This window comes from Lacinutrix sp. WUR7 (genome assembly GCF_016864015.1).
In the GTDB taxonomy this organism is placed as follows: domain Bacteria; phylum Bacteroidota; class Bacteroidia; order Flavobacteriales; family Flavobacteriaceae; genus Oceanihabitans.
This window is the reverse complement of record NZ_CP045067.1, coordinates 2,641,372-2,699,042: the sequence shown is the minus strand read 5'-3', so window position 1 is coordinate 2,699,042 and position 57,671 is coordinate 2,641,372. Positions and strand designations below refer to the sequence as shown.

Here is a 57,671-nt window from a genome sequence, read left to right as displayed (position 1 = left end):
CTTTTGCCATTTGCTCTAACATAGAATGACAAAATTCTGGATTCTTACTTAAATCATCAACAATTTCCTTTTTAGGAATAAAACAAACCTCCATATCATTAAGTGCTACAGCGCTTAAATTTGCGGATTCATTACCAATTAAAGAACGTTGGCCTAATAAATCGCCTTTAACCACAAGTTTTACTATTTGATCTCTTCCGTTGGGACTCAATTTAGATAGTTTACAAATACCATCTTTAATACAGTAAACACCATTTATTATCTCTCCCTCTTCAAAAATAGTTTCTCCTTTTTTAATCGTTCTAGAAGTTTTACAATTAGAAACTCGTACCAATTCGTCTTTGGATAGCGTTTTTAAAGCATTAAACTGTCTTACAATACACTGTTCACAATTACTCATACCTACTTTTAATATTTGGCGAAATTAATTAAAACATGACAAATATCATAGTATATTAGCACATGTTTAGTGACTTTTGTTACAGGTATAAATGAGCAAAAAAAATATGGACAAGTCTACTTGCTTTCATTGTGGCGATGATTGTGATACAACCGTTATTCAATTTAACGAAAAAACGTTTTGTTGTAATGGTTGCAAAACCGTTTATGAGATTTTCTCAGAAAACGATTTAACCTGTTACTATGATTTACAGTCTTCTCCTGGAGCAATTCCTAAAGAAATTCAAGGTAAATACGATTTCCTTTCCCAAGAAAATATTATTGAAAAACTAACCGAATTTAACGATGGCAACACCCAAATTGTTACCCTCTATATTCCGCATATTCATTGTAGTTCTTGTATTTGGATTCTAGAAAATGGAAATAAATTAAATCCAGGGATATCCACCTCACAAGTTAATTTTGGTAAGAAAACCGTTCGTGTTACTTACGATACTGAAAAAACATCGCTTAAAGAAATTGTGATACTTTTAAGTAGTATTGGCTATGAACCCTATATTTCTTTAGACGATTTTAAAACAGGAAAAGAACATATTAACAGAACACTAATTTACAAATTAGGTATTGCTGGTTTTGCATTTGGTAATGTGATGTTTCTTTCCTTTCCGGAGTATTTTGAAGTTGGTGAATTCTGGTTAGAACAATACAAGCACTTGTTTCGTTGGCTCATGTTTGCCTTTTCACTTCCTGTCGTTTTTTATGCAGCACAAGATTATTTTGTTTCGGCGTTCAAAGGTTTACGTGCTAAACTTTTAAATATAGATGTACCAATAGTTTTAGGGATTTCGGTTTTATTTATTCGAAGTACTATAGAAATCATTTTCGATTTAGGATCCGGTTTTTTTGATAGTTTAACGGGTTTGGTTTTCTTTTTATTACTCGGAAAGTTCTTTCAGCAAAAAACATATTCCTTCCTTTCGTTTGAGCGGGATTATAAATCGTATTTCCCAATTGCAATAACTAAAATTTCTTCGGAAGAAGGCGAAACTCCAATTCAAGTTTACGAAATTAAAAAAGGAGACCGATTACTGATTAGAAACGAAGAGTTAATACCTGTAGATGGTATTCTCATTAACGGAAAAGCACGAATTGATTACAGTTTTGTAACTGGAGAATCGGAAAACGTTAGTAAAAATTCTGGTGATAAGCTATTTGCAGGAGGAAAACAAACCGCTGGAGTGATAGAAATGGAAGCCTTGAAATCGGTAGAACAAAGTTACCTCACGCAACTATGGAGTAATGATGTATTCAGTAAAAATAAGGAAGACGGCTTTACAACCTTAACGAATAAAATAAGTAAAAAGTTCACCTTTGCCGTTTTAAGCATTGCTTTTATAGCAACCACTTTTTGGTTATTTGTAGATGCATCGAAAGCCATGAATGTTTTTACTGCTGTACTTATTATTGCGTGTCCGTGTGCCATTGCGCTCTCTGCTCCTTTTACCTTCGGAAATTTACTTCGCATCTTTGGAAAGCAAAAATTCTATGTTAAAAATGCTTCGGTTATAGAACAGTTAGCTGCTATAAACACGATTATTTTTGACAAAACAGGAACGATTACTTCCAACAAACAAAGTACAGCAACCTATGAAGGGGAAACGCTTTCTACTTCCGAAGGCATCTTACTAAAAAATACGCTCCGTGGTTCTAATCATCCACTAAGTAGAACGCTCTATGATATTTTAGATGAAAACAATATCATTACCTTAAATCATTTTGAAGAGCATTTAGGTAAAGGTATTGAAGCTTCCCATAATAACGAAAACATAAAAATTGGCTCTGCTAGTTTTGTGGGTTCTTCAGAAGCTTCCGTTTTAAATACAGCGGTTCATATTAGTACTAACAATATTTATAAAGGAAAATATACTTTTTATAATAGCTATAGAAAAGGGTTGTCGAAACTCTTCAATAAGTTAAAAAAACAATATGATTTGGTAATCCTTTCTGGGGATAATGAAGGAGAATTGGAAAATTTAAAAAAAATACTTCCAAGTAAAACGAAGTTAATTTTCAATCAGAAACCAGATGACAAATTAGAATACATCAAATACCATCAAACCGAAGGTGCAAAAGTACTCATGATTGGAGATGGTTTAAATGATGCTGGAGCATTAGCACAAAGTAATGTTGGTATTGCATTGTCGGAAAACGTAAACGTCTTCTCTCCTGCTTGTGATGCTATTTTAGATGCTTCCAAATTCAATCAACTGTACAAATATATCAAAGTATCAAAAAGTGCAATACAAATTATTAAATGGAGTTTTGTACTTTCATTTGTATATAACGTAATAGGTTTGTACTTTGCAGTAACTGGACAATTAGCCCCAGTAGTTGCCGCCATTTTAATGCCTTTAAGTTCCATTAGTATCGTAGTGTTTACAACCATTGCTACAAATATTTTAGGTAGAAAATTGGCAAGAAATTAGAATGAATACAAATAACTAAACATGATAAAAATCATGTTTTAAAAAACGGTTTACATGTAATTTTGAACCATAACTTCAAATAGGTATGAGTGTTATTTATATTTTATTGACTATCAGCATTATAGTTGCAATCGGTTTTTTTGCAGCTTTTATTTATGCGGTAAAAAGTGGTCAATTTGATGATAGCTATACCCCTTCTGTTAGAATGCTTTTTGAAGATGAACTTGTTAAAGAGAAACCAAAACCAACTATAAAAACTAAAAAGACTAATTAATTATTTATTATGGAAAAAGAACAATTCTATTACGATAACAAGATCGTTAAAAATTTCCTTTACGCTACCATTCTTTGGGGAGTTGTAGGTATGACAGTCGGCTTAATGCTAGCTTTCCTTTTCATTTTCCCCAATTATACCGAAGGTATTTCGTGGTTAAGCTTTGGTCGTTTAAGACCATTACATACCAACGCAGTAATCTTTGCCTTTGTTGGTAATGCGATTTTTGCCGGTGTATATTATTCTACACAACGTCTTCTTAAAGCGAGAATGTTTAGTGATTTACTAAGTAAAATTAATTTTTGGGGTTGGCAATTAATGATTGTTGGCGCTGCAATAACACTTCCTTTAGGATACACCACATCTAAAGAATATGCAGAATTAGAGTGGCCTTTTGATATTCTAATTGCTGTAATTTGGGTGGTATTTGGAATCAATTTAATTGGTACCATGATTAAAAGAAGACAACGTCATTTATACGTTGCTATTTGGTTTTACATTGCCACTTTTGTAACGGTTGCTGTATTGCACATTTTTAATAGTTTAGAACTTCCAGTTAGTGCTATGAAAAGTTACTCGGTATATGCAGGAGTTCAAGATGCATTGGTGCAATGGTGGTACGGACATAATGCCGTAGCATTCTTTTTAACAACACCTTTCTTAGGATTGATGTATTATTTTGTACCTAAAGCTGCAAATAGACCTGTTTACTCCTATAGACTTTCTATCATTCACTTTTGGTCTTTAATCTTTATTTATATTTGGGCTGGACCACACCATTTACTATATACCGCTTTACCAGAATGGGCACAAAATCTTGGTGTAGCATTTTCTGTAATGTTATTAATGCCTTCTTGGGGAGGAATGATAAACGGACTACTAACACTTCGTGGTGCTTGGGATAAAGTACGTACAGATCCTGTTTTAAAATTTATGGTGGTTGCTCTTACTGGTTATGGTATGGCAACTTTTGAAGGGCCTTTACTTTCCCTTAAAAATGTAAATGCCATTGGTCACTTTACCGATTGGATTATTGCGCACGTACACGTTGGTGCTTTAGCTTGGAATGGTTTCTTAGCCTTTGGTATGATCTATTATTTAGTGCCTAGATTATTTAAAACGAAGTTATATTCTATCGGACTTGCTAACTTGCATTTCTGGATTGGTACTTTAGGAATTATATTTTACGCATTACCACTTTACGTTGCTGGATTTACACAAGCAAGTATGTGGAAACAGTTTAATCCAGACGGGACTTTAATGTATGGTAACTTCTTAGAAACCGTTACCGAAATTATGCCAATGTACTACATGCGTGCTGTTGGTGGAACGCTATATATTGCAGGAATGTTAATTCTTGTGTATAACGTTTATGTTACAATAAGACAAGGAAGTAAAGTAGAAGACGAATTAGCGGAAGCTCCTGCATTACAACATGTTTCTAAAAAACGTACTGCTGGCGAAGGATGGCATACTTGGTTAGAACGTAAGCCTATTAAATTAACTATTGGTGCAACTATTGCTATCTTAATTGGTGGTATTGTACAAATAGTACCAACTATCATGGTAAAATCGAATATACCTACTATTGCAAGTGTAAAACCTTACACGCCTTTAGAATTAGAAGGTCGTGATATTTACATTCGTGAAGGTTGTGTTGGATGTCACTCTCAAATGATTCGTCCGTTTAGATCTGAAGTAGAACGTTACGGAGAATACTCGAAAGCAGGAGAATATGTTTATGATCATCCATTCTTATGGGGATCTAAAAGAACTGGTCCAGATTTACATCGTATTGGAGGGAAATATTCAGACAACTGGCACTTAAACCACATGTATGATCCACAAAGTACGTCTTCAGGTTCTATTATGCCATCGTATAAATGGATTGTTAGAGATGAACTAGACAAATCACTTACAGAGAAGAAAATGAAAGCAATGGTTTCTTTGGGCGTTCCTTATTCAGAAGAAGAAATTAATAATGCACAGCAAGCCATGTTAGAGCAAGGTACACAAATTGAAAAAAACCTATATGCAGATCCTGATTTTGCCGAAACCTACGAAGCAGATAAAGCAGCTGGAGGTGCAGAATTTATAGAAATGCGTAATCGTGAAATTGTAGCTGTTATCGCTTATTTACAACGTTTGGGTACAGATATAAAAGTGAAAGATTTAGAAACCACTCAAAACTAGAATTATGTTAAAATTTGTAAAAAACTATATGGATAGTATGGATGGAATTGAAGTATATCCAATTATATCCTTACTTATATTCTTCGGTTTTTTTGTAGTCCTATTTTTATGGGTATTTACAGCAAAAAAAGAATATATAGAAAGTGTAAGTAATTTACCATTAGAATTAGATAACCAAAACCAATCCGAATTATGAGAAATTTATTTCCGTCTTGGCTTAAGATACCAGTCCTATTTTTTATCATTTTAGGCATTGTAGAATTTTTTGTCGATTCTGGTTCCAAGCCAGCATTTATAGAGAAACCAATCATTATGGTATTCTTACTACTCGTTTTACTAATATTAATTGCTACAGAAGCTATAGTAGGTTCTATGGCTAATATTCTATATCAAAGTTTAGACGAAGAAGGAAAAGCTAGATATGATGCAGAAAAAGTAAAAACATCGAAACTTGTTACTTGGGTAAATAAAACCTACACCAAATTATTAGGTGCTAAACCAATACAAGAAGAACACGAAATTATTCTAGATCATAATTACGATGGTATTAAAGAGCTAGATAATGATCTTCCGCCTTGGTGGATTTACAGTTTTTATATTTCTATAATATTTGCTGTGGTGTATTTAGTAAGATTCCATGTTTTTAATGGTGAAAACCAGTATATGGAATTAGATGCGGAATATGCGCAAGCAAAAATTGATATTGAAGAATACAAAAAAACAGCTAAAGATTTAGTCGATTTTAATACCGTTGAATTATTAACGGATGCTTCCGACTTAAATAATGGTAAAAAAATATTCACCGAAAACTGTGTTGCTTGTCATAAAGCTGATGGTGGTGGTGGAATTGGACCTAACCTAACCGACAAGAACTGGATATTAGGTGGAGGCATTAAAAATGTCTTTAGAACGGTTACCGAAGGTGGACGTGATGGTAAAGGAATGATTGCTTGGAAACAAAGTTTAAAACCTGCAGAAATTGCGCAAGTAGCAAGTTATGTACTACAATTTCAAGGTACCACTCCTGCCGAACCTAAATCTGCTGAAGGAGATATCTGGGAAGAAACTACAAAAGAATAAAACATTTTGAACATGATCTATCCGGTTTTAAAATCGAATAGATCTAAATAAAATAGATTTTGGAAACACCGCAAAACGAATCTTTTAGAGACACCATTGGTACCATCAATGAAGAAGGTGGCCGTGCTTGGGTATACCCCAAAAAACCTAGTGGTAAATATTATAACAAGCGAAAAATAGTGAGCTATGGTTTACTTATTTTTCTTATTGCTGCTCCTTTTATAAAAATAAATGGAAACCAGTTTTTATTATTTAATATTTTAGAACGTCGTTTCAATATTTTTGGTTTACCGTTTTGGCCACAAGATTTTTACTTATTTGTAATGTCTATGCTCATTGGTATTGTGTTTATCGCTTTATTTACCGTGAGTTTCGGACGTGTTTTTTGTGGTTGGATTTGCCCGCAAACCATTTTTATGGAAATGGTTTTTAGACGCATTGAATATTGGATTGATGGGGATAGAAACAAACAACGTAAACTAGATAAGCAAGAATGGAATGCCGAAAAAATTAAAAAACGTGCATTAAAATGGTTTATCTTCCTAATGATATCATTTGTTATTGCAAATGTGTTTTTAGCCTATTTAATAGGAAGTGATAAACTTATAAAATATATAACTGGTAATCCGTTAGATCATTTAGGTACTCTTTTTCCACTTATTATTTTTACTGCTGTCTTCTATTTTGTTTTCGCTTGGTTTAGAGAACAAGTATGTATTATTGCTTGTCCGTATGGTAGATTACAAAGTGTATTACTAGATAATAAATCGATAGTAGTTGCTTATGATCATAAACGTGGTGAAGGAGAAAATGGTCGTAAAAAATTCAGAAAAAACGAAGATAGAGAAGCTTTAGGACATGGAGATTGTATTGATTGTATGCAGTGTGTTAATGTTTGTCCGACAGGAATCGATATTAGAAATGGTACGCAATTAGAATGTGTAAACTGTACCGCTTGTATTGATGAATGTGATCATATTATGGAAAGTATCGACCTTCCAAAAGGATTAATACGATTTGCTTCTGAAGATGAAATAGAAAAGAAAGAAAAATTCAAGATTACTGCAAGAATGAAAGGATACATTGCTGTTCTTACTATTCTTACTGGTTTATTATGTGGTATGCTACTTTTAAGAAACGATGTAGAAGCTACTGTTTTAAGACTTCCAGGGCAATTATTTGAGCATAAAGGAGAAAATATAATAAGTAACGTTTTCACCTTTAAACTTGTAAATAAAACAACGAAGGATATTGAAAACATTAACTTCAAACTTAGAAAGCAAGAAGGGGAAATAAAAATGGTTTCTACAGCAGCAAATTTTGAAGTTCCTGCACAAGGTTTAGCAGAAGGAACCTTATTTATTGAAATTGACAAAAGTAAGTTGAAAGGAGACAAAAGTAAACTTATGATTGAGGTGTATAGTGGTGATGAAATGATTGAAACCACTACTGTAAACTTTTTAGGACCAAGAAGTTATAAGTAAAAAAAGTTTTTTTGGTTCCTGAAGCGCATTAAGGATTGAACAATCTGTTTGAGCTCCTTGAAAAGAGCGAGTTGTGAAAGCCTGACCTGAAGTAAAACGGAAGGTAATGCCCAGAAATAAAAGAAAGTTTAATTAATAAAAGGAGATTCCTGCCTTCGTGGGAAGTTGAGATATGAAAATAAATTGGGGAACAGGAATCGTAATCGCATTTGTAGCATTTATCAGCTTCATCATGTACTTCATTATCACCATGATGACAGATAGTACTTATGACCATGATTTAGTAGTCGAAGATTATTACAAACAAGAATTACAATTTCAAAACGAGATTAATAAAGAAACGAATGCTAAAAGCTTAGTAGAAAATATCTCTTGGAAAAAAACAGCAGAAGGTCTTGTTATTATATTTCCAGAAAACCTTCAAAAAGAAAATATTACAGGAAAAGTGTTCCTATACAGACCATCTAATAAACAATTTGATTTTGAAATGCCTATTTCTCTATCAAACCACAATTTGCTCATACCTGACAAACGTTTGTTAGATGGTCGTTGGAACATTAAAGTAGACTGGCAATATAACGGGAAAAATTATCTCTACAAAAAAGAGGTCCTTTACTAAAACAAAAAAACATGCTTTGGTCTGCCATAATATTTGGATTACTAGGAAGCTTTCACTGCGTTGGTATGTGCGGTCCTATTGCATTTATGCTACCGGTAGATAGAAGTAATTCGACTAAGAAAGTAATACAAATATTTACGTATCATTTTGGTCGATTATTAGCATATTCCTTAATTGGTTTATTTTTCGGTTTGGTTGGAAAAAGTCTTTACATCTTTGGACTACAACAACAACTATCCATCTTCATTGGCGTATTAATGATAGTTGTGGTTCTCATTCCTGTACAAACTTTCAATAAATACAATTTCTCAAAACCTATTTATAAAATTATCTCGAAAGTAAAATCTTCTTTAGGTAAAGCTTTAAAAAAGAAAACTGCAGATACCTTTTTAACCATTGGTTTTCTAAACGGCTTCTTACCTTGTGGCTTAGTATATATGGCCATTTTTGCTTCTTTAGCAATGCCAAATGTATGGCAAGGAAGTTTATATATGGCACTGTTTGGTTTAGGTACCATCCCATTAATGACTTCTGCTATTTACTTAGGTAAATTTTTAAATACCAAAATGAAGCAACGTATTCAAAAAGGGATTCCTATTTTTGTGGTCATTATAGGATTATTATTTATTCTTCGTGGTCTAGGCTTAGGTATTCCTTACCTCTCGCCTGCTCCAATAGTTGATGTTGCATCTAGTGCAATAGATTGTCACTAAAGTAGTGGCTTTTCGTAAAGCGTACTTTCTATTCATATAAAAACACAAAAATGCCCTTCATGGACAATTCGCATAAATTGCAATTAAGTAAAGAAGAAATGAAACAATATGGTTATCAAGTAATTGATACTATTGTAGAACATTTTGATACAGAAAACTCTAAAAAACCAGTTTCTTTAGCTTCTAGAGAAGAAATGGATTTACTTTTTAAAACCGAAGCGCCAGAAGACCCTACCAACTACAAAGAAGTATTAGACTTTGTTACGGAAAAAGTATTACCAAATAGTAGTATTGTTACCCATCCAAAATCCTATTCTTTTGTTCCGGGACCAAGCAATTTTGTTAGTGTTATGGCAGATACTTTAGCCACAGGATTCAATATATTTTCTGGAGGTTGGGCTGCTTCTCCTGCTGCTGCAGAATTAGAAATTGTAACCATGCACTGGTTATTAAAACTTTTTAAATTTCCGACAAAAAAAGGTGGTGGAATTTTCACCAGTGGTGGCTCTATGGCAAACTTAACAGCCTTAGTAACTGCAAGAAGACAACGTTGTGGCGACGATTTTTCGAAAGCTATTATTTACCTTTCCGATCAAGCACACTCTTCTAATATAAAAGCTATTCGTGTTTTAGGCTTTAAAAAAGAACAAATACGAATCATTCCTACCGATATTGAATTTAAAATGGCCATTAATAAACTTAAAAATGCCATTGCCAAAGATCGATTAGAAGGTTTACAACCGTTTTGTATTATCGCTTCCGCTGGAACAACAAATACAGGAACTGTAGATCCTTTAAATGAAATTGCTAAAATATGTAAGACCGAAAAACTTTGGTTTCATATTGATGGTGCTTATGGTGGCGCAGCTATCTTATCCAAAAAAGGAAGCCAATTATTAAAAGGTATTGAAAAAGCAGATTCATTGGCCATAGATCCTCATAAATGGCTATACCAACCTTATGAAATGGGGTGTTTATTAGTTAGAAATCACAAATGGTTAAGTGAAACTTTTACCGAAAAACCAGAGTATTTAAGAGATATTGAAGGGAATCCATCAGAAATTAATTTTTACGATCATGGTATTCAACTTACAAGACGTTTTAGAGCTTTAAAGTTTTATATGTCTATGAAAACCTTCGGACTTTCCGCATTTAAAAAAGCGGTTTCCTATTCTATTGATTTAGCCGAAGAAGTAGAAGCCGATTTACGAAAAAGCGCGAATTGGGAAGTGGTATCTCCAGCTACATTAGCGGTAATTAATTTTAGATACAATCCCATAGGAAAAAATTATTCAGAAAAACAGTTAGATGCTATTAATCAAGAAATTTCTAAAAGAGTGGTAGACTCTAGAGAAGCATTATTAGTAACTACCATTTTACAAAAACAAGTAGTTTTACGTATGTGTTTAATAAACCCAAGAACGACATTTGAAGATGTAAAAGACACCTTAAAAACTTGTGAAGCTTTTGCTTTGGAAATTATTTAGTTTTCATTTAAAACAATAACCTTAACTGACTTTTATCATATTTATTTTTAGCGTTTTAAACTATCTTTAATATAGAATTTAAAACAAAAGAATATGAAGAAAAGAACACCAGTTTCAGAAATAATGACAAGAGATGTTATCACTCTTAATCACAAAGATGATTTAGATATAGCAGAAAAATTATTCAAAAAAAATAACATTCGCCATATTCCAGTGGTAAGCGGAGACAAAATAATTGGGCTGCTTAGTTATACCGATTTATTACGTATTAGCTTTGCAGATGCCATAGATGAGGACGAACAAAATGTAGACACTGTAGTATATAATATGTTTACTATTGAGCAAGTAATGGCTAAAAACTTGGTAAGTGTTTCTTCTAACACAACCATTTTAGAAGTTGCTAAAATACTCGCAAAAAAAGAATTTCATGCTTTACCAGTAGTAGATGACGATAAATTAGTTGGTATTGTAACCACTACAGATTTAATTGAATACTTGATACAACAGTATTAATATTTATAAAAAATGAAAATCACTTGGTAAAAATACCAAACGATTTTTTAACAAATAATTAATTAGGATAAATTTATCTTAATTAATTATTTGTTTATATTTGTAACAGAAAAAAAGAATTATATGTTTTCGAAAGCTTGTGAATATGGAATAAGAGCGTCTATTTTTATTGCGAAAAATTCGTTTGAAGGGAAATTGGTTTCCCCTAAGGAAATTTCGGAAGAAATAAACTCTCCCAAAGCGTTTACAGCAAAAATTTTACAAGCATTAGTTAGACATGATATTATTAAGTCTTTAAAAGGTGCTTATGGCGGTTTTATAATCGATAAAGATACTATTGCAACCATAAAACTTACACAAATAGTTGAAGCTATTGATGGCGACAAAATTTATAGTGGTTGCGGATTAGGTTTAGAGAAATGCGATGAAAATCATCCCTGTCCTATGCATGATAAATTCAAAGTGATACGCGACGAATTGAAACATATGCTAGAAACTACTAATTTAGAAGAACTTGCATTAGGCATAAAATCTGGAGCTTCCTTTTTAAAGATCTAAAAAAATTTGAATATAAATAGGATAAATTTATCCGAAATAAAAACAGCCTTACCGCTCTTAATAAAGAAAAAAACAAGCAGATAAAAGGCAAATACATTTTACCAATAATAAAAAAAAACATCATGGAAACATTACAAAAAAGTACCCAGAAACACATAGGTGAATTTGTAGCAGAAGATTTTAGAACTGCTGCCGTTTTTTCAAAATATAAGATAGATTTCTGCTGCAATGGAAACCGAACTATTGCAGAAGCTTGCGAGAAAAAAGGAATAGATAGTAATAGGTTAACCGAAGAATTAGAGGCTGTTTTAAACACGACAACAAATCCATCTATAGATTACAAATCTTGGCCTTTAGATTTACTAGCCGAATATATTGAAAAAAAACACCATAGATATGTGGAAGAGAAAATCCCTGTTTTACGTCAGTTTTTAGACAAACTTTGTCGTGTCCATGGTGAGCGTCACCCAGAATTATTTAAAATAAATGAATTGTTCACTGCTTCTGCTAACGAATTAACTGCACACATGAAGAAAGAAGAGCTCATTCTCTTTCCTTTTGTAAAAAGAATGGTAAAAGCAAAATTAGATAATCAAGCGATACAATCTCCACAATTTGGAACCGTTGAAAATCCGATTGCCATGATGATGCATGAGCATGATACCGAAGGAGAACGCTTTAGAGAAATAGCAGAACTTACCGATAATTATACCCCGCCAGCAGATGCGTGTAACACCTACAAAGTCACTTATGCTATGCTGGAGGAATTTGAAAAAGACTTGCATTTACACATACACTTAGAAAACAATATTCTATTTCCTGAAGCCATAAAACTAGAGCAACAATTTGATTAATAGCGGTTCAAAATTTGTAACTTTAGTACTTAAAAAATCCTGGAACATTTACTTAAACATGTTCTGGGATTTTTATTAATACATACCTTTAGCTACCGACTATTTTTATTATAATGCAAAAAAAATTCATTCTTGTTTGTTTAATTAACTTCTTTATTGCTGCCCTAATGGGTTTGGCGCTTCGGTTTTCGGTTTTAGAATCTATTGGTTTAAATTATCGTTTTTTAACGCATGCACATTCCCATGTTGCCATGTTAGGCTGGGTTTATTTAATGTTATTTACACTTATTGTACATTATTTTATTCCGGATAAAAAACCTATTTATAATCGTTTATTTTGGCTTACCGAATTTGCCGTTATTGGCATGATGATCAGCTTTCCTTTTCAAGGTTATGCTGCAGTTTCCATTTCCTTTTCTACCTTACATATATTTTGTAGTTACTATTTTGCCTATCTCATTTGGAAAAATCAGGAAACCAAATCGTTAGTAACCAACAAACTCCTTAAGGCTTCGCTACTATTTATGGTGCTTTCTACATTTGGTGTTTGGTGTTTGGGACCAGCGGTTTCCATGCTAGGACAAGCATCTGCTTTTTACCAAATAGCCATTCAGTTCTTTTTACATTTTCAGTTTAATGGTTGGTTTTTGATTGCTGTTATCGCTGTATTTTTCCATGTACTTCAGATTGAAGATTCCAAATTATTCCGGTCGTTCTTCAAACTATTAATTGCCGCTACTATTTTAACTTTTGCTTTACCTATTCAATGGTTTGCACCACATAAAGCACTACTATTTATTAATGCGCTTGGTATTCTTTTACAACTAGCTAGCCTTTATACGTTTTTAAAAATAATTAAACCTAAGTTGTTAGACCACGTTAGCAAACGGCCTAAAATACTACTCTATCTCTATTTTTTTAGTGTAGTATGTTTTAGTCTAAAAACACTTTTACAAGCACTTACTCTTATTCCTGAATTTTCAATAGTCGTATTCGAACATCGCAACTTTATCATTGGTTTTATTCATTTAATGATGCTTGGTATTATTAGTGGTTTCTTGTTTTCGTTTATATTAAACACGCGTTTAGTCCGATTTACAAAATCGCTATATATTGGGGTTTACAGTTTTCTTTTAGGTTTTATATTAACCGAAATGTTATTACTTATTCAAGGTTGCAAATTTTATTTTGAAGAAGGAATGCTTACCAATTACTATCTTTTATTATTTCTATTTAGTATTTTATTACCACTAGGAATTCTTTTTATTTTATTACATATTATTAAAACAAAATACGATGCAAAACAAACCACAAAAACGTCATAAAGCGCTACAACCATTAAGTCGAGAACATCATCACGGACTATTATTATCTTGGAAAATTAGATCTGGATTTAGCAAGAATATTGCGCCAGAACGGATAAGAATGTATGCGAATTGGTTTTTTAAAACACACTTAATTCCGCATTTTGAAATGGAAGAAACACATATTTTTACTATTCTAGAAGAAGATAATGAACTTGTAAAAAAAGCTTTAGCAGATCATAAACAGATAAAGGCTTTATTTGCGGAAACCGAAGACGACGCCATAACATTAGGTAAAATTGAAGAAGTATTAGAACAACACATCCGATTTGAAGAACGCATTTTGTTTCCTGAAATACAGAAAATAGCTACAGAAGAACAAATGCTTCAAATAGAAAAAATCCATCAACCAGAAGACTTTAAGGATAATATAGAAGATGAATTTTGGAAGTGATTAAAAACAGAGAGCTGTTAGATTATAGAAATCTAACAGCTCTTGAAGTTACAGTTGGTGATAAACCCAAAACCTTATTTTACTCTTTTTTAAATGTTGTTTTAAACAAACTAGGATTAACCGTTATCATTAACCAAGCCCAATTATTTGCATTATCGCTATTTCCTCCTTTTAAAACTTCCATAGTTTCTGTTGCAAACATTTGTGAATATCCTGCTTGAAATTGAACATCTTTAGTCCATTTATAACCCAAAACTACATCGAGCTCTGTACCTAAAACAGCACTCATTTCTTTTCCAGAAGTATCCACAACAGTTGCTGCCGAGGAAAAAACATGTGGAATTAATTTTGCTGAAAATTTATTTTGTTGATACGCTATAGTTGCATTAACATCTAATAATCCCACAGAATTAATATGATTTCCTACATAAAAATAATCCATCAAACCATTAAATTTATGGTTGGTACCAAACAAAGGATTGAAAGATTTTATTTTGTTTTCTGTACTGTTACTATCGGTACCAGAAAGGTATTCTGCTCCTAGACCAGTTTTAAATGCTTCACTAATGGTATAAAATACATTTCCAGCAACGTTATATGCATGTAAACTTGTGTTTGCAATTTTTCCGGTTTGAAAATACATAGAAGCATCTGCCTGTAACTTATTTTTCTTGTAGGTAAGATGCGTACCTATAGTTTGGTTATACGCTACTTTTTGTTCGTCATCTGCATCATAAGCTAAACCGTTATTGAGAATTAAAAAGCTTAATCCAACCGCATCCCATTTCGTATGATACCAAGCATATTGAAACGCTTTATAATTATCTACAGTATAGTTCTCTTCAAACAAAGTTTCTGCATTTTCATTAAAAGCCAATCCAATATCCAATTGATTATTTTTATTTGGTTTATAGGTCGCAATAAATGCATCATGACTTCTTGCTTGTTGTGCCCAACCAACATTTCCAAAGATTCTATGGTCATCATAAACAATTTCTTGACGACCAAATTTTAAAGAAAATTTAGGATCTAAATGTAGTATTGCCCAGGCTTCATGAATTGCAGTTCCGTTGGTATCAGAAGTAGATAATGTAGAGACATCACCCCAAATTCTAACATTTTGTAACGCTAAATACATCTGTAATTTTTCGTTTTTATAACCAAAATTTAATCGTGTACGTTGCGATATAAATGTTGCTGCATCTACGTCATCTGCTATCAAAGTTTTGTAACCATGTCTATATTCAAAACGTGGTCTTAATTCTGTTGAAATCTCAAATTCTTGTGCGTATGAAGTCATTACAACTCCTAGACATAGGATTGTTAATATACTTTTCATTTTTAGTTCTGTTTTATTCCGATAAGATTTTTAAAATCTTGCAGGATATTTTATTGTGTAAGTTCTAGAATGGTATCTACGGTATCTTTATTATCTACCCCTAAACCTTCTTGTTGGTGTATTAATTCGCCTTTGGTATTAAAGACGCTAATGATATTGGAGTGTGAAAAATCTATAGGTGAAATCTGCTTGTATTTCATAGCAAGTACATTAGCAAATTCGCGAACACCACTTTCGGTTCCCTGCAAAAAAGTCCACTGTTCATCATCCATAAGATTTTCAATAGCAAATGCTTTTAAACGTTCTGGTGTATCGGTTTCTGGATCGATACTTATTAGTACAAAATTTAAATCTTTTAGGTTTTCTTTTGGGATTTTTGCTTCAATATTTCGCATATCTGCCACTAAACGAGGACAAGCAGCTTTACAAGAAGTATAAATCATGACCATTACTAAGGTTTTTCCTTTTAGATCTTTAAGCTGAATCACCTCACCTTCTTCGGTATTCCATTTAGAAGTTAAATTGAAAATAGATGCTTCCGATATTTCATTCGTTTCCAATACTTTTGAAGCTTTCGCTACGGGTTTCAAATCCATTTTACAAATAGGACAACTACCAGATTCGCTATAGGTTTTTGCGCCTTCGCATTGCATAGGACATTGGTAAACGGCTAATGCTTCTGAAGTATTTTTAGAAGTTTTAGAATTGCATGCCGTAAAAGCAATTGTCATTATTAAGACTGAAAAAATTATTTTTAAGTGTTTCATTTTTTATTCATTTTTTAATACCAAATAAACTTCAAAATGATGAGTTAAATTCGTTTCTATTTCCTTTACATATCCATATAAAATAGAACCTTAACTAATGCTATGCTTATATTTTCTATCTCATCTAAAGAAAATACTATTCAAATTTACCATCAATAATTTTAAAATTCATTTGGTATATCTTTAACACATCTAAACCCTAAATTCTTCATAGAGTATTTGGCTTTTAAACTTCCGCGAATAGCATAGCGCATAAAAGCAGCATAGTTCATTAAATCTGTAGCATTAACGGCAGCACTTCCGCAGAACAAATTATTGTCTTTATCTACATCTTTTCTCGATTCTCCAGAAATTAAAACCGAATTAAAATCCAGCGTCCATTCCCAAACCAAACCATGTAAATCATGAACTCCCCAAAAATTTTCAGGATGGAGTCCAATCGTATTTTCATTGGTTCTTGGTGCTTCATACCAAGCAAGAATTTCGGCATTATATTCGGGTTTACTCCTTGCATCTTTTGTGGTTTTGTCTGCCATTGCCACATATTCCCATTCATCTATCGTTGGTAAGCGTTTCCCTTGGCATTCGCAATAGTCTTTGGCTGCAAACCAAGACACATAAGTAACTGGACTGTTAGGTTTTTCAGAATCTTTTAGTTCCGTATCAGATTTCCAATTCACTAAATATCCTTTATCTGCAAATAAACTAATGACATTCGATTTTTGCCATTTCGGATATTTTTTCACAAAATCTTCAAATTGAGAATTGGTTACAGGATATACATCCATTTCAAAATCTTTAACAGCAACTACTGTAGAATCTCTTCCGTATAGCGGTAAATACCGACTACCTTTAATAGAAACCATGCCTTCAGACTGTGCATAAAGCATCGTTTGAAACACTAACAAAACAAACAAAATTCTAAAGGCTTGGCTTTTTATCATTTTAAAAATTATTTACTTTTTTTAACTTTTTCTACCATTTCTTTGGTAATCACTTTTTTAGAGTTTCCCCAACTGTTATACACGTATGTCATCACATTTGCAATTTCGTCTGTAGATAACATTTGTCTAGTCATTACACTGTTATATTTTTCACCATTCACTGTAATTTCGCCAGTTTTTCCACGTAAAACAATTCCGATAGCACGACTTACATCTGCATTTAAATAATCGGAATTAGCTAAAGGAGGAAACGCATTTGGAATACCTTGTCCTTCTGCTTGATGACAAGCAAAACAGGTTTGCATATATGCATTTTTACCAAATTCCATTTGCTCTTCAAAAGATTTTGCTGGAATTTCTGATGCAACCACTTCGTCTGTAGTTGGCATACTTTGAATTCCAGGACCTTCTGGTAAATAAATATCATCTCTAATTTCACCAGAATATATTTTCTTGTTTTCTTCACCTTCTACTTTAAGCATTCCTAAAGCACCTTTATTAAAGGCTCTAAATATAGAGTGATCTACTATAATAAAAGTTCCAGGTACATCGACACGAAATTCTACCATTGCTGCACCACCAGCAGGAATCAAAGTAGTTTGTACATTTTCATTAATTAAATCGCCACCTTCTACATGTACTCTGTCGAAAATCTCACCAATAACATGAAAAGAAGATACTAGACCAGGTCCGCCATTACCGACAAACAATCTTACCGTTTCTCCTACTTTTGCAGTAATTGCATTATCTCCTGTAAGTGCTCCAACTTTACCATTAAATACTACATAATCTGCTTTTTCATCTACTGCTTTTTGCATATCAAAAGGTTGTAAACCACGTTCTCCATTTGCACCTTTAGTATAGAAATCTCCTTGCATGATGTAGTATTCTTTATCTACTGGAGGTAAACCGCCTTCTGGTTCTACTAAAATTAATCCATACATTCCGTTAGCAATATGCATTCCTACTGGAGCTGTTGCACAATGGTAAACGTACAATCCTGGATTTAAGGTTTTAAAAGAAAACACTTTTTCATGTCCGGGAGCTACAAAAGAAGATTCTGCTCCTCCTCCAGGACCTGTAACTGCATGCATATCTATATTATGTGGCAGTTTGTTATCTGGATGATTTTGCAAGTGAAACTCTACCTCATCACCTACTCTAGTTCTTATAAAGCTACCAGGTACTGTTCCGCCAAACGTCCAATACATATATTCTACTCCATCTGTCATTTCTCCTACTTTTTCAAGGATTTCCATTTTAACGATAAGTTTTTTTGCTTTACGTCTTCCCACTGGAGTTGGTAGGTGTGGTGGCGAAGTTAATTCTGCTAGCATTTCTCTATTCACAGGAATATCTTCTGTATTTGCATATTCTGTTTCTTTGTTATTAAAGCAACTAACCATGGTTAGTGTTAAAATAAGCATCATTAATTTTAGTATTGTTTTCATATTAGTTAGTTTTAATTTATTAGGCGAAATTAAAGTAAAGTTTAATCTCAAAACATGATAAATATCACAAAAAAGACTTTTTTGTCCTCTTTAAATTTTACACCTTAAATTACGTAATAAAAGTTAGATAATTCAGGTTACAAATCAGTTAGTTACCAATAAATCACAAAGCTGATTTAAGTCATATTACTTAATCTATATTTATAATATCTTTAAAAATAAATACTAAACATCATGAAAAACATACTATTACTATCGGATTTTTCTACTAATTCAGAAAATGCAATACATTATGCGATGCACTTTTTTAAAAATGAAAAATGCACCTTTCATATTATGCACATACATAAAATAGGAAGTTTTACATCGGATGATTTAATGAATTCTCCAAAAGAAAGTATTTACGAGTCTATCACTAAAGAACCTAAAGAAAAACTAGAAGCACTTGTTGAAAATTTAAAAAGCACTTTTAGAAATGCGAATTATAGTTTTGAAACGATTATAGATTTTGATGTTTTTATTGATGCTATAAATCAGGCTATCACAAACCATAAAATAGATTTTATTGTTATGGGAACCAATGGTGCTTCAGGTGTTAAAGAAGTTTTTTTAGGAAGCAATACAATTAACGTCGTTAGAAAAGTACACTGCAAAACACTAATTATTCCTGAAGGGTATACTTTTACACCAGTTAAAAAATTATTATTACCATTAGATCCTCATGATGCAATTGGTGGAAAACAATTTATAGAATTATTAGGATTTATAGAAACCTACAAATTACATCTAGATGTTTTAAGAGTGAATCCGAATAAAGAAAACCCAAAATTAGAGCAAGAAGACCTATCTAATTTAGCCCTTTTTGATTGTAGCTATCATGTAGTAAATGATGTACCTATGGATTTTGCCATATCTAGTTATATGCAAACAAACACCATAGATTTCTTGGCGTTATTTGTTAAAAATGAAAGATTTTTAGAGCATTTCTTTTCTAAAGCAAACACGAAGATTAACCTTTCTAAAATAAGTAAACCAATACTGGTATTACATCCTTAAAAGGAATTAATTACAATTTAAAATAAATAAAATAGTCTTTAATTAAACCTTCTAGTTTTGTTAAAGCAGCTTCTCCTTCTGTATTATTTTTAGCCTCTTTTAAGTTAGAAATTTCATCTAGCATAGGAACTAAAACTACATGCAATTGATCATGAGGTTCACCAACCATACTGCAGTTTTTAATAATATAACTGGTTTGTTTAGCTAGCTTTTTACCCAAAGCATTGTAATCTTTGTTTGTTTCGGTTTTAAACGCTTCAATCATAGCATTCATTTTTACAACGCCTCCTTGGGTTTCTGGGTTAGCAAGCCATTTGTTACCATGATTCAATCTTAGTTGCAAAGTATCTAATAATGAAATTTCTTTGGTTTCCTTCGTTTTAGTTTGTCCCTTTTTATTTTCGGTATTACAACCAAAGACAAATGCTAAAAGAAGTATTATTACAATTTTCACCTTCATAATTTATATTATTTAATTGCCAATAATAGACTTAAAAGTCTTTTTTCTTCGCTTTAAAAACGATTCTTAAAACGGGTAATATAACCCAAACGGTTAACATAAAGAAAGATACAACAAGTCCGAAACTTGTACCAAAGAATTGTTTAAAAACAGCTCCTGTGTATCCTAACAATGCAGAAATATCTAGCTTTAATAATATAAGTGTTCTGGATAAATCTATTGGATTTAACATGGTTCCAATTAAGGATAATTTGTCTAGTGGATAATCTTCAAACATAATTAATGTCATTAAAAATAGTCCGTCATAAATGACAGCAAGAAACAACCAAAGTAAGATAGCATAACCAAAACCTTTAATTTTATTTTCGTTGGAAAGGGCAATATTAAAAGCTAATGCCGTAAAGATTAAAGTTAAAAAGGTTCCTGTAATTAGTAACAATGAAAAGTCCCAAATAGCACTACTTTCAAACAAACCATAAAAGACAAACGGAATACCTAAACCTAGAATTAAACTCATAGAAAGCGATAATGCTACACCCAAATATTGTCCTAAAAATATAGACGATCTTTTTATGGGTTGTGCTAAAAGGAGCTCTGTAAATTCCTGGGAATTATAATAATACATGACACCAAAAATGGTTCCTATTAAAGGTACTAAGACAATAATAACATTCATTAAAGTAATTACTGCTTTAGATAAGTCGTTGTTTAAAAATAGTAGAACAACACCAAGCAATAAATAGAATGCAAAGTAGACGTAACTCCAACGACTACGCATTAAATCGAAAAAACTATATTTTAATATTTTAAGCATGATTATCTGTTAATATAGACGCAATTGCATGTTCGAAATCGGGTTGATTGGTCTTGGTTTTTAATTCGGATATTGGTCCTTTAAAGTAAATTTTCCCTTCCAGAATAAATACTATTTCATCGGATATTTCTTCCACAAAACTCATGATATGAGAAGTAATAAGTATTGTTTTTCCTTTGGCTTTTTCGGCTTTAATTAAATCTTTTAAACGGATTAGAGAAATTGGATCTAAACCGGTTGTTGGCTCATCTAAAATAATTAACGGACTATTAAACATGAACGTTAAAACGAGGTTCACTTTTTGTTTTGTTCCTCCAGAAAGGTTTCCTAATTTTTTATCTAAAAAAGGTTCTAATCGAAACAATTCTATTAAACGTTGATCTTCGTCTGTAGGTTTACGTAAATCTTTAATCATTTTAATTAATTCCTTCACTTTTAAATTACTAGGAAAGTTGGCTATTTGCGGTAAATAATCAATTTTATGTCTGTAATCCGAGTTTTTCTTAATGTTTTCTCCAAGTACTGTTATATCTCCTTTATTAGGAATAACCATACCTAAAACCGATTTAATTAATGTGGTTTTACCTGAGCCATTTGGTCCTAGAATAGCAAAAATACCACCTTCATGGATATTTAAATCCACACCACTTAAGACCTGGTTTTTGCCGAATTTTTTATGTAAATTATGAATGGTTACCATGTTAATTTTTTAATTAGTGGATTGTTGTCTAATAAATCATCTGGTGTAAATACTGGGGATACTTTTTCAGAAAAATCAATAATATCTATAAACATACTACGCAATAAAATAATAGTTTCTGGTGTGCGGTTTACAATATATGAGAACAGTTTTACAGGTCTAAAAGGAATATCTCCTACGCCATTTTTATCGAGATCGTAACCGGTGTAATTAGACCAAAAATTCTTATCAAAAATATTATCATTTACATTACTATTGTACGCAATATCAAAAGAGTTGTATAAAAAATTATTTTCGGTAAACGTATTGGTGTAACAGGCTCCTTTTACTTTAATTGCCCAACCATTATTTGAAAAATTATTGTGTTTATAGATAATTCGATTAGAACCTTCTATGTTGATGCCAATGGTGTTATCTTCAAAGGTATTACCAATAATTTCGGCATCATTAATTTCTTTAAGTAACATACCATACGATGCGGTTCCCCAATTTTCTTTAAAAAGGTTATTGTACATTTTTATACGTTTGGAAAACATAACCGCTACTCCTGCACCATTGTTTTCAAAAGTATTGTCTTGGTAGATATCGTCATTAGAGAACATAAAATGCAATCCGTAACGTACATTTAAAGTACTAACATTATTCTTAATAAGACAATCATCAGAGAATTCTAAATAAATTCCGTCTCGAACATGTTGCACAAAATTGTGTTCAATTTCTACGTTTTTACTATACCAAAGTTGAATTCCATTTCCGGAATTGTATTCTTCCACGGCATCCCCAATAATCTTATTATGATAGACTTTACCATCTCTTGATTTTTCGATATAAATTCCGAAGAAAAGCTTTTCTAAAACTAAGTTCTGAATCACAAAATTTTTGCTGTTTTTTACGCGAATAGCAGCATAGTCTTCGGTATAACTGGTACCTACATTTATAATGAATAATCCGTCAACGGTTACATCATCTGAAATTATGGTAATTATCTCTCCTTTTAATTCCCCATCAATGACTGGATATTTTTCACCAATTATAGTAAGTGGTTTATCCACTATAATCGCATGTTCTTTGTAGGTTCCTTTTTTAATTATTATGGTATCAAAATCTTTGGCTTGCGTTATAGCACTTTGAATTGAAGAAACAGTACACGTTTTGCAAACAGTTATAGTTTGAGCAATACTTGACCAAGCCATAAAAATGGCTATAAAAAAAAGGATTCGGTTTTTCATGAGACTAGTTTTTTAAATGATCTAGTAGCTCTGTCCAAGAGTATAATTCTCCACCCTTTTCTGTTTGTATTTTTTCTGCTTGTGAACGATCTTTAAAAGCGGTTAAAAATGCTCCCATTGGACTAGGAATCTTTTTACTTATTAAATACGTTGCTTTTGTAGCATCTGTAAAAGTTTCTGGTTTTGAAAAATAATTTGTTAGGTATAATTCTATTTCAGAAGTATCAAACTCGTCCAAATAATTAACCATACATTCTGTTGCATCAAATTTGTAAGCTTTACCTTTTTTGGTAACAAACTCTGCTGCATGCACTTTATCTACGATGGTCATTTTACAAAAATGACAACCATCGCTTCCATATTCTATGGGTTTAGGAGATACATTACAACTTATAAAACTTAAAAATAATATGAAAGTAGAATAGTGTTTTAGTGTTTTCATTTTTTTAGTGTTTTGAAAATATAAAATTACTATGTTTTTTTATTTAAACTTGTTTTTCGTCCTAACCAAAAAGCAACAAGTGTTAAAGACATTCCTACAAACATTAGATATCCTCCCGTGTGTGGTAATGAAGTTACATCAAAGTTTAATAGTTTCTTAAAACCAATTAGTGGTGGTTTATACGACATTGGTGTACCATCTGGATTGGTTACTTTTATGATTGCGTGTGGATCTAAATTTCCACCATAATCTACTAACCAATTGTTAAAGTCGTACATACCTAAAATACCAAGTACGGACATAAATAGAAACCAGCCTAAGAAATACTTATAACTAACTTTTCCAAAATAGCCCAACAGACCAATAATAACACCTAACATAGCCATGCCAAATATAACCTTTGGAAACATGGAGAATTCCCACATTTCGTCTGCTTTTGGTATGGTTTTCATACCAATATAGTGATTTAATCCGTCAATATTTTGTAAATCAAATTCGGACACGCCTTTAATACCATCAATATAAATATTCATTCCTAAAGGATCAGGATATTGTGGTGCTCCAAGCATAATATTCCATAACGGAAATTTAAAAAGCCCTAATAACAGTAATGAACCTATAATCATTATAATGCTAGCCTTTTTCATGATGTTTTGTATTTAATGTAGAGTAATCAGTGAGGTTTCTGTATAACAGAATAAAGTGTTTTAAAAAAGAAAGGCGAGAGCGAAAATTCAACTCTCGCCTTAATTAGAGAAATAAACACTAAAACAAAACTTCTCTAATTCTTTTACTATTAATTATTCAATGTCTTCTCCAAGAGACCACTTAATTGGTGTGTCTGAATTTGCAGCAGATACTCTAACATAACCTTGCATTTCTTGGTGTAATGCAGAGCAGAAATCGGTACAATAAAATGGCCATACACCAACTTGTTTAGGTTCCCAAACAGATGTTTTTGTTTGTCCTGGCATAACTAGTAATTCTGAATTGTTTTGACCTATTACCGCAAATCCATGAGGTACATCAAAATCTTGTTCTAAATTAGTAACGTGGAAGTATACCTTGTCTCCTACTTTTATACCTTCAATATTATCTGGTGAAAAGTGACTTCTAATAGTTGTTAAGTAGATATGTACATTTTTACCATCTCTAACCACTTTAGTGTCTGCATCTGATTTAGCTGCATAAGGATGCTTGTTATCTGCTAACTTATAGATTTTTTGAGATTGTGCTTTAATAATACCTGCTTCCATTGCAGCAGCATAATGTGGCTCTCCATGTGTTGGAAAATCTAAAAGTAATTCCATTTTATCTCCAGAAATATCATACAATTGTGCAGAGTGCTCCATTTCTGGACCTGTTGGTAAATAACGATCTTTTGTTATTTTATTCATTGCAAACATGTATTTACCTTGTGGTTTTCCTGAATTTCCTCCAGGAATTGTTAAGTGACCAACAGAATAATATGTAGGTTTTCTATCCACAACTTCCCAAGTACCTAATTTCCATTTTACAACTTCTGAAGAAATAAAGAATGTAGTATATGCATTTCCTTTTCCATCAAACTCTGTATGTAATGGTCCTAATCCTGGTTGTTCTACTACTCCAGCTAAAACATCTTCGAAATTTAAAATTGGAATTCCGTACGCTTCACCAGCAAACTTTTTATTTTCAATAGCATCTAACATTTTTGTAAACGAATGCACCGTTAAATTAGCCGATAGCTTACCATTACCTACAATATATTCTCCAGAAGGATCTACATCACAACCGTGAGGTGATTTTGGTGTTGGAATAAAATAAACAGCTCCAGGAACTTCTATTGGATTTACAACACGAACTTCTTTCTTCATAGTAGATGTCGCTGTATGTGTATGCTCATCATATACATTATGTGCATAATTAGCAGGCATCATAGTTCCACCTCCATTATTTACATATTCTTCAATTTTTTTCCAATTAATAGCTGCAATAAAATCTTTATCATTTTGTGAAGCATTCACCTCTAAAAGCGTGTTAGCCTCTTCTGTATTATATGTTGTAAAGAAGAACCAACCATGAGATTTCCCACGTCCTGGATGTGATAAATCGTAGTTAAATCCTGGCATTAAAACTTGGAATTTAATATCCATGTTTCCTGTTTCTGGTGCTACACTAATAAAAGATAAGGCACCTTGAAAGTTTCCTTTATAATCTTTAATTGGCATATCACGTTGCGGAATTGGAACAGAAAAACGTGTTCCTGCCACTACATATTCTGTATTTTCAGTAACAAAAGAAGAACTGTGATTACCTGCACTATTTGGTACCTCTATAATTTCTTCGGTTTCAAATGTGGTAAGACTAAGTCTTGCAATACGTGGTGTATTGTTTTCATTTATAAATAGCCAACGACCATCTAACTCTCCTTTAGATTGCGAAATATCTGGATGATGCGCATCTCCCCAAGGGATAAATCCATAAGAAGTGTTTAACATTGGTTTCGTTTCTTCTGAATACCCATAACCTGAGGTTGGAAATTGAGAAAATACAGGGATTTCTTTAAACATTCTACCAGAAGGTAAACCGTAAACTGTTACATTACCACTATAACCTCCAGATAAAAAGGCATAATGCGAATCGTACTCTCCTGGAGCAACATAAACTTTTTCTGCAATATTACTTGCTAATGCACCAGACTTTGACCCTGATTTATTCCCATTATTACAACTTGTAAATCCTAAAAGGATAACAAACATTGCAATGCTTGATGTTAGTAAATTTTTCATTGTTTTTAAATTTTTAGTTAGTGTTTTAATTAATCAGTTGGAGGTAATAAAACTTTATCAATGATGTGTACAATTCCGTTTCCAGCTTTTACACTTCCTAATATTTTTGCTCCTCCAATCATTGGTTCTCCATCTACAACTTCCACTTTTACATAGTCATTATTAGCTTGTCCTAGTTTTTTAAATTTCTTTAAAAAGTCTTTAGAATAGTTACCAGGAGTTACATGATACTTTAAGATATTAGCCAAAGCATCTTTGTTTTCTGGTTTTAATAAATTTTCAACCGTACCTTCTGGTAAAGCTGCAAACGCTTCGTTAGTTGGCGCAAACACCATTAATGGTCCTGCATTTACTAAAGCATTTTCTAATTGTGCAGCTTGTACAGCAGCTACTAACGTTGTATGGTCTTTAGAACCCATAGCGACACTTAAAACGGTTGTACCAACGTCTCCTTCAATAAAGGCTTGCCCTGTTTTTTGTGATGTTACTTCCGTTTTCACTTCGGTATCTGTGGCAGAAGTACTTTGATTATTGTCTTTACAAGAACTTACTAAAGCTAAAGTTGCAAAAACAAGTAAGAAGTTTTGGATTGGTTTCATAATGATTTATTTAAGGGTTCTAAAATATTCTAAAACAGCTCTTGCTTCTTTTTCTGTAAGATGTTGGTTTGCCATAGGTGCACCATTAAACTCCATTAATAACTCTTTTGCTAATGGATCTTCTTTTACCATTTGCTCTGGATTTAAAATCATATTCATTACCCATTCTGGAGTACGTCTTTCTAAAATACCTGTTGGTGCTGGACCAATAAATTTTTTGTCTGCTCTATGACAAGCTGTACACATTTTTTTGTAAACATCTGCACCATGTGTAGCCATTGCTTGATCTACCTCTGCTCCAAGTGTTACAGATTTAATTGGACCGACACCTTTATTAGATAAATCTATTTTTTTAGATGCTGGAACTTTTTCTGCTTTAGGCGTTGTAGTTTTTTCTGTTGTTGCCTTTTTTTGATAAGAGAATCCTTCTTTTTTCTTTTCTTCTTTGCCTCCACAACTTACTAGAAGTGTTACAAATAATACCATCAATAATTTTAGTGTTGTTTTCATCTGTTTTTGTTCATTGATTATTTTAATACTCCAAAATTACCAAGAAAGCTTCTTTTAAAATATGACATTTATCATATTTAAGATGAAATTGTCTTAATTAAAATTAAACATAAAAATAGCCAAACTAGGTTTGGCTATTTACTCACTTTAAAAAATTTAATTAACTAACTATAAGACCTCTTTAAAGTGAAAGTTTTATATTTTTTAATTCCATTTTCTAGAAAAAATACTAGAAATTAATTTCTGTTAAATTTTAAATGTCATCACTGGTAAAGTAGAATGATTTGCAATATCTTCAGAAATACTACCTTCAAAAAAATGTGCTAATCCAGTTCTACCATGCGTTGCAACTGCTATTAAATCTGCACCTATAATATTAGAATAATTTAAAACCCCTTTTTCAATAGAGTAATCATTTACGTAAGCGACCTGTTTCATTTTATCCAGATTACCTTCGGCTTCTTTTAAAAAGGTTGCCACACGTTTTTCTATTTCCGTAGAACTTCTAAATTGATTATCTGGAAGATTTACATATACCAAATGCATTTTAGCATCTAATGTTTCCATCATTTTACTAGCATTTAAATATGGTTTTATTGCATCTTTAGAAAAATCGGAAGCAAAAATTACGTTTTCAAAATCTGTTAAAATAGGATTTTCTTTAATTACTAAAACAGGAATATCAGAATGTCTTACCACTTTTTCTGTATTAGAACCAATAAGTACTTCTTTCAATCCACTCGCTCCTTGAGAACCCATTACAATTAAATCTGCATCGTGTTCTTTAGCTACTTCACTAACCTCACTAAAAACTTTAAAATGCTTTACCAACGGAGTTACTTTAGCATCCTTTAAATAATCTTTATCTAAAAACTCTTGAAACCTTTTTTCAGCAAGTTTTAAATAGAAAACAGTTTCTTCTTGTTGCATATTTTCCGCATTAGAAATAAGCGCATTAGAAAGTTCTAGCATGTGTAATGCTAAAATTTCTGCATCATATTTTTTAGCTAAAACAGCAGCGGTTTCTAAGGCATATTCTGAATGTTCAGAAAAATCTATTGGTACAATAATTTTTTTCATGATTTTTTGGTTTTAAATGGTCATTGAAAATAGTTGCGATTCTGGCTTGTTACGTTGCAAAAGCAAATCGAAAGCCATACAAATATTTCTTACAAAGGGTTTTCCTTTTTCTGTTATTATTATTTTATTGGAAAAGATTTCAACTAGTGCATCTTGTTCCATTTCTTTTAATTTTATTAGTGTATCCGGTAACTCTGAAAAATAATTTTCGGTTGGTGACCAAGAAGTTTCCAATTGACACATTAAATTTAAAATGTGTTTTCTAATAATTAAATCTTCCTCATTTAATATATGTCCGCGATACACAGGAATAATATTTTCGTCTATTAAATGGTAATATTCTTCTAAACCTTTTACGTTTTGTGCAAAACCATACCAACTATCACTGATGGAAGAAACTCCAAGACCTATCATAGCTTGTGTTTTAGAGGATGAATACCCCATAAAGTTTCTATGCAATTCTTTATTGGTTGTTGCTTGGTATAAAGTATCTGTTTGCAATGCAAAATGATCCATCCCTATTTCTACATAATCAGCTTCAAATAGCATTTTTTTACCTAACTCGTATTGGTTTCTTTTACTTTCTGGAGTTGGTAAATCACTATCTTTATAACCACGTTGCCCGTTTCCTTTAATCCAAGGTACATGTGCATAACTATAAAAAGCAATTCTGTCTGGCTTTAATAATTTGGTTTTATTAATGGTTTCTTCTACATATGCTTCGGTTTGAAATGGTAATCCGAAAATAATATCATGACTTATGGAGGTATAGCCAATTTCTCGCGCCGTTTCTGTAACTCGTTTTACGTTTTCAAAAGGTTGTATTCTATGTATTGCTTTCTGAACGGTTTCATTATAATCTTGTACACCAAAGCTTACACGTTTAAATCCTAAATCAAAAAGCGTTTGTAAATGCGCTCTGGTTGTATTGTTAGGATGTCCTTCAAAACTAAATTCATAATTTTCAGCAAGCGTAGCTTTTCTTACAATACCTTTTATTAATCGCTCTAAATTTTGTGGAGTAAAAAACGTTGGTGTTCCTCCTCCTAAATGTAATTCTTTAATATTTGGTTTTGTTTTTAAAAGCGCACAATACAAATCCCATTCTTTTAAAACAGCTGTAATATATGGTGATTCTACTTCGTGTCTTTTAGTAATGCGCTTATTGCAACCACAAAAGGTACATAAGCTTTCGCAAAATGGTAAATGAATATATAAACTAATACCTTCCGTATCATTACTTTCTTTAAAAGATTGTATTAATGAAGCTTTCCACAATTTTAATGAAAAAGTATCATTATTCCAATAAGGAACCGTAGGATAACTCGTATAACGAGGTCCTGGAATATTATATTTATTAACTAGTGAATTTGCCATACCTAAAAATTCTTCTCCAAAATTACAGAGGTTATGTATCTTAAAATATGACATATATCATGTTAATAATAATTGCTATAATTAAGAATTTAGTAAGTACTTGCAGAAACCCATTTATCTACTTAACTTTACTGAAACATTTAAAATTTAATTATGAAAATTACAAAATTTCTAACAATATTAGCAGTAACTTCATTACTAGCTACTTCTTGTAAAGAAGAAAAAAAAGAAACAGAGACACAAGTAATAGTGCCTACGGAAGCAACTAGTTCTTTTATTATAAAGCCAGAAGGAACTTCTGTAAAATGGACTGCATTTAAAACTACAAAAAAAGTACCTGTTGGTGGCGAATTTGCGACTTTAAATTTTGAAAAAAAATCTGGTGCAACACCGGAAGAAGCTTTAAATAATTTAGAGTTTTCTATTCCAGTAAGCAGTTTATTTACTAAAGATGACACTAGAGATGCTAAATTGAAAGCTTCTTTCTTTGGAGCTATGCTAAATACCGATTTAATAAAAGGTATTATAAAATACAATAATGGAAATTATAGTGCTACTATAACCATGAATGGCGTTACGGAAGATTTACCTTTAGATGTAAGCATTGCTGAAGAAAGACGAGTTACCATGAAAGCAAAAATGGATCTTAAAAAATGGAATGCTTTAAATGCTTTAGAAACCTTAAACAAAGTGTGTCTTGACCTTCATAAAGGAGCTGATGGTGTTAGCAAAACATGGGAAGATGTGGATATAGAAATCAGCACTTATTTAAGAGATAAATAAAATAGTAAAACCATCCCAATTGTAATTTGTTATTACTGAAATATATACTAACTTTAGTATTTCATATAAAACCCCTTTAATAATGAAAAGAAGTACCATTTTTATTTTAGCCTTAAGTGTCATTTTTGCAATTGGTTGTAAAAAGGGAGTGAAACAAGAAACTGGAACCACCAAGGCAATGACTGCTAAAAAGGTGAAGATGAAACTAGAGCCAAAAAGCGGTAGTAAAGTAAAAGGAAATATTGCTTTTACGGAAGAAGACGGTAAAATTAGAATGGTAGCTATTGTTGAAGGAATGGATCCAGGAACAACACACGCCATGCATATTCATGAAAAAGCAGATTGCTCTGCTGCAGATGGCACTTCTTCTGGAGGACATTGGAACCCAACTGCACAACCTCACGGAAAATGGGGAGATGCCGCAGGATACCACAAAGGAGATATTGGTAATATAACTGCGGAAGAAAATGGTAGAGCATATTTAGAGTTCTCTACTAAGGAGTGGTGTTTAGGTTGCGGAGACCCAAACAAAGATATTTTAGGAAAAGCAATTATTGTTCATGCAGGAGCAGATGACTATGGTCAGCCAACAGGAAACGCTGGTGGACGCATAAGTTGTGGAGGAATTATAGAATAAGAATAACCACAATTTTAAATAAAAAAAAAGCACAATTTTGTGCTTTTTTTTATTTAAAATATTTACTAAGATTTACATTAAATAATACTAAATACAATTAAACCTATTGGTTTCTAAATTTCAAGATAGGAATGAATAAACCTTTGAGAAATCACACAATATGTATAGTTACCGTATGCATAACTCTATTATCACATTTTAATCAAATGCTGTTCAAGTTGTTCCCCTAGAAACAGTACTTACTAGTGCCTAAATTAAAAAGATTGATTATTGCAATACTGTTTGAGATAATTATAGTGCTCTTTTTTCTGTTTTATTTTTAGGGATTTCAAGATATCACCTTAGATATACCTCAAATTCTATAAAGACAATTATTAAGTAATTCATGCTCACAAATACCTTCAACATCTATTATATTTTTCTCTAATTTCATCTTTACAAACCAATTTACCGATAATGGATTATCTAAAAATATCGCAATATTTATTTGTATAAAAACGAGCATAATCCATCTATAACCTAAAGTATCTGCTACTATATTTATAACGGATACATAAAAAAACTCGTTCCTTAAAAAAAAGAACTCCCTGACTTTCAATAAACTACAATAAACATTTGATTAAAAATGGTTACAATACGGGAAACCGTAAGGGATTTCCTATGAACTCTCTTTAATTTGCTATGCAGCAAAATAAAGCCAAAACACCAAATGATATATTTTAAATACAATAAAAATAAGCGATTTATCACCTATAGAATCACTTTCAATTTAATCTTAAATCAAAAATAACTGTTCGTTTGTTCCATGCTATTTTGCTCTACCTCACTTTGCATAGGTTCTTCGCAAAATCTATGTATAACAGCCTCTCACTAACCTTATTCAAATACGTTATAATCAATTAAACAACCAAGATGAAAAACAAAAAAAACATTATTATTCTATCCCTATTAGTATGCGCCATCCAAGGAATATCGGCTCAAAAAACTAAAATACAAGAAAAAAAATACCAAAGAAGTTCCCTGCACAACGTTTTAGTGATAGGCGAAAGCTTTGAAAAGTCAGATGTAGTTGCTAAGTATTATGAAGCTTGGCCATTCCCTGATAAATATAATGATCAAAGAGTCGAATTAAATTCTTTTAACAGATCTGAATATTCTCTAACAGATGAAGAAAGAGAAGAACTTGGTATCAGCAAAAGTAAAACGAATCAAATGATTGGTAGCGCTTTATCTGATGCTGCCTCTAGTGCTACTTCTGGTGCTGTTACAGATAACTCAGAAGTACAGTATGAAATTGACAAATTTGTTAAATCAAAAAAACTTCCTTTTGAATTAGTTTCTAAATGGTTTAATCTCGATCATTTTGGTGAAGAGAACTATAACCCAATGAAACTTATTCAAGATAGAGGGATTTACAGTGCTAGTGCACAAGAAATATCTGAAGCAAACACCACTAGTAGAGGAACCAATGAACTTAAAAACTCTGGAAAATATTTAATAAAAAACACTTTTGTAGTTTTTACAAAAATGAATTTTGTTTCAAATGAACCAATAGCTTTAGCTATTAAACAAACTGCCGATGTCGCTGCAAATGAATTACCAGGAATGGCTAAAACTTTAGCTCTAAAAGCTTCTGAAAAAGCATATGACAAAACAAAAGAAGGATACTCAGTTTGGACTACAGCATGGTTATATCGTTTAGATTGGACAGATGAGTCTTGGGCCGATTTAGCAAACCTAATTAAGACTAAAAGAAATGGTGAAGATGTAAACTTTGCTTCTTTGGATGTGAATTTTGAATTTATTGGAAAAGAAAATGCTAGAAGTCTAGTTACGTTTTCATTAAAAGAAAAAAGAACAGAAGAACAGATTATTGAATTGTCTACCATTCGAAACATAGATATGGTATATACCAAACTTCAAAAAAAATATGATGTGTTTAAAACCAAGTCTCCAATATTAATTGAAGATGGTGAAATTTATTCTAAAATAGGCATGAAAGAAGGATTAGAAGGAGGCGAAAGCTTTGAGGTCCTTGAGGAGATATGGAACAATGAAACTAATGATGTAACATACAAGAAAATTGCAACTATTAAAGTGGACAAAAAGCAAATATGGGATAACCGTTATGGAGCTAGTGACGAAAAAGAATTAGGTAAAACCCTTTTTAAAGGAAAAGTAAAGAATTTAGCTTCAGGAATGTTAATCAGACAAATTCAATAATCATGAAAAAGACATTACTTTTTATTGCGATCTTATTTTTTACAGTTGGAACAACAAATGCCCAGTCTAGAAGAAATAAGAAAAAAGCAGATACAGAAACTGCTAAATGGAATTATGATATTGAATGTATTGGAGAAGCGAAAGCAGGAGTATACACGCTTAAAGTCTTTTCAATATTAAGAGATGAAAGTATTGCCAGAGTACAAGCTTCTAAAAACGCTGTTCATGCTGTTATATTTCAAGGAATTAATGCACAAGGTACCAAGTGTACCCAAAAACCAGCATTAGCAAGGTCTCCAAACTTAGAAACGGAATTTGAAGAATTTTTTAATGTTTTTTTTGAAAGTAAAGGCAAAAAAGACCTTAATAATTTTAGTAAATATGTTAACGTAATAGATGGTGTAACAGACAGAATAAAAGTAAGTAAAAAAGAATACAGAATTGGCACATTAGTTACTGTAAACGTTGCTCTTTTAAGAAAAACACTAGAAAATGAAAACATTATAAAATCACTGGATAGTGGTTTTTAAAACTAATATAAAATGAAATTAAAAAAACAAACATTAGTAATAATCATCACTCTATTAGCGGTAAACGTATCGTTTTCTCAAGCTAAAAAACCAACTCTTATGGTAGTGCCAGCAGACACTTGGTGCTTTGAAAACGGATACACACAAACGATTAACAATCAAGGTGTAATTAAAGATATTCCATTGTATCAAATGGCACTTCAACGTAATAGTGATTTGGCCTTAGTGATTACTCAAATTAATGGTTTATTAAGTGAAAGAGGATTTAGCGCGAAAGACTTATCTGCAGAACTAAAAAAAGTAGAAGCTAAAGCCGCTGAACAAGAATTAAGAGCTTCAAAAAACACTGGAGCAGAAGTTTCTGAAACACCTGTTGATGCTCTTAAAAAAACAGCTAAAGCGGATATCATTCTTGAAATGAGTTGGGCAATTAATGATAATGGACTTGAAAAACAAGTTACTTTTATTTTAAGAGGTCTAGATGCTTATACAGGAAAACAAATAGCAGAAACTTCTGGTACAGGAGCTCCAGACTTTTCTAGTCCATTACCTCTATTATTAGAAGAAGCTGTGAGTTCTAGAATTGACAAGTTTTTAGCAAGCTTACAAACTACCTTTGATGGATGGTTTGATAAAGGTAGAGAAGTTAATTTGGGAATTCGTGTTTGGGATGATTGGGAATACGATTTAGAATCTGAAGATTTTGGAGATGATGAATTAGGCTTTTTAATCGAAAATTGGTTAAATGACAACTGTGTAAATGGATCATATACAACAATGGATGCCGAGGCTACAATGATGAATTTTGAACAAGTTAGAATCCCTATGACTTATGAGAGAAATGGAAAAATTAGAGGAATGGATGCCAGAACTTGGGCTAAAGGCTTAAGCGCTTATCTTAAAGATATGGGGATTATAAATAAATTAACTATTAGTGGATTAGGTGAAGCAACGCTTTATTTGGGCTCTAAATAATCAAACATTAACTATGAAATATTATTTAAATACATTAATCTTTTTTCTACTATTCTCCTATTCCTTTAGTCAGAATTCTTTAGGAAAAACAGATGATATAGGCAGAGTAAAGCTCTCTACTTATGTGTCAGATCAAATAGATGGTTTACCCGCTTCAGCTAAAAATTTATTAGAAAACAAGCTAAGCCAAATAACTTCAATAAATGGTTTGGGAGGAACGCGAAACTCTAGGTTTATAATAACTCCTAATGTCTCTCTATTATTCAAAGAAGTGCTTCCTGGACCACCAAGAAAAGTGGTAATCACTCTAGATGTCTATTTTTATATTGGAGACGGAATTAAAGGAACGGTATTCTCTTCAGAAACTATAAAAGTAAAAGGAGTTGGAACAAGTGATACTAAAGCCTATATTTCAGCTATTAAACAAATTAAAGCAAGAAATCCAATTTTTAAAGATTTTGTTAATCAAGGGAAAACCGAAATTATAGAATTTTACAATTCTCAATGTGACTTTATCTTAAAAGATGCCGAAGTTTCAAAAAGCAAAAAGGATTACGATGGCGCTATTTATAAACTTATGGAAATTCCACAAGTAACTAAAGAATGTTATGAAACTGCAATGAATGAAGTTGCTATTGTATATAAAGAAAAAATGGATTACGAGTGTCAGCTGCATTTAACTAATGCCAAAAATGCTTGGAATACTGGACTAGATACTAATTCTGCAAATATAGCTTCTACTCATTTATCATTAATTGATCCGGATTCTAATTGTTATGAAGAAGGAGTGAATTTATCTAAACTCATTGGAAAAAGAATTAAAGAGTTGGATCAAAGAGAATGGGATTTCAAAATGAAAAAATATGAAGACGAAGTAGAGAAAGAGAATAGCATAATTAAAGCAGCTAGAGATATTGGAGTTGCCAATGCTAAAAATCAACCAAAAGTTACTTACAACATAAGAAGCTGGTGGTAATAGGTTTTAAATATCATTGTCAGGGTTTTGAAAATAAATACGGATTCATAACCAAATAGGATTACGTAATTATTTGAAGTAATATAATTCGTTCTCTTGATTGCTTTCGGGAGAACGAATTTTATGCATTAATATACCGAAATAATTTATATAGACAAAGACTTTCTTTTGGGTATAAAAACTACCTAAAACAAAATGGTCATCCATTCCATTGTGTTTTGTCATAAATAGATTTTCCTAAATAAATTATTGTGTTCCCATTGTTTCAACATTGCTATGCAATCCTACAGTTGGTACAAAGAAACACATATTACCATCTCTTGCACATTATCTATTCTTTCACTTGAAATGTGTTGAAATATGTAATATCTGCTGTACCTCTTACTTCTAAAGAAGCATCCATGTAATCTTTGGGACTATAAGAAACCAGCTATTGCTAAAGCGCCAATTTCAACAATATTTTTTATTTGTTTACTAACCTTATTAAAATTGTTCGTGAAAACTTTTAGTGTTTTTCATAATAATGAGGTTTTTATTTAATTAAATTTTTAACTCTCAACCATACCTATAAAAAAAAGATAAAGTCCGTTTTAAAAAAATTTAAATCGTTTTAGTTTGTCAGAAAAATTTATCTTTACACTAACTTAATAGGAAGACCATGAATCCATCGGCAAATGGCTGGATAAATAAGCTACTAAAAACGTTAGAAGCCAATAAGACTATAGAAAACGCATCTAGTAATGCGTTTTATTTATCGCTAAGAGAAAGTGGTTTTATTTATGGGAATAATGTTATTATAATTGAAAATTTATTTGACAAAAGCGATTTTTCAAATGAAGAAATTTGTAAAACAAACCTCTTTTTAGCTTTATATTTTTCACATAAAAAACTAGATAATTCGGGAAACTTCATCGATAGTATTATAGAATTCTATACGGAAATTGAAGAATATAAAACCTCCTACTTTAAAGAACTTTTAGGAGAAAAAAAATCTGCAGGACTGTTAGAGAAAATAATTCACAAACGTGTTTTAATAGAAGATAACCTCATCTCTAAAAGCTTTAATTATTTTATTACAAATGCACTACTTTATATAGATGTACTTGCCTACAAGCATTATTTAAAGAATAAAACAATAACCGTAAACTATATAAAGAACTTAGAATCTGCACTTGAAACTATTGTTCTATGTGTTTTGAATGCAAAACAAACCAAGAGCGAATATGACACTAGTTTAATTAAGCTATTTGAACAATCTTTACGTTATCAAAAAAAGTATAACAGTACTTATAATCAAGCAATATCTTTTATTAATAGTGAATTTGAAGCGCAATACATCATTGACATGGCTTGTATGGCAACTTGGACAGATGCCTCTATTGATGAAAAAGAACACGGATTTTTAAACCAATTAGGTGCAGATTTACAATTAGACCAGCAAACGATTAACGAAGCTAAAGCGTCTATCACTAATTTTTTCCATACCTATAAAGATCAAATCGTATTATTTGAATCTAAAAATATTGTAAAAACCTTTTACGATAACTCCAGTAAAATGGTAAGCAAGCTAATATCTAGAAATAGCAAACGTTTGCAAAAAGAATTAAGTGAAAGTAAAGAGCTCATGCTATTAATTTCTAAATCTACGGTTAGAGATTTAAATGAAGAAGAGCAAAAAAAGGTTCAAGAACAACTATTAGATATTTTTAAATCGATACCTAGTTTGGCTATATTTATGCTTCCTGGCGGTGCACTACTATTGCCATTAGTAATTAAATTTATTCCTAAATTATTACCAAGCTCTTTTGATGAGAACAGAATTGAAAAGGATTAACGTTTACGTTCTCTATTTATAATATAATTTAAAATAGCATCTTTAGTTGTATACCAAACTCTTCCTTCTTTATGTGCATCTATTTTACCTTGTCTAGCTAATAAACTAACATACTCTTGACCATAAGGCACATCTGGTTCTTTAATAATAGTTGAAATTGCTTCGTAGTCTTGATCATTATTAGGAACAGCACTTAAATAAATATTTAAACTACGCTCCACAGCTTGGCACATGAGTAACATAAGTTTAAGATATTTACCTTTATTCGCTTGGTTTAAAGCTTCGTAGTATTTTTTTCTATCTGTTGTTAAGATAATTGCAGGAGGAAAACCAACTTTCATTAAAAGTAAATTCATAGCAAGACGAACCGTTCTACCATTACCATCAAAGAAAGGATGCATATGTACAAACTGATGATGAAAAACAGTTGCCAACTCAATAGCGTTTAGCTGTAAAGGATTTTTATTCACAAAATCAACAAGATTATCCAGTAAATCTGGAACTTTACGTGCATTAGGCGGAATAAAATTTGCGCCAGAAATACGAACAGAAGCATTGCGTAATCTACCAGCAAAATCATCTTCTATTACTCTTAATATCAAAGCGTGTAAAGATAATATGTCTTTACTAGTCATTTTGTAAGCAGGTTTTACCAAACCATACAAGTACTTTATAGCATGTTCATGATTTTTTGCTTCAAAATGCTCACGCAAAGATTTACCTTTTACAGTAATACCTTCTTGTAAAACCATTTGTGTTTCGCGTAAATTTAAAGTATTTCCTTCTATACTATTAGAGTTGTAGGTCCATTCTATTAGTAAAGATTCTCTAATACTATTTAAGGAAGCATTAGGTAAAGGCCTAGCCGCATTTAAAAGATTTAGTTTGTCTTGCAACCTTAAAAATGTAGTATTTAATTCTTCTCTATATGTTAATTGAAATGCTACCACACACAAATATACAAAATCGGATAGAGGTTAAAAAGTATTTTGCCGATATTTAGACTACTCCAACCAATTTTTAAAATCCTTAACACGCTCTCTTGCAACAATTACTTCTTGTTCGTTAAAGGAATTTAATTTGATCTGTAAACGCGAATTGGTATAACTTACCATATCTTTTATGGCATGAATGTTTACAAAGAATTTTCTGTTTATTCGGAAAAAATGCTGTGGTTCTAATTCGTTTTCTAATTGCTCTAAGGTAGTGTCTAGCAAATAGTTTCTTCCTTCTGTAGTATATAAATACGTGCCTTTATTTTCACTATAGAAACATTCAATATCCTCAATATTAATAAGTTTTAAATGCTGCCCGACTTTTACTGAAAATCTTTTTTTGTATTCTCGTTCTATCGGATTCACTAATAATTTTTTAATATCATCAAAATCTAAAGTAACCTTTTGTTGTTTTGGGATTCGCGTTTTGTACTTGGCAACTGCTTTGGCTAAATCCTCATCATCAATAGGTTTTAATAAATAATCGATACTATTTAATTTGAAGGCTTGCAAAGCGTATTCATCATAAGCTGTAGTGAAGATAACGGCAGATTGAATATCGATGCTTTCAAAAATTTCGAAGGATAATCCGTCACTTAACTGAATATCTAAAAAAATAAGATCTGGATGCGCATTATTTTGAAACCAAGCAATCGATTCTTCTACAGAATGCAACATAGTTTCTGCCTTTACTCCTAAAGTATCTAGCATACGTTGTAGGCGTCTTGCAGATGGTTTCTCGTCTTCTATAATTATGGTTGTCATACATGTATTTGCGTTAGCGATTGAAACGTTATCCTTTTTATGTTATCCTTCCTGTTTAAACAGGAAAGACAATAGAAAAAGATTTAAGTGGAAAGCGCGACCCTTTGCAGCTTTTTAGCAGAAGAGGGTAACGCCCAAAAAATTATTCCCAATTTTGTTTTTCTTCTTTCTCTAAATATTCTTGCACCTTTTTGTCTTCCCAGTTTTTCCCTAAAAAAACGTTTTTACCAAAAACACCCATAAAGTGAAAAAAGATACCAATTCCCCAATAAAATACGGTAGAAAACACATTAAATGTCCAAAAATGGGCACTATCTACCGTTCTGGAAATCATAATTAGAATCACCATATTAATTACGATATAGGAAAGTAAATGCCAATAAAAACCTTTTAATTGACCAACACGCTTTTTGGCATTATCATAAGCTTCTTGCCCACTATATGCATTTTCGTTGCTAGATTCTATGTTGTGGTTATTATTCATGCTTGTATTTTTTAATCCCATTGTTGGTGTTTTTCTTCCTTCTCCATAAACTTCTTAATCTTACGTTCTTCCCATTCACTACCAAATACAAAGTGTGGCAAAAAAACAGAAAGCGCATGAATAATTATTACAATTCCCCAAGTACCAAAGGTTATAAAATTACGCCATTGAAAATAACTTTCGCCAGGATCTAAATTTTGAATATTAATAAATACAAATATCAGATTTACTACAACATAAATCAATAAGTGCGTATAAAAGCTTTTAATTCTTTTGACTTGCTTTCTTGCGCGTTCTATACGTTCGTTATTAAAAGGTTTTGTATCCATAATTATCTCCATTTATTTTGTTGTTCTTCTTTTTCTAAAATCTCATTTATTTTACGCTCTTCCCATGTTTTACCATAACCAAATACGGTAAATGCATGAATAACGACACCCATTCCCCAACCAAACATTGGAAACCAAAACCATTGAAAATTCGATGAAGTAGAATAGTTTATAAATATTAGAAATGGAATAACCAGACAATAAGATGTTAAGTTGCCATAAAAGCCTTTGATTTCTTCTACGCGTTTTTTTGCTCTATAATAAGCGTCTTCTTTAGTATTTGTATTTATACGTTCCATACTTGTGATTTGTTTAGTCAGCATTGGTATTGCAACTGCAAAACGGTTTGCATCCTGATTGATGTTTACTTTTTTGGTAGTTAATAATTGGTAACGTTGGGTAATATTATTTAAACCTACTCCACTACTCTTTTTTACTATTTGCTTGATTTGCAAATTATTCTCTACGATTAGATTTCCATTTTCTTCATATATTTTTATATGTAATGGTTTACTAGATGTCACTATATTATGCTTTACTGCGTTTTCTAATAACAATTGTAAGGATAATGGTACTACTTTACTTTCCGGGTTGGTAGCCTGCTCCGGGATTTCAAAAACAATGCTATCTTCGAATCGCATTTTTAAAAGCGACATATAGGTTTTAGCAAAGGCTAATTCTTCGTCAACGGTAACTAAATCTTTATTTTTCTGTTCTAACACATAACGATATACTTTAGATAGCGATGTGGTAAACTTTTGTGCGTTGTCTGGATTTTCTTCAATTAGACTCGTTAGTACATTCAAACTATTAAATAGGAAATGTGGATCTAACTGATTTTTTAAAGCATCAAACTTTGCACTTGCTGTTCCTGCAATTACTTTTTGTTCTTTTACTTTTTGTTGCTGTAATTTGGCGAAAAAATAAAAGGCATGAAATGTAATAACAATGGACAATGTAATCCAAATACCAAAGGAGTAATTCCTCCAACTTTCTTTAGCTATAAAGGTTTCAAAAGTTGTCCCTTCATAAATCACAGCGGTAAGTGCTCTTAGGATAAATAAACCAATAATGGTTATTATGATAGAACCTACAATTCCTATGATAACGCGTTTAATACTTACGCCATTTTTGGTTTCCCAAGTCTTTTTCTCTAAGTAGTTAAAATAATGCATATTAGAATAGCCTAACACAAATGTATATAGCTGATAAAAGCTAAAATTGATTAATAATGCATTGGTACTTTTAAAGGCAAATCCGTTATAAAAGGCATTTCCTATTACAAATACCAGGCAACCAATAGCAAAGGTGATTAGTATATTTTTTATGTATGCATTCATAAGGATTGGTATCTATTCTTAAACTATTATTTACAGTTTGCTATAATTTCTTGGGCGCGTTCTCTTCCCCAATTTGGATGAAATTCTGTTTCTGGTTTAAAGGTAGCAAAAAGTTCTAAAGCTCTTTCTACTTCTTGACAAAATGGTTTGATGTCGGTACCAAAATAACGTGCTCCGCCAATGTTCCAATCTGCTTTGTTTAAAACGACTCTTGGGTTATTTGGTGCTATTTTTTCTGCTTGTGCATATAGCGCCATTACTTTACCCGAAAGTGTCATACCATAAGTTGCGCCATCACTTGCTACATAAACCGTGTACAATATGGCTTGCATTACCATAATTTCTGGATTGTCTTTAGAGATTGCTGTGGCATCATTTAAAAAATTTTGCGCTTGGTCCAGTTGTGCTTTTAAAGCATCTGCATCTTGCATTTTACTAAAGCCATCTAAAATTAAAGTTTCCGCTGCATAATAAGGAGGCAACCAATTATCTGGTTCTGCTTTTGCGATGCGTTCAAAAAGTTGCGAAGCTTCTATAGGATTCGTTTTCCAAAGGTCTAATGCTTTATGCATGCCTTGTTCGTATTTGGTTTGTGCTGTAGCAACGATACTTATGATTAATAAAGTTACGATGAGGATTAGATGTTTCATTTTTATTATGGTTTTTATTGTTACACAAATATCTATGGAATCTACTTGTTTTAAAAAAGCGTTCTACCGAACTGTTATTATTTTAGGATAGACCGTCGGTTTACAAATTATCCAATTGATTATCCGTTCCTTTTTCACTGATGGTCCAAAAGAATCCAACAAAAAAGAATTGATCGGTTGCAGGACGTAAACTTCTACTTGCAAAATTGCCATTACTGTCTGGTGTGTTTGCAAATTGATACCCGTTTACATTTTTAAAACCTAGTGCATTGTTTACCGATAGATATAGAATTTTTTGTGGCGATATTAAATATGCCCAATTAAGACTTAAACTATTGTACGCTTTGGTTTTCTGATCTAAAAAACCTGTTGTATTCGGATTGGTATACGTTCTACCAGAAGCTAAAGAATAACTCATTCCTACTTGGCTTTTCCATTTGTCAATCCAATATTTACCAACGACGGAAAGGTTATGTGTATTTGCAAAATTTGGCTGTGCAGATTTTGAATAGTTCTGATAGTTTCTCTTACTATCTAAAAACGAATAACTCACCCAATAATCTACTTTTTTAATACTATTGCTATCGCGCCAAAACAAATCGATTCCTTTTGCAAAACCATAGCCTTTGTTGTTGTAATTACTATCAAAGCTGGCAAAATCGCTATCGTATTTCACTAAACTCGTATAATCTTTATAATAAGCTTCTGCGCGAAATAATTGTCTTTTACCATTATATTGATAGTTTAAAATATAATGTGAAGTCTGCTGTGCTTGTAAATCATGTTCAAACTTTAAGATGCTACTATTTGGGTTCTGATAAAAATCGCCATAAGCCAAAGAAACCTGACTTTTATCGGAAGTTTTATACGCCATAGAAACTCTTGGTGAAAGTGTTACTTCATCAAATAATGCGCTATGTTCTAATCGCAATCCAGCTTTTAAGGCTAGTTTTCTAGAAAAGAAAATATCTGCTTCTGTAAATGCTGCACTAATATTATTGTTGAATCCGTAAGCTACTTTAGGCGTAAAAGTATCTTGATAATTTTCATTAAAATCTGTTTCTAAATATTCTGCACCAAAGTTTAATTTGAAACGATTATTAAATCTATGTTTCAGTTTCACTTTACCATGAAAAGAGTTTTCGGTATCTTTAATACCGGCATCATCAATGTTTATTTTGTCGTTGGCAAGTGTATAACTCATTCCGGTTTCTAAAGTCCAAGAATCACTTAACATTCCTTTATAGGAACCATTAAAGTACAAGTTGTTATTTTTTAGTTTAAAATGAACACCTTCCGAAGCATTGATATCTTCCTGCGTCAATTCAAAATTAGTAGCTTCAAAAGCAGTATATAATTTTAGCATACCGTTATTTGTTTTCTGACGAAAAACAGCCTCACCAGAAGCAACTTCGGCAGGTTTCTTCCAATCGTTTCTACTTTTAAAAACAGCATTATAAGGCGCCAAATTAATATAGGAAGCATTTACACTTAAGGAATTGTTTTTCCATTTTTGCGTATTACCAAGAGATGCTCCAAGTGTCATAATACCGATATCTGTTTTTTCTTGATCTGGTTCTCCTGTAGTATTTAAAAGCAAAACACTAGATAATGCTTGGCCGTATTCTGCCGAATATCCTCCAGTAGAAAAAGTAATACCATCAAACAAAAACGGCGAATAGCGTCCGCGAGTTGGTGTATTATTGGTCGTTGGACTATACGGTGTAAAGACTTTGATACCATCAATAAAGATCTGTGTTTCTTCGGCTTCACCACCACGAACAAAAAGTCTTCCATCTTCGGCAACCGTTGTAGTTCCTGGTAAGGTTTGCAAGGCTCCAACAAAATCACCCAAAGCACTTGCTGTGGTTACTACGTCTAAAGGTTTTAAAGCATTTACTTTCGAGTTATCTCCTGCGGAAAACGTTCCAGCAGAAAGAACCACAGTATCTAGAGAATTCACATCTTCCCGAAGTTGGATTTTTAAATCTTTCATATACGAAACATCGCCAAGCATGGTGTAGGTTTCAAAACCGACAAAAGACACCAGTAAATTTTGTGTTCCAGTTTCTTCCGTTTTAAAGGAAAATACACCTTTCGCATTGGTTGTTCCGCCGTCGTATGTACCTTCTAAATATACATTGGCTTGTACTATCGGATTATTTTTAGCATCTGTAACTATTCCGCTAATGGTTTGCGCAGAAAGCGAAAGACCACATAAAAAGCTAAAAATCAAGATTGTATTTTTCATAATTCGTATTGGTTGCTGGTTGGATACTGCAAATATGAAACAGAAAGCAATTCCTAGAAATTAAAACCTACCGAATTGTAGAATAACCCTTCTGAGATGTAGCACAATAAAAATAAGTACAACTACGTATTTTTTTTACTAGATAAAATGTCTAATTTTAAAAAAACAATAAAAGGTATGTCACAGGAACAAGGACACGAAAATCCGCAATTAATATCGTACAATCTTTTGCGACAACTTATTGGTCTTTTAGGTATTATACTTCCTGTTCTATTAATAGTTGGTGCTTTTTATTATGGCAATTGTGAGATCGTACAAAGTTCTATAAGTGATTATTACCATACCAAAATGCGCAACATATTAGTCGGTGTTTTGTGTGCCGTTGCCTTTTTTATGTTTACTTATAAAGGCTATGATATTAGAGATAGCATCGCCGGAAACCTAGCTTGTGTTTTCTCGCTTGGTGTTGCCTTTTTTCCTACTGGAGTAGATACCCTTTCGGAATGCGCCGAACAATGTATTGTTTATGAACCTTGGATAAAAGCCGTGCATTTTACTTTTGCAGGATTGTTTTTTGGGGTACTTATCTATTTTTCCTTATTTCTATTTACAGAATCTAAAACCCCTAAAGCGGAATTAGAACCGCATAAAAGAAAACGAAATATCATTTTTAAAACTTGTGGATATGTTATGATTGCATGTGTGGCTTTCATTGCTTTATACTTTTTCTACTTACAAGAAAAGTTTCCAGAGCTACAATACCTGAACCCTGTGTTTTGGTTAGAGAGTATTGCACTTTGGGCTTTTGGTATTTCTTGGATTACAAAAGGCGAACTGATTTTTTCCGATAAACATAAAAAAGAAGAACAGCAATAAGTCACCTATTATTTGAATCGTTTTAAAACGATTATCCAATTAACAAGACTCGGTTTTCCTCCTATTAAAAAACAAAGAAAAAACGAAGCATTCTTAAGTCCTGATTTATGGTTTAGTAAGTGAAATTATTCATCTATTTTAAAAGTTATAGGAATAGAATACGGAACATTTACCGGTTTATTCCGTTGCATTCCAGGAGTCATTTTTGGCAAAGCATCAATTATTCTACTAGCCTCGGTTTCTAAATACTTATCTGGACCTCGAGTTCTAATATTACTAATATTTCCGCTTCTATCTACAATAAACATCACATATACTTTGCCTTGTATACCTAACTCTTGCGCTTGTATTGGGTATTTAAATGTTTTTTTTACATGCGCTAATACTTTAGCATTAAAGCATTTTTTTAGTTCCGTATTATTTCCTGTACAACCTGGAAAAACAGGAACATTTTCAACAACGGCAAATGCTACCTCTATCTCTTCTTCTACTTCTTCTACCGCAATAACATCTTCAATTTCCACAATTTCCTGTTTTTCAATATACTCTTCTTGACTTGTTTCGCTACTCTCCATAACGGTTTCTTCTACATCAATCTTATCTTCTACAACCGTAATTATTTCTGGTGTTGCAAGCTCCACTGGAGGAGGTGGTGGCGGTGGCGTGTTTACATTGGTAATAGGTATATCTTCTTCTATCTCCTGAGCAATTTCTACATAGTCTTTTTTTATCGCTTCTCTATCATAGGTTTTTTGCTCCAAAGCTTGCCAAGTTAATAAGAGCATCAAATTAATTCCGAGAAGAAAATAAATACCGCTATTTCTTCCGACATCTATTTTTGGGTTTTTCTTTGGTTTCATGACCTTAAAATTTATAGTAATTAAAGTACTACTCTTTTTAATGAAATACTATGATAAATATCAGTTTTCAGGACTTAAAAAACTGACTTACAAACAACTAAAATCAAATAGTGATTTTACATAAATACACTGAAATCCGTAATATGATGTACTTTATTGTTGCCTAATTATTTCTACACTATATTTAGATACTTATAATTCGCAAACCTTTAAGATAAAAGTAGCTATGACTAATAAAAAATTCGACATTGTTATTGTTGGTGCAGGAATTTCAGGAATTGGTATGGCATATTGGTTACAGAAAAAATGTCCGACCAAAAAAATTGCTATTTTAGAAGCTCGAGATTCTATTGGTGGTACTTGGTCTTTATTTCAATATCCTGGAGTTCGTTCTGATTCTGACATGTTTACTTTTGGCTATAAATTTAAACCTTGGACCAATCCGCAATCCTTATCCAGTGGCGAAGGTATTTTAAAATATTTAAAGGAAACGATTCAGGAAAATGATTTAGAAAAATACATTATCTATAATCATAAAATGACAAGTTCCAATTGGTCTGACCAGACAAAAACGTGGACACTTCAGGTAGAAACTCCTAAAGGAAACCAAGAAATAGCATGTAATTTTTTAAGTATTTGTACAGGATATTATGATTATAAAGAAGCGTATAAACCTACTTTTAAAGGCGAAGAAATCTTTAAAGGAAAAATAGTACAACCGCAATTTTGGCCAAAAGATTTAGATTATAAAGAAAAAAAAATAGTTGTTATAGGAAGCGGAGCAACTGCCGTAACCTTATTACCAGCGTTAGCAAATCATGGAGCAGCACAAGTTACCATGCTGCAACGCTCTCCTACCTATGTCATGAATTTACCCAATTATAATGAAATGTTTCTTCGTTTACAGAAATACCTTCCTTTTAAATGGGCATACAAACTAACGAGATGGAAAAATATTCTTTTGTCTATGTTCCTTTTTGGCGTTTCCAAATTGTTTCCTAAATGGATGAAAGGAAAAATAATAGAAGGAGCAGCAAAACAACTTCCGAAAGGATATCCTGTAGAAAAACACTTTAATCCTAAATATAATCCTTGGGAACAACGCCTTTGTGTCATTCCGGATGGCGATTTATTTAAATCTATAAAAGCGGGAAAAGCATCTGTAGAAACAGCTAGCATTTCTCATTTTACAGAAAATGGTATTGCCCTAGATTCTGGTAAAACTCTAGAAGCAGATATTATTGTTCTTGCTACTGGATTAAAAATGCAATTACTTGGTGGTTCCCAAATGAGTATTAATAATAAACCTGCGGAAACGAGCCAAACCATGGTTTATAAAGGAATGCTATTTAGCGGGATACCAAATTTAATTTATGCTTTTGGTTATACCAACAACTCTTGGACGCTTAAAGTTGATTTAACCGCAAACTATTTATGTAAGCTTATTAATTATATGGATAGAAAAAAATACGATGTGGTTATAGCAGAAAATCAAAATTCTGGATCGGAAGAAGCATTTTTAAATCTAAGTTCTGGTTATATACAAAGAGCTAAAAATATACTCCCAAAACAAGGAAAGAAAAGACCTTGGCGTGTCTATCAAAATTATGTGATGGATATGCTAACTACTAGATTTGGATCTATTTCAGATAGGGCATTAAAATATCAATCTATTACAGAAAAAACATAGATATAAAAACATAGACATAAAAAACTGCATCCAATGGATACAGTTTTTTATATAAATGAGATTCCTGCCTGCGCAGGAATGTAGTTATCTAGAATAATTTGGAGATTCTTTAGTAATGGTTACATCATGTGGATGACTTTCATTAATTCCGGAAGCTGTAATTTTCACAAACTGTCCGATTTCTTTTAAAGTCTCTATGTCTTTAGAACCACAGTATCCCATTCCTGCACGTAAACCACCAACAAACTGGTGAATACTTTCATAAAGCTCTCCTTTATATGGTACACGACCAACAATTCCTTCTGGTACTAATTTTTTAATATCGTCTTCGACATCTTGAAAGTATCTGTCTTTACTACCTTGTTTCATAGCTTCTACAGAACCCATTCCGCGATACGATTTGAATTTTCTTCCTTCGTAAATAATCGTTTCCCCTGGAGATTCTTTCGTTCCTGCAAGTAGTGAACCTAACATTACGGTGTCTGCTCCTGCTGCGATTGCTTTAGGTATATCTCCTGTGTAACGTATTCCTCCATCTGCAATTACTGGTACACCAGAACCTTTTATAGCTGCGGCAACTTCTAACACTGCAGAAAACTGTGGAAATCCTACTCCTGCCACTACACGAGTGGTACAAATAGAACCCGGACCAATACCAACTTTTACGGCATCTGCTCCCGCTTCTACTAAATATTTAGCTGCTGCTCCTGTTGCGATATTACCAACAATAACATCTAAATCTGGGAATCTCTTTTTTACTTCTTTTAAAACGGTTACTACACCTTTTGTATGTCCGTGAGCAGTATCAATAATTACAGCATCCACACCACATTTCACCAAAGCTTCTGTACGTTCTACGGCATCTGCAGTTACACCAAGTGCTGCTGCAACGCGAAGTCTACCAAAGCTATCTTTATTCGCTATTGGTTTTTGCGTCACCTTAGTAATATCTCTAAAGGTTATTAAACCTGCTAGTTTATAATTTTCGTCAACAATAAGTAGCTTTTCAATTTTATGTTGGTTTAAAATACCTTCGGCATCTTGTAATGAAGTTCCAACAGGAGCAGTAACTAGATTTTCGCTAGTCATTACTTCTATAATTGGTCTTGTATTGTCTTTTTCAAAACGTAAATCTCTATTGGTAACAATTCCTTTTAAGGTTCCGTTTTCGTCTATTATTGGAATTCCACCAATACCATGCTCCGCCATATTTTGCTTCGCATCTAAAACTTTTGCTTCTAAGGTCAAAGTAACCGGATCTGTAATCATACCACTTTCGGCACGTTTTACTTTTCTAACTTCATTTGCTTGTTGTGCAATCGTCATATTTTTATGCAACACACCAATTCCACCTTCACGAGCAATAGCAATTGCCATAGCGCTTTCGGTTACAGTATCCATCGCTGCAGATACAATAGGAATGTTTATAGTGATATTACGTGAAAATTTTGTTTGAATATTGACTTCGCGTGGTAGTATTTCTGAATACGCTGGAACTAAAAGTACGTCGTCGTAGGTTAAACCTTCTCCTACAATTTTGTTGTTGTGTGCTGTCATGTTGCAATTAAGATATAATTGCATACAAATCTACGCTTTTTTTTCATTTAAAGCTTTAAAAGAAAAAATTATATAGTAGATTCTTGAGGTCCTTATTATTTAAATAAAAACCTTCCGAAAAGATGTACGACAATAATTAAGATATGTCTTTTACGATACCATTAATTATTCATAACCTTTTTTACAATACGCTCTTAAAGCATGTACTGCATAATCATAACGTTCGTTTGCTTTAGAAATATCTCCTTGTAAACGAATCTCTTTAGCGAGCTTAATACTATAAAAACCTTTCCCTTTTGCCATTCGTTCTATGGTTTTCAAACTTTTTGCATCCATATTTTTATAAATGCCTTCAATCCAATCGTATTGTTCTTTATGCAAAATAGCTTCGTCCCATTCTACAGCTTTATTTCCTTTTAGAATTTCTTCGGAAAGATATAATGCTTTCATATCTAAAAAAGCATTATTAAAAACCGTTTCACTGCCTTGATAGGAATACTTTTTTACATTTTTTGTAATAAATAAAGTATACGGAAACACGGTAACTAACCTTAATTTATTAGAAATAAAATGTGCCATTTTTGGCCAAACTACTTCGTGTCCTTTTTGGCCTATTTCGGTATAATACCATAGATAAAAATCACGACGTTGTTTGATGGTTTGGTATTCTTCCGGAAAGTTATTTTGAAGATTATAGCTATTGACTTGTTGCCAAATTAGGCTGTTTTGTTTTCTATCGGAATGCAACCAATCTTTTTCAGATAAAATATTTTGCTTGGTTTCTTCTTTATATTGCTGAAGACTTTTCCATTCTTTGGAAAAAGCGGAAATAGAGATACTACATATAAAAAGAAAAAGAAATTGCTTCATGTTACTTTCCGTGAACCTGACTGCCGAAAGGAAGTAACGAAAATCTATTTAATTAGACAAATGATGCTGAATTACATCCTAGTAAAGGCTAAAAATACAAGATTATTTGGAAAGCGCTTTCGTACTAGAAAATATTTGTTTTAAAATTATAAGTACCGAAAAGGAAAATGTTAGTGTCATTAAAGTACCAGAAAACATGACGATGTATTTAGTCCAAAGCATACCTTTCCAAAGTAAATAAAGACCTCCAAAAGTTAGAACTACCGATATAAAAGGTTCTATCATTAAAAATAGCTTCCATTTTTTATTCAGTTTTGTAGTACTTAAAATAAGACCTAATAAAAAGAAAATGATAGACATAGATAAAATATGCCCATGTACTAAAGTAAGCATTTCTTTTTCGCTCTTTTTAAATTTCATTACGGTTGCATCTTCATCTGTTTCGTTTCCTAAATACTGTTCTTCTATTCCGTTAGGATTCGCAGAAGATGTTTCCGAAACAAACAACAAACCGGTAAAAAAGCCAACACTTAATATCACAACAAAAGTGGCTATCAATAGTTTTAGCTCTTTTGGTAACGTATGTATTAGTCCGTTAAGTTGCATTTACAAGATGTTTTTTTCGTGAAGGATTTTTAAAGATGCTAATAAGTTATTCATAGCATTGGTCATAGATCGCACAGAAATAGTAGCACCAGAAATTGCCATAATATTATCATTATAACGTAAGGTATCTTCCTGTGTTTTCCCTATAAATTGTTTTAGCCAACGTTTGCTACCAATTTCTCCGCCATAATCTTCTCTATAGATAAGTACTTTCGTTTTTAAAACAATAAGTTCTGGATCTAATAAAACCAAATAATCAAATGCATCCGTTTTACTTGGCGCTTTTGCAACGTAGGCATATCCTAAAAGGGAATCTTCTTTTTTTATTTCGAATAGATTATCACTTCCAAAAGTAGCTGGAAGATCTGGAACTACTTCCGAAGAAATCATAATGCCATTAAAAGCAAAAGTTTCTACACTAAAAGTATCTTTAATTTCCTTATCTACCTTTTTTTGCAAATGTTTAGGCAAGTTAAAAGACAGTAAAGCGAACGTGATACATAGTATAAAAACTGATTTCATTTTCATTTTGTAAAAGTATATAATTATAGCTTATTATTTAACCCTTCCGTCTTTAAACTCTTCTGGAGCTTAAAGCCAGCTTCCCTTAAAAAAAAGGAAGGAGTTTTAATTAATTCTCTTTCATAACTAGTAGCAGTGTCATGATGTGAAGAGGTGGTTACGCATTAGCGATTGTAACGTTATCCTTTTTTTGTTTTCATTCTTTTCTAAAAAGGAATGAAAACAAAAAAAGATTTAAGTGGAAAGCGCGACCCTACGAAGCTTTTTGCGAAGTAGGGTAATGCCCAAATTAATTTAAAACCAAACTCCGAAACCAACATTAAGCTGTCCTGTTGCTTCATTACCTTCTGCCGCATTATCCAAAATTTGGTAATCTGCTTTTACTACTGCTCCATTAGCAATGTGGTAACTTAAACCAGCGGTCCATTCTTGTCTGTTAAACGCTAAATTTCTAGTAATTGCTGCATCTTTAGTTGCTGCATGCGTATCATATTGCTCATAACGAATAAAGGCATCTAATTTTTGCTCTTTAGACAAAGGCAAAAGGTTATAAGCACTTTCTACATACCATCCTTTTAATTCACTACCAAGGTTCGCTTCGTTTAAGGTATTATAATCATCTGCATCACTAATTAATGCGTGGATATATTGTCCTCTAGCAGAAAAACGTTTTTTAATATAACGTGCATCTAATCCGAACATATTAATACCAACATCTGCTCCATCAATTTCTTGTATATCATCTGCTGCTTGCGTTCTACCAAAGTAACCGGAAGCACCTAAACGTAAACCAGGAATACCATAATAATCTACTTTTGCAGAAAGATTAGGCGTATTCACCGTAGACTCTGCTCCTTTTTGACGACCATTACGTAATCCATTACTTCCTCCTAAAGTTTTATCTCCATTTAAAGAAGTGAAACCATTAAAGATATATGCTTGGTAACGTAAAGAGGCATCATCAAATTTACCAGTTACACCAACACCAATTTCTCTCCACGTAGTAGGTACAATGCTTTTGTCCATACTTGGTCTTTCCACACCATTAAAAACGGTTGGCTCATGGTACTCATTTACAATTCCCATTGGTACTAACATTAAACCACCACGAATGTTTACTTTATCGTTTAAGCTATAGTTTAAGAATGCTTGTTCGATATATACTTCTTTTACGTGTTCGTATTCAATCTCTGTAACAAACTGTACTTTATCACTAAACTTATACCCTAAAAGCATCACTAAACGGTGCACATCTAAAGTACCATTATCTCCTTCTGGTTGGTTATAATCTACTTGTGCATAACCACCAATAGTTATTCCTTTGGATCCCGTACCATTTAAAATGTTTTGCGCTGCGTTAAGTTGTTGATTTTTTGTTGCAGTTGTATCCTGAACAACGGTTTGAGAAAACCCTATTGTTGCTGTTAACATTGCAATTGAAAGTAAAATTCTTTTCATTTCTTTAATATTATTTAGACTTATTATAAATAAATTATAATTTTTCGAGTGCAAAAATAGAAATGAAATTGACTTAGACCTACTTTATTTAGATTTATTTTAAATAAAATAGAATTTTATAGTTTCGGACAGCGTTTACAATTTGATTTCCCCTTCTTCTTATACTTTTTACAGCATTTGGATTTCTTATTATCACTGCAACAAATAAAGCTTGGCGTTAATAAAACGGGTGTAATTTCTGAAGATATTTGTGTTTGCATTATTTTTATTTATTCTAAATAAGAACAAAACTACAAAAAAAAGATTCCAGTAAAGGAATCTTTTAACATTTAATTATGTGCTTTTTAGCTACTCTTTGGCATTCGCTGCAGCAATAGCATTAACATCACGATCAAAAAGGTAATGACCAGATTTATCATTTCCTATTATGTTTAGCTTATCTAATAATGTTCTTGCTAGTGCTTCTTCTTCTAGTTGTTCGCTTACATACCATTGCATAAAATTATGTATGCTATATTCTTTATTCTGTAGACTTTCAAAAATCACGTGATTGATTTGTTCGGTTACAAATATTTCACTTTGAAGAAATTTCTCAAAAAGTTCTATAATTCCGCTATACGCTTCTTTTGGTTTTTCTAAAGCTGGAATAGCTACATTTCCACTTCTTTCATTAATAAACTTTACAAGCTTAAGCATGTGCACGCGTTCTTCTTCGGACTGACTATAAAAAAAATCTGCTACCCCATTAAATCCATTCGCATCTGCCCAAGAAGCCATTGCTAAATATTGCATAGAAGCTTGTGCTTCAAATTTCACTTGGTCATTAAGTAGTTTTTCGACAATAGTATTCATAGGTGTAATTTTAAAAAGTGTGTGTGTTCGTTTATCTGTATAAAAGTATTCCATTTAGCACGAAGCACCAAAAGCAAATCCCTATAAAATCGTTAAATTTAATGGTATTTAGTAAAGATCTTAGTAGCTTCATTATATGCACTTTCAAAACACATTGCATTTAAATCGTGTGCTTTTTTGGTCGTTAAATACGAGAGTACTTTTTCGGTTGGCATATTACCCGTAAGTTCATCTTTTGCCATCGGACAACCGCCAAAACCTTGAATGGCGCCATCAAAACGTCTACAACCAGCTTTGTATGCTGCATCTACTTTTTCGAACCATGTAGTTGGTGTGGTATGTAAATGTGCTCCGAATTCGATTTCTGGATATTTAGGAATTAAATTAGAAAATAAATAATTTATGTTTTCCGGATTAGAAGTTCCTACCGTATCACTTAACGAAAGAATTTTAACGCCCATTTTACTTAAACGTTCCGTCCACTCTCCTACTATATCTACATTCCATGGATCGCCATACGGATTACCAAAGCCCATAGAAATGTACACTACAACTTCTTTATTGTGTTTATGTGCTAGGTCTAAAATATCTTGTAAAATTAAAACCGATTGCGCAATGGTTTTATGTGTATTACGCATCTGAAAGTTTTCGGAAATAGAAAAAGGATAGCCTAAATAATCAATTTCAGGATGCTGACAAGCAGCTTCCACACCACGTAAATTTGCTACAATAGATAATAATTTACTTGTCGTTTTGCTTAAATCTAATTGTGCTAAAACTTCTGCAGTATCTACCATTTGCGGAATGGCTTTTGGAGAAACAAAGCTTCCGAAGTCAATAGTATCAAAACCTACGCGTAAAAGCGATTGTATATATTGTACCTTCTTAGCTGTTGGTATAAACTGTTTTATACCTTGCATAGCATCACGAGGACATTCAATAATTTTTACGTACTTGTCTTTCATATAAGTTCAAAGATATAAAAGATTCGTGTTAACGAAAACGATTTCGAATCTAAAGTAATATTAAAATTGCAATTCCTATAAAAACAATAATTTGTAGCCATTTTAAAACTACGCCAACATTTTTATTCTGTTTTAAATAATCGGAAATAGATCCTGCTAAAATAGCTATAATAGAAAAAATAATTAAGGAAACTCCCATAAACAGAAACCCTAAAATATAGAACTGTGTTACGGTACTCAGGGTATCACTAAACAAGAATCCCGGAAAAAATGCCAAAAAGAAAATAGACACTTTCGGGTTTAAAACGTTCATGATAAACCCTTGTTTAAACAATTGCATTAAGCTCTTTTTAGGTGCACTAGTATTACTAAATTCAATTCTAGAATCGCCACGAAACACTTTATATGCTAGATAAAGTAAATATAAAGCACCTAATAATTTTATGGCAAAAAACAAATTGTCATTCGCTTTAATGATTGCAGATACACCAAAAGCAACTAATGTGGTATGCACGATACATCCTGAAATTAAACCAAATACCGTTGCTAATCCATATTGTTTTCCATTAGTAATACTTTGCATCAGCACAAAAATATTATCTGGTCCAGGAGAACACGCTAAAGCAGATGTCGCTAAAACAAAAGAAAGAAGTAAATCGTAATTCAAGTTTTTGAGATTTATTTTTTATAAAAATAAGATTTTAAATATATAATGTATCAAGTAAGTCTTTAAAATAAATCTCGACTACTTTTAAAACAATCCTCATGAAAAGAATTACTCTTTTACTCTCTTTAATAGTATTAAGCATCTTTAATGATATAGAAGCGCAATCTATAGCGACCTATGACATTGTTTTTACAAGTACTTGGAATGCCACAGATCATACTTCTATTCCTCCAAATGACCATTGGTCTAGATTGGTTGGAGCTAACCACAATGCAAATGTGTCCTTTATGGAAATTGGAGAAATGGCTAGCCAAGGCATGGAATTCATTGCAGAAAGCGGAATCAACAGTATATTTGAAGATGTAGATGTTCAAAATGCTATTAACGCTGGAAATGCCGAGCAATATATTTACGGTCCTTCTTTAAGTACTGCCAGTGGAACTATTACTATAAGTGATTTAGAATTTACTGAAGATTTCCCTTTACTTTCCTTATTTACTATGGTCGCTCCTAGTCCAGATTGGCTAGTGGCTATTGATGATTTAGAATTAATGGATACATCAGGTAACTGGAAAACGTCTATCAACATTCCTGTATTGTATGTTTATGATGCTGGAACAGATGCTGGCGAGAATTATACGTCAAGTAATGCCGACGAAAATACAACTGTTTCTATTTTTGATGGTTCTAATCCAATAGCTCCTTTTAATGGAAGTTCTATTGGTTCGTTAACGGTAACCCTAACCAATTTATTAAGTATAGATGAAGTAAATCCGTTGGAAAGTCCAAAAATATACCCGAATCCAAGTACCGGAAACACCACCATTAGCAATGCACAATCTATTAAAACTGTAGAAATTTATAATATACTTGGTAGCTTAGTGAAAAATAAAAACTTCGAAAACACTTCTAAAATAGATTTAAATCTACATGCTTTACAAAAAGGAATGTATGTAGTGCGCTTATCTGATGCTTCGGGAAATACTAAAACACAAAAACTAATTTTAGAGTAAGGCTTTATTTATTTTTTTAACAAGCGAAGGTCCTTCATAAATAAAACCTGTATAAATCTGTACTAAGTCGGCTCCTGCTGCTATTTTTTCTAAAGCATCGTTTGCAGAATGAATTCCCCCTACTCCAATTATCGGGAATGCTTTATTGCTTTTATCGGCTAAGTATTTAATGACTTGTGTAGATTTTTCTCTTACTGGTTTTCCGCTTAAACCACCATTTCCAATTTCTGTTAATCTAGCGTCGCTTGCTTTTAATCCACTTCTATCTGTAGATGTATTACTAGCAATTACACCATCTAAATTGGTTTCTGCTAAAAGATCTATAATTTCATCTAATTGTCCTTCGTTTAAATCTGGAGCAATTTTAAGAAGAATTGGTTTCTGTGTTTCAAACGTATGATTCGCTTTTTGCACAGTTCCAATCAATTCTAATAAATAGTCTTTATCATTTAATTTAGCGTGACTACCAACATTTGGACAACTCACATTCAACACAAAATAATCTACATAAGGATGCAAACCGTTAAAACACTCTAGATAATCCTTGGTATAATCTTCTGGTTTTGTTTGCGTGTTTTTACCAATGTTTCCACCAATAATCACTTTTCCTTTATTTTTCTTTAGTTGTGTAATTGCCGTTTCTAGACCTTCATTATTAAAACCCATTCGGTTAATAATTCCTTGATCATCTTTTAAACGAAATAGTCTTTGTTTCGGATTTCCTGCTTGTCCTTTAGGAGTAACGGTTCCTATTTCTATAAATCCGAATCCAAAGTTGGACAATTCATTATATAAAACCGCATTTTTATCGAAACCTGCTGCTAATCCTACTGGATTTTTAAAGGTTAAACCGAATAGTTTTCGCTCTAGTTTCACATCTTCGATTACATACATGCTTTTAAATACTCTGGAAACCCCCGGGATTTTACAAGTAAAACGAATTAATGAAAAAGTAAAATGGTGAATTTTCTCTGGATCGAAAAGAAAAAATAGTGGTCTAAGCAGT

Annotated in this window: 58 protein-coding genes (2 of these 58 only partly in view); 25 read left to right on the top strand and 33 right to left on the bottom strand. The window is 32.2% G+C overall.

Annotation, left to right across the window (positions count from 1 at the left end; translation table 11 throughout):
* Window positions 1-400: the 5' portion of a Crp/Fnr family transcriptional regulator gene (locus tag FG167_RS11825; RefSeq protein ID WP_203458456.1), read on the bottom strand. The gene continues 278 nt to the left of window position 1, outside the view; only the first 400 of its 678 coding nucleotides appear in the window; it begins with the start codon at window positions 398-400; its stop codon lies beyond the left edge, outside the window.
* A 106-nt stretch (window positions 401-506) separates the two neighbouring features.
* Here FG167_RS11825 and FG167_RS11820 point away from each other — a divergent pair, with 106 nt between their 5' ends.
* From FG167_RS11820 to FG167_RS11755, 14 genes are all read left to right on the top strand, one after another.
* A complete protein-coding gene (locus tag FG167_RS11820; protein ID WP_203458455.1) occupies window positions 507-2,885 on the top strand; it encodes a heavy metal translocating P-type ATPase metal-binding domain-containing protein in 2,379 nt (792 codons plus the stop codon).
* Window positions 2,886-2,970: 85 nt separating this feature from the next.
* A complete protein-coding gene (gene ccoS, locus FG167_RS11815; protein ID WP_055442379.1) occupies window positions 2,971-3,159 on the top strand; it encodes a cbb3-type cytochrome oxidase assembly protein CcoS in 189 nt (62 codons plus the stop codon).
* Between the two features lie 9 nt (window positions 3,160-3,168).
* Window positions 3,169-5,352 carry a cytochrome-c oxidase, cbb3-type subunit I gene (gene ccoN, locus FG167_RS11810; RefSeq protein WP_203458454.1) on the top strand — a complete coding sequence of 728 codons (2,184 nt, stop codon included), beginning with the start codon at window positions 3,169-3,171 and terminating at the stop codon, window positions 5,350-5,352.
* Between the two features lie 4 nt (window positions 5,353-5,356).
* Window positions 5,357-5,548: a CcoQ/FixQ family Cbb3-type cytochrome c oxidase assembly chaperone gene (locus FG167_RS11805; protein ID WP_203458453.1), complete on the top strand. Its 192-nt coding sequence runs from the start codon at window positions 5,357-5,359 to the stop codon at window positions 5,546-5,548.
* Entirely contained in the window at window positions 5,545-6,432 is an 888-nt protein-coding gene (locus tag FG167_RS11800; protein WP_203458452.1) for a cbb3-type cytochrome c oxidase N-terminal domain-containing protein, read from the top strand. The genes FG167_RS11805 and FG167_RS11800 overlap by 4 nt, the downstream gene beginning before the upstream one ends.
* A gap of 59 nt (window positions 6,433-6,491) precedes the next feature.
* Window positions 6,492-7,916, top strand: a complete 1,425-nt coding sequence (gene ccoG / locus FG167_RS11795; RefSeq protein ID WP_203458451.1) for a cytochrome c oxidase accessory protein CcoG — start codon at window positions 6,492-6,494, stop codon at window positions 7,914-7,916.
* A 172-nt stretch (window positions 7,917-8,088) separates the two neighbouring features.
* Window positions 8,089-8,535 (top strand): FixH family protein, encoded by a 447-nt coding sequence (locus FG167_RS11790; protein WP_203458450.1) that lies wholly within the window; start codon window positions 8,089-8,091, stop codon window positions 8,533-8,535.
* An 11-nt stretch (window positions 8,536-8,546) separates the two neighbouring features.
* Window positions 8,547-9,248, top strand: a complete 702-nt coding sequence (locus FG167_RS11785) for a sulfite exporter TauE/SafE family protein (protein WP_203458449.1) — start codon at window positions 8,547-8,549, stop codon at window positions 9,246-9,248.
* A gap of 59 nt (window positions 9,249-9,307) precedes the next feature.
* A complete protein-coding gene (locus FG167_RS11780; RefSeq protein WP_203458448.1) occupies window positions 9,308-10,735 on the top strand; it encodes an aspartate aminotransferase family protein in 1,428 nt (475 codons plus the stop codon).
* Between the two features lie 93 nt (window positions 10,736-10,828).
* Window positions 10,829-11,248, top strand: a complete 420-nt coding sequence (locus FG167_RS11775; protein ID WP_203458447.1) for a CBS domain-containing protein — start codon at window positions 10,829-10,831, stop codon at window positions 11,246-11,248.
* A 123-nt stretch (window positions 11,249-11,371) separates the two neighbouring features.
* Window positions 11,372-11,806, top strand: a complete 435-nt coding sequence (locus FG167_RS11770) for an Rrf2 family transcriptional regulator (RefSeq protein WP_203458446.1) — start codon at window positions 11,372-11,374, stop codon at window positions 11,804-11,806.
* A gap of 122 nt (window positions 11,807-11,928) precedes the next feature.
* Complete coding sequence (gene ric, locus FG167_RS11765; protein ID WP_203458445.1) at window positions 11,929-12,660, top strand: iron-sulfur cluster repair di-iron protein; 732 nt, start codon at window positions 11,929-11,931, stop codon at window positions 12,658-12,660.
* A gap of 113 nt (window positions 12,661-12,773) precedes the next feature.
* Window positions 12,774-13,985 (top strand): hypothetical protein, encoded by a 1,212-nt coding sequence (locus FG167_RS11760; protein WP_203458444.1) that lies wholly within the window; start codon window positions 12,774-12,776, stop codon window positions 13,983-13,985.
* A complete protein-coding gene (locus FG167_RS11755) occupies window positions 13,957-14,418 on the top strand; it encodes a hemerythrin domain-containing protein (RefSeq protein ID WP_203458443.1) in 462 nt (153 codons plus the stop codon). The genes FG167_RS11760 and FG167_RS11755 overlap by 29 nt, the downstream gene beginning before the upstream one ends.
* A 79-nt stretch (window positions 14,419-14,497) precedes the next feature.
* Here the strand turns inward: FG167_RS11755 and FG167_RS11750 are convergent, their stop codons facing one another.
* From FG167_RS11750 to nirK, 4 genes are all read right to left on the bottom strand, one after another.
* Entirely contained in the window at window positions 14,498-15,757 is a 1,260-nt protein-coding gene (locus FG167_RS11750) for an alginate export family protein (RefSeq protein ID WP_203458442.1), read from the bottom strand.
* Between the two features lie 50 nt (window positions 15,758-15,807).
* Window positions 15,808-16,524 (bottom strand): SCO family protein, encoded by a 717-nt coding sequence (locus FG167_RS11745; protein WP_203458441.1) that lies wholly within the window; start codon window positions 16,522-16,524, stop codon window positions 15,808-15,810.
* A gap of 161 nt (window positions 16,525-16,685) precedes the next feature.
* A complete protein-coding gene (locus FG167_RS11740; RefSeq protein ID WP_203458440.1) occupies window positions 16,686-17,468 on the bottom strand; it encodes a formylglycine-generating enzyme family protein in 783 nt (260 codons plus the stop codon).
* Window positions 17,469-17,476: 8 nt separating this feature from the next.
* A complete protein-coding gene (gene nirK, locus FG167_RS11735) occupies window positions 17,477-18,919 on the bottom strand; it encodes a copper-containing nitrite reductase (protein ID WP_203458439.1) in 1,443 nt (480 codons plus the stop codon).
* A 234-nt stretch (window positions 18,920-19,153) separates the two neighbouring features.
* Here nirK and FG167_RS11730 point away from each other — a divergent pair, with 234 nt between their 5' ends.
* On the top strand, window positions 19,154-19,975 hold the full coding sequence (locus FG167_RS11730; RefSeq protein WP_203458438.1) for a universal stress protein: 822 nt from the start codon (window positions 19,154-19,156) through the stop codon (window positions 19,973-19,975).
* A gap of 10 nt (window positions 19,976-19,985) precedes the next feature.
* Here the strand turns inward: FG167_RS11730 and FG167_RS11725 are convergent, their stop codons facing one another.
* The 11 genes from FG167_RS11725 to hemN form a co-directional block, all read right to left on the bottom strand.
* Window positions 19,986-20,429, bottom strand: a complete 444-nt coding sequence (locus FG167_RS11725) for a hypothetical protein (protein WP_203458437.1) — start codon at window positions 20,427-20,429, stop codon at window positions 19,986-19,988.
* Between the two features lie 37 nt (window positions 20,430-20,466).
* Window positions 20,467-21,249 carry an ABC transporter permease gene (locus FG167_RS11720; RefSeq protein ID WP_055442398.1) on the bottom strand — a complete coding sequence of 261 codons (783 nt, stop codon included), beginning with the start codon at window positions 21,247-21,249 and terminating at the stop codon, window positions 20,467-20,469.
* On the bottom strand, window positions 21,242-21,949 hold the full coding sequence (locus FG167_RS11715; RefSeq protein WP_203458436.1) for an ABC transporter ATP-binding protein: 708 nt from the start codon (window positions 21,947-21,949) through the stop codon (window positions 21,242-21,244). Before FG167_RS11715 ends, FG167_RS11720 begins: the two co-directional genes overlap by 8 nt.
* Window positions 21,943-23,178 carry a nitrous oxide reductase family maturation protein NosD gene (locus FG167_RS11710; RefSeq protein WP_239004380.1) on the bottom strand — a complete coding sequence of 412 codons (1,236 nt, stop codon included), beginning with the start codon at window positions 23,176-23,178 and terminating at the stop codon, window positions 21,943-21,945. Before FG167_RS11710 ends, FG167_RS11715 begins: the two co-directional genes overlap by 7 nt.
* Before the next feature lie 4 nt (window positions 23,179-23,182).
* On the bottom strand, window positions 23,183-23,620 hold the full coding sequence (locus FG167_RS11705) for a nitrous oxide reductase accessory protein NosL (protein ID WP_203458435.1): 438 nt from the start codon (window positions 23,618-23,620) through the stop codon (window positions 23,183-23,185).
* Window positions 23,621-23,649: 29 nt separating this feature from the next.
* Window positions 23,650-24,267 carry a hypothetical protein gene (locus tag FG167_RS11700; RefSeq protein WP_203458434.1) on the bottom strand — a complete coding sequence of 206 codons (618 nt, stop codon included), beginning with the start codon at window positions 24,265-24,267 and terminating at the stop codon, window positions 23,650-23,652.
* A gap of 153 nt (window positions 24,268-24,420) precedes the next feature.
* Complete coding sequence (gene nosZ, locus FG167_RS11695) at window positions 24,421-26,391, bottom strand: Sec-dependent nitrous-oxide reductase (protein WP_203458433.1); 1,971 nt, start codon at window positions 26,389-26,391, stop codon at window positions 24,421-24,423.
* Window positions 26,392-26,420: 29 nt separating this feature from the next.
* A complete protein-coding gene (locus FG167_RS11690; protein ID WP_203458432.1) occupies window positions 26,421-26,990 on the bottom strand; it encodes a fasciclin domain-containing protein in 570 nt (189 codons plus the stop codon).
* Window positions 26,991-26,996: 6 nt separating this feature from the next.
* Window positions 26,997-27,500, bottom strand: coding sequence for a cytochrome c (locus FG167_RS11685; RefSeq protein ID WP_203458431.1), 504 nt, complete (start codon window positions 27,498-27,500; stop codon window positions 26,997-26,999).
* A gap of 246 nt (window positions 27,501-27,746) precedes the next feature.
* Window positions 27,747-28,580 carry a universal stress protein gene (locus FG167_RS11680; protein ID WP_203458430.1) on the bottom strand — a complete coding sequence of 278 codons (834 nt, stop codon included), beginning with the start codon at window positions 28,578-28,580 and terminating at the stop codon, window positions 27,747-27,749.
* Window positions 28,581-28,592: 12 nt separating this feature from the next.
* The gene (hemN, locus tag FG167_RS11675) at window positions 28,593-29,957 is read right to left on the bottom strand and encodes an oxygen-independent coproporphyrinogen III oxidase (RefSeq protein ID WP_203458429.1); all 1,365 of its coding nucleotides are present in this window, start codon (window positions 29,955-29,957) and stop codon (window positions 28,593-28,595) included.
* A gap of 153 nt (window positions 29,958-30,110) precedes the next feature.
* Between hemN and FG167_RS11670 the strand changes: the two genes are divergently transcribed.
* From FG167_RS11670 to FG167_RS11640, 7 genes are all read left to right on the top strand, one after another.
* On the top strand, window positions 30,111-30,740 hold the full coding sequence (locus FG167_RS11670; protein WP_203458428.1) for a YceI family protein: 630 nt from the start codon (window positions 30,111-30,113) through the stop codon (window positions 30,738-30,740).
* An 82-nt stretch (window positions 30,741-30,822) separates the two neighbouring features.
* Entirely contained in the window at window positions 30,823-31,377 is a 555-nt protein-coding gene (locus FG167_RS11665; RefSeq protein ID WP_203458427.1) for a superoxide dismutase family protein, read from the top strand.
* Window positions 31,378-32,289: 912 nt separating this feature from the next.
* The gene (locus FG167_RS11660; protein WP_203458426.1) at window positions 32,290-33,600 is read left to right on the top strand and encodes a hypothetical protein; all 1,311 of its coding nucleotides are present in this window, start codon (window positions 32,290-32,292) and stop codon (window positions 33,598-33,600) included.
* 2 nt (window positions 33,601-33,602) lie between these two features.
* A complete protein-coding gene (locus tag FG167_RS11655; RefSeq protein ID WP_055442411.1) occupies window positions 33,603-34,130 on the top strand; it encodes a hypothetical protein in 528 nt (175 codons plus the stop codon).
* 12 nt (window positions 34,131-34,142) lie between these two features.
* A complete protein-coding gene (locus FG167_RS11650; protein WP_203458425.1) occupies window positions 34,143-35,105 on the top strand; it encodes a DUF6175 family protein in 963 nt (320 codons plus the stop codon).
* Between the two features lie 13 nt (window positions 35,106-35,118).
* A complete protein-coding gene (locus FG167_RS11645) occupies window positions 35,119-36,081 on the top strand; it encodes a hypothetical protein (protein ID WP_203458424.1) in 963 nt (320 codons plus the stop codon).
* A 658-nt stretch (window positions 36,082-36,739) separates the two neighbouring features.
* Window positions 36,740-37,915, top strand: a complete 1,176-nt coding sequence (locus FG167_RS11640; protein WP_203458423.1) for an LETM1-related biofilm-associated protein — start codon at window positions 36,740-36,742, stop codon at window positions 37,913-37,915.
* On the opposite strand, the gene FG167_RS11635 is transcribed toward FG167_RS11640, so the two are convergent.
* The 7 genes from FG167_RS11635 to FG167_RS11605 form a co-directional block, all read right to left on the bottom strand.
* Window positions 37,912-38,865: a Fic family protein gene (locus FG167_RS11635; RefSeq protein ID WP_203458422.1), complete on the bottom strand. Its 954-nt coding sequence runs from the start codon at window positions 38,863-38,865 to the stop codon at window positions 37,912-37,914. The genes FG167_RS11640 and FG167_RS11635 overlap by 4 nt on opposite strands.
* Window positions 38,866-38,919: 54 nt before the next feature.
* The gene (locus tag FG167_RS11630) at window positions 38,920-39,675 is read right to left on the bottom strand and encodes a LytTR family DNA-binding domain-containing protein (protein ID WP_055442415.1); all 756 of its coding nucleotides are present in this window, start codon (window positions 39,673-39,675) and stop codon (window positions 38,920-38,922) included.
* 142 nt (window positions 39,676-39,817) lie between these two features.
* Window positions 39,818-40,159 (bottom strand): 2TM domain-containing protein, encoded by a 342-nt coding sequence (locus FG167_RS11625; protein WP_203458421.1) that lies wholly within the window; start codon window positions 40,157-40,159, stop codon window positions 39,818-39,820.
* Window positions 40,160-40,170: 11 nt separating this feature from the next.
* Window positions 40,171-40,488, bottom strand: coding sequence for a 2TM domain-containing protein (locus FG167_RS11620; RefSeq protein ID WP_203458420.1), 318 nt, complete (start codon window positions 40,486-40,488; stop codon window positions 40,171-40,173).
* A 2-nt stretch (window positions 40,489-40,490) separates the two neighbouring features.
* On the bottom strand, window positions 40,491-41,828 hold the full coding sequence (locus FG167_RS11615; RefSeq protein WP_203458419.1) for a 2TM domain-containing protein: 1,338 nt from the start codon (window positions 41,826-41,828) through the stop codon (window positions 40,491-40,493).
* A gap of 26 nt (window positions 41,829-41,854) precedes the next feature.
* Complete coding sequence (locus FG167_RS11610; RefSeq protein ID WP_203458418.1) at window positions 41,855-42,478, bottom strand: M48 family metallopeptidase; 624 nt, start codon at window positions 42,476-42,478, stop codon at window positions 41,855-41,857.
* 100 nt (window positions 42,479-42,578) lie between these two features.
* A complete protein-coding gene (locus tag FG167_RS11605) occupies window positions 42,579-44,729 on the bottom strand; it encodes a TonB-dependent receptor (RefSeq protein ID WP_203458417.1) in 2,151 nt (716 codons plus the stop codon).
* Window positions 44,730-44,906: 177 nt separating this feature from the next.
* Here FG167_RS11605 and FG167_RS11600 point away from each other — a divergent pair, with 177 nt between their 5' ends.
* The gene (locus tag FG167_RS11600) at window positions 44,907-45,605 is read left to right on the top strand and encodes a hypothetical protein (RefSeq protein WP_203458416.1); all 699 of its coding nucleotides are present in this window, start codon (window positions 44,907-44,909) and stop codon (window positions 45,603-45,605) included.
* A gap of 125 nt (window positions 45,606-45,730) precedes the next feature.
* On the opposite strand, the gene FG167_RS11595 is transcribed toward FG167_RS11600, so the two are convergent.
* Window positions 45,731-46,465: an energy transducer TonB gene (locus FG167_RS11595; protein WP_203458415.1), complete on the bottom strand. Its 735-nt coding sequence runs from the start codon at window positions 46,463-46,465 to the stop codon at window positions 45,731-45,733.
* Between the two features lie 226 nt (window positions 46,466-46,691).
* Between FG167_RS11595 and FG167_RS11590 the strand changes: the two genes are divergently transcribed.
* Window positions 46,692-48,155 (top strand): NAD(P)/FAD-dependent oxidoreductase, encoded by a 1,464-nt coding sequence (locus FG167_RS11590; RefSeq protein WP_203458414.1) that lies wholly within the window; start codon window positions 46,692-46,694, stop codon window positions 48,153-48,155.
* Between the two features lie 84 nt (window positions 48,156-48,239).
* On the opposite strand, the gene guaB is transcribed toward FG167_RS11590, so the two are convergent.
* From guaB to FG167_RS11550, 8 genes are all read right to left on the bottom strand, one after another.
* Window positions 48,240-49,712, bottom strand: coding sequence for an IMP dehydrogenase (gene guaB, locus FG167_RS11585; protein ID WP_203461105.1), 1,473 nt, complete (start codon window positions 49,710-49,712; stop codon window positions 48,240-48,242).
* A gap of 165 nt (window positions 49,713-49,877) precedes the next feature.
* Window positions 49,878-50,582: an Insecticidal toxin complex protein gene (locus tag FG167_RS11580; RefSeq protein ID WP_203458413.1), complete on the bottom strand. Its 705-nt coding sequence runs from the start codon at window positions 50,580-50,582 to the stop codon at window positions 49,878-49,880.
* Between the two features lie 102 nt (window positions 50,583-50,684).
* Window positions 50,685-51,188 carry a hypothetical protein gene (locus FG167_RS11575; protein WP_203458412.1) on the bottom strand — a complete coding sequence of 168 codons (504 nt, stop codon included), beginning with the start codon at window positions 51,186-51,188 and terminating at the stop codon, window positions 50,685-50,687.
* Entirely contained in the window at window positions 51,189-51,647 is a 459-nt protein-coding gene (locus FG167_RS11570; protein ID WP_239004379.1) for an FMN-binding protein, read from the bottom strand.
* Window positions 51,648-52,004: 357 nt separating this feature from the next.
* Window positions 52,005-53,168, bottom strand: coding sequence for a porin (locus tag FG167_RS11565; RefSeq protein ID WP_203458410.1), 1,164 nt, complete (start codon window positions 53,166-53,168; stop codon window positions 52,005-52,007).
* Between the two features lie 348 nt (window positions 53,169-53,516).
* Window positions 53,517-54,020 (bottom strand): ferritin, encoded by a 504-nt coding sequence (locus tag FG167_RS11560; RefSeq protein ID WP_203458409.1) that lies wholly within the window; start codon window positions 54,018-54,020, stop codon window positions 53,517-53,519.
* 98 nt (window positions 54,021-54,118) lie between these two features.
* A complete protein-coding gene (locus FG167_RS11555) occupies window positions 54,119-54,985 on the bottom strand; it encodes a hydroxymethylglutaryl-CoA lyase (protein WP_203458408.1) in 867 nt (288 codons plus the stop codon).
* A gap of 49 nt (window positions 54,986-55,034) precedes the next feature.
* Window positions 55,035-55,652 carry a LysE family translocator gene (locus FG167_RS11550; RefSeq protein WP_203458407.1) on the bottom strand — a complete coding sequence of 206 codons (618 nt, stop codon included), beginning with the start codon at window positions 55,650-55,652 and terminating at the stop codon, window positions 55,035-55,037.
* A 98-nt stretch (window positions 55,653-55,750) separates the two neighbouring features.
* On the opposite strand from FG167_RS11550, the gene FG167_RS11545 reads away from it, so the two are divergent.
* Window positions 55,751-56,665, top strand: coding sequence for a spondin domain-containing protein (locus FG167_RS11545; protein ID WP_203458406.1), 915 nt, complete (start codon window positions 55,751-55,753; stop codon window positions 56,663-56,665).
* Here FG167_RS11545 and FG167_RS11540 read toward each other — a convergent pair.
* On the bottom strand, window positions 56,657-57,671 hold the 3' portion of the coding sequence (locus tag FG167_RS11540) for a quinone-dependent dihydroorotate dehydrogenase (RefSeq protein WP_203458405.1). 11 nt of this gene lie beyond the right edge of the window; the window shows 1,015 of its 1,026 coding nt (coding positions 12-1,026); its start codon lies beyond the right edge, outside the window — the gene reads right to left on this strand; its stop codon occupies window positions 56,657-56,659. The genes FG167_RS11545 and FG167_RS11540 overlap by 9 nt on opposite strands.

Bases quoted from the DNA above. Each gene is read 5' to 3' on its own strand.
- FG167_RS11820 (WP_203458455.1), top strand. From the start codon at position 507: ATGGACAAGTCTACTTGCTTTCATTGTGGCGATGATTGTGATACAACC.
- ccoS (WP_055442379.1), top strand. From the start codon at position 2,971: ATGAGTGTTATTTATATTTTATTGACTATCAGCATTATAGTTGCAATC.
- ccoN (WP_203458454.1), top strand. From the start codon at position 3,169: ATGGAAAAAGAACAATTCTATTACGATAACAAGATCGTTAAAAATTTC.
- FG167_RS11805 (WP_203458453.1), top strand. From the start codon at position 5,357: ATGTTAAAATTTGTAAAAAACTATATGGATAGTATGGATGGAATTGAA.
- FG167_RS11800 (WP_203458452.1), top strand. From the start codon at position 5,545: ATGAGAAATTTATTTCCGTCTTGGCTTAAGATACCAGTCCTATTTTTT.
- FG167_RS11790 (WP_203458450.1), top strand. From the start codon at position 8,089: ATGAAAATAAATTGGGGAACAGGAATCGTAATCGCATTTGTAGCATTT.
- FG167_RS11785 (WP_203458449.1), top strand. From the start codon at position 8,547: ATGCTTTGGTCTGCCATAATATTTGGATTACTAGGAAGCTTTCACTGC.
- FG167_RS11780 (WP_203458448.1), top strand. From the start codon at position 9,308: ATGGACAATTCGCATAAATTGCAATTAAGTAAAGAAGAAATGAAACAA.
- FG167_RS11775 (WP_203458447.1), top strand. From the start codon at position 10,829: ATGAAGAAAAGAACACCAGTTTCAGAAATAATGACAAGAGATGTTATC.
- FG167_RS11770 (WP_203458446.1), top strand. From the start codon at position 11,372: ATGTTTTCGAAAGCTTGTGAATATGGAATAAGAGCGTCTATTTTTATT.
- ric (WP_203458445.1), top strand. From the start codon at position 11,929: ATGGAAACATTACAAAAAAGTACCCAGAAACACATAGGTGAATTTGTA.
- FG167_RS11760 (WP_203458444.1), top strand. From the start codon at position 12,774: ATGCAAAAAAAATTCATTCTTGTTTGTTTAATTAACTTCTTTATTGCT.
- FG167_RS11755 (WP_203458443.1), top strand. From the start codon at position 13,957: ATGCAAAACAAACCACAAAAACGTCATAAAGCGCTACAACCATTAAGT.
- FG167_RS11750 (WP_203458442.1), bottom strand. From the start codon at position 15,757: ATGAAAAGTATATTAACAATCCTATGTCTAGGAGTTGTAATGACTTCA.
- FG167_RS11745 (WP_203458441.1), bottom strand. From the start codon at position 16,524: ATGAAACACTTAAAAATAATTTTTTCAGTCTTAATAATGACAATTGCT.
- FG167_RS11740 (WP_203458440.1), bottom strand. From the start codon at position 17,468: ATGATAAAAAGCCAAGCCTTTAGAATTTTGTTTGTTTTGTTAGTGTTT.
- nirK (WP_203458439.1), bottom strand. From the start codon at position 18,919: ATGAAAACAATACTAAAATTAATGATGCTTATTTTAACACTAACCATG.
- FG167_RS11730 (WP_203458438.1), top strand. From the start codon at position 19,154: ATGAAAAACATACTATTACTATCGGATTTTTCTACTAATTCAGAAAAT.
- FG167_RS11720 (WP_055442398.1), bottom strand. From the start codon at position 21,249: ATGCTTAAAATATTAAAATATAGTTTTTTCGATTTAATGCGTAGTCGT.
- FG167_RS11715 (WP_203458436.1), bottom strand. From the start codon at position 21,949: ATGGTAACCATTCATAATTTACATAAAAAATTCGGCAAAAACCAGGTC.
- FG167_RS11710 (WP_239004380.1), bottom strand. From the start codon at position 23,178: ATGAAAAACCGAATCCTTTTTTTTATAGCCATTTTTATGGCTTGGTCA.
- FG167_RS11705 (WP_203458435.1), bottom strand. From the start codon at position 23,620: ATGAAAACACTAAAACACTATTCTACTTTCATATTATTTTTAAGTTTT.
- FG167_RS11700 (WP_203458434.1), bottom strand. From the start codon at position 24,267: ATGAAAAAGGCTAGCATTATAATGATTATAGGTTCATTACTGTTATTA.
- nosZ (WP_203458433.1), bottom strand. From the start codon at position 26,391: ATGAAAAATTTACTAACATCAAGCATTGCAATGTTTGTTATCCTTTTA.
- FG167_RS11690 (WP_203458432.1), bottom strand. From the start codon at position 26,990: ATGAAACCAATCCAAAACTTCTTACTTGTTTTTGCAACTTTAGCTTTA.
- FG167_RS11685 (WP_203458431.1), bottom strand. From the start codon at position 27,500: ATGAAAACAACACTAAAATTATTGATGGTATTATTTGTAACACTTCTA.
- FG167_RS11680 (WP_203458430.1), bottom strand. From the start codon at position 28,580: ATGAAAAAAATTATTGTACCAATAGATTTTTCTGAACATTCAGAATAT.
- hemN (WP_203458429.1), bottom strand. From the start codon at position 29,957: ATGGCAAATTCACTAGTTAATAAATATAATATTCCAGGACCTCGTTAT.
- FG167_RS11670 (WP_203458428.1), top strand. From the start codon at position 30,111: ATGAAAATTACAAAATTTCTAACAATATTAGCAGTAACTTCATTACTA.
- FG167_RS11665 (WP_203458427.1), top strand. From the start codon at position 30,823: ATGAAAAGAAGTACCATTTTTATTTTAGCCTTAAGTGTCATTTTTGCA.
- FG167_RS11660 (WP_203458426.1), top strand. From the start codon at position 32,290: ATGAAAAACAAAAAAAACATTATTATTCTATCCCTATTAGTATGCGCC.
- FG167_RS11655 (WP_055442411.1), top strand. From the start codon at position 33,603: ATGAAAAAGACATTACTTTTTATTGCGATCTTATTTTTTACAGTTGGA.
- FG167_RS11650 (WP_203458425.1), top strand. From the start codon at position 34,143: ATGAAATTAAAAAAACAAACATTAGTAATAATCATCACTCTATTAGCG.
- FG167_RS11645 (WP_203458424.1), top strand. From the start codon at position 35,119: ATGAAATATTATTTAAATACATTAATCTTTTTTCTACTATTCTCCTAT.
- FG167_RS11640 (WP_203458423.1), top strand. From the start codon at position 36,740: ATGAATCCATCGGCAAATGGCTGGATAAATAAGCTACTAAAAACGTTA.
- FG167_RS11630 (WP_055442415.1), bottom strand. From the start codon at position 39,675: ATGACAACCATAATTATAGAAGACGAGAAACCATCTGCAAGACGCCTA.
- FG167_RS11625 (WP_203458421.1), bottom strand. From the start codon at position 40,159: ATGAATAATAACCACAACATAGAATCTAGCAACGAAAATGCATATAGT.
- FG167_RS11620 (WP_203458420.1), bottom strand. From the start codon at position 40,488: ATGGATACAAAACCTTTTAATAACGAACGTATAGAACGCGCAAGAAAG.
- FG167_RS11615 (WP_203458419.1), bottom strand. From the start codon at position 41,828: ATGAATGCATACATAAAAAATATACTAATCACCTTTGCTATTGGTTGC.
- FG167_RS11610 (WP_203458418.1), bottom strand. From the start codon at position 42,478: ATGAAACATCTAATCCTCATCGTAACTTTATTAATCATAAGTATCGTT.
- FG167_RS11605 (WP_203458417.1), bottom strand. From the start codon at position 44,729: ATGAAAAATACAATCTTGATTTTTAGCTTTTTATGTGGTCTTTCGCTT.
- FG167_RS11600 (WP_203458416.1), top strand. From the start codon at position 44,907: ATGTCACAGGAACAAGGACACGAAAATCCGCAATTAATATCGTACAAT.
- FG167_RS11595 (WP_203458415.1), bottom strand. From the start codon at position 46,465: ATGAAACCAAAGAAAAACCCAAAAATAGATGTCGGAAGAAATAGCGGT.
- FG167_RS11590 (WP_203458414.1), top strand. From the start codon at position 46,692: ATGACTAATAAAAAATTCGACATTGTTATTGTTGGTGCAGGAATTTCA.
- guaB (WP_203461105.1), bottom strand. From the start codon at position 49,712: ATGACAGCACACAACAACAAAATTGTAGGAGAAGGTTTAACCTACGAC.
- FG167_RS11580 (WP_203458413.1), bottom strand. From the start codon at position 50,582: ATGAAGCAATTTCTTTTTCTTTTTATATGTAGTATCTCTATTTCCGCT.
- FG167_RS11575 (WP_203458412.1), bottom strand. From the start codon at position 51,188: ATGCAACTTAACGGACTAATACATACGTTACCAAAAGAGCTAAAACTA.
- FG167_RS11565 (WP_203458410.1), bottom strand. From the start codon at position 53,168: ATGAAAAGAATTTTACTTTCAATTGCAATGTTAACAGCAACAATAGGG.
- FG167_RS11560 (WP_203458409.1), bottom strand. From the start codon at position 54,020: ATGAATACTATTGTCGAAAAACTACTTAATGACCAAGTGAAATTTGAA.
- FG167_RS11555 (WP_203458408.1), bottom strand. From the start codon at position 54,985: ATGAAAGACAAGTACGTAAAAATTATTGAATGTCCTCGTGATGCTATG.
- FG167_RS11545 (WP_203458406.1), top strand. From the start codon at position 55,751: ATGAAAAGAATTACTCTTTTACTCTCTTTAATAGTATTAAGCATCTTT.